The organism is Flavobacterium sp., from assembly GCF_027483985.1.
GTDB lineage: Bacteria > Bacteroidota > Bacteroidia > Flavobacteriales > Flavobacteriaceae > Flavobacterium.
Window position 1 is genome coordinate 1 of record NZ_JAIXTJ010000020.1, and the last position, 57,671, is coordinate 57,671.

Genomic DNA, 57,671 nt, shown 5'->3' on the forward strand with positions numbered 1-57,671 from the left:
AAAGTATCATTTGTTAAAGCATTAACTGCTGTTACAACCGTATTGTTTGATGCAACAGTTACTGGTCCGTCGTTCACGGCATCAATTGGATTAGCAACTACAACTGTAGCTACTGCTGTATCACAATTTGCTGGTGTCGCTCCTACTTCACATAATTGGTACGTAATAGCATAGGTTCCTGACGGTGTGTTTGCTGCTAAAGTTAAAACTCCATTAGCATCCACACTTAATGGTCCTGTTGTGATTGGAGTTACGTCAGTATTGGCAGCTGTTACAACAACTCCGTTTAAAGTATCATTTGCTGTTACGTTTAGAACGGTTGTTGGTGCTGCAGTTGTTGCAACTGTTATTGGTCCGTCGTTTACTGCGTCAATACAATTTGTTGTCACAACGTTAACGATTCCACTAACTGGCCCATAACAATTACCTATTGAATCATAAAAAGCTGCATAATAAGTTCCAGCAGAAGCAGTAGCCGCATTTGAAATTTGATTAGCATTAGTTGCAGGTGTACCTGTGTGCCAAGTTAAAACGGTTCCACTTTGAGAATTTGAACTTGTAATGGCGGTATTTAAATTGACTGTAAATGTTGGACAAGTATTTGTCAGTGTAATTGGAATAGTTACAGATGAAGAATTATTATTGGTAACCGTGTCGGTTTCATTTCCAGAAATTGTCGCAGTATTAGTATAATTTCCGTTAGGTCGAACTGTTGCATTAATAGTTAATGTGGCAGTTGCACCATTAGCAAAAGTACCAATAGTCCAAACTCCAGAGGTGTTATTATATGTTCCAGTTACTGTAGATGCCGAAACAAATGTATAACCAGAAGGCAATAAATCGTTCACAACAACTCCTGTAGCATTACTTAAACCAGCATTTGTAGCAGTCAAAGTAAATTGTACTGACGACCCAATTGCAGGATTAGGATTATTGATAGCTTTCGAAATTCCTAAATTAGTTTGACTAACTGGAACTGGAGTAATCGTACTTCCGTTATTAGCCGTATTGGGATCTATTTCATTTCCACTAATTCCTGCTGAATTTGCGTAGGTTCCAGTTTCATTAACTGTTGCATTTATTACAAGTGTAGCGTTTGCACCACTATTAAGTGGTCCGATATTCCAAATACCAGTGGTATTAACATAAGTTCCGGTAGATGGTGTCGCACCTGTAAAAGTGTAACCACTAGGCAATAAATCAGCCACTTGAACATTGGTAGCATTACTTGTTCCTGCATTTGTTGCAGTAAGAGTAAAAGCGATAGTACCACCACGAACTGGTGCCATTGTGTTTGCAACTTTGGTTATTTGCAAATCTGTTTGGGTTAAAACTGCTGCATTGTTTGTAGTTTGTGGTGTAGTAAATGTTCCTGGAGCAACACCTAAAACCATAGACATTTGTCTATTTGCATTTGTTCCTGTAGAACCTAAATTTACATCTATCGATGTTTTAGCATTTCCATAAAACGAAATAAATGAAGCAGTATTTTCAAATGTAATACCAGTTAAGCTATTTGCTAAACCTAAAATCTGTGTATAGGTTCCTGCTGGAGCAACAGTCAACCCTGTTGGATTATTAACTTGATAATTTGTGTAATCTCTAATTTGATATAACTCACGTTGATTTGTAGAAATACCATCAATATCTAATCCACTTAAGTTAAAATTAGACAGATAAGCAGGCACATTTGTAATCGTGTCAAAAAATTCAAAACGATAAGAAACAAAACCAGGAACTCCAGCTGCTGCATTGGTAGAAATAACCGGTTGAAAAGCGCCTGGCGTACCCGGAGCTGCATCTTCGTCGAAAGTATTGACAGTGGCACTTGTAGCTCCAACAATGGTAACCCTTGCGTATATAACTCTGCCTCCAACTGTTGCGATATTATCATACCTATGAACCGAACCTACAGTATTTCCTCCGCTAATAATAGTTTTATTAGTATTTAGAAATGAAAAAGTTTGACCAGTCATGTTAAATACAAATGACTGAGAATTTGCACTTACACTAAAAAACATTACCAATAAAACAACTAGCTTTAAAACTGTTTTACTAAATGTGTTTGCATTAAAAGAATTTGTAGTATTGAAATTCATTTTTTTAAAATTTGCTATTTTATTTATTAAAATAAAAAATATGTTCGAAGCATTGCTAAGATTGTGATTTAAATTTTTCATATTTCCTTATTTTAATTTTTATTTAATGAAGGTGCAATGGTTGCGTTACAAACTGGAGTAACAGAAGCAGATGCTGTATTGTTACCTCCATTTGGATCACCGGCAGCACTAGATACTGTGGCATTATTAGTATAGCTTCCTGAACCAATAACAGTTGCTACTATTTGAAGTGATGCAGAACCTCCATTCGCTAAAGTACCAATAGTCCATACACCTGTGGTATTATTATAAGAACCACCACCATTGTTACTAACGTAAGTGTAACCAGCTGGTAAAAGATCATTTACTACAACAGATGTTGCAGTTCCTGGACCATCGTTATTGACTGTCAAAGTAAAAGTTACGCTGCTACCGTAATTCGGCGAAAGATTATTCACTACTTTCGTCATTCTTAAATTAGCAGAAGCATCAACAAAATTTCTACCAATAATGGATTGAAACCCGAAAACATTATTGTTGATAGTATTGTCGTTAGCTCCATCAACATCTGAGACGTTAGAATATCCTGCTAAGTTTGTTTGTGTAATTGTATAGGTGCCTAAACTTGCAACTGGAACTGCAAAAGAATAATTTCCAGAAGCATCTGTAGTTGTTGTTTGATTGTTTGGACCTGCCAAATTAATTGTTGCACCAGGTATTCCTCCACCTCCTAATAACGAAAGATTTCCGCAAACTAATGGCGGAGTTAAAACATTCGTTACTAAAGTCCCATAAGATATATTTTGGAAATACAAACTTTTAAGTCTAATAACAGTAGTTGCTCCTAAAGTACCAATAGTATATGTAAAAGAGGATCTATTTTCATAGTAGCAAGTAAAAGCACCTTCAGGAGCAGTACTTGTGCCTGCTAATACTGCAGATGTTGTTGCGGTACCTCTTAATAGTGTTGCCGTATTTGTAAAAGTTATTCCAGATGGATTATTTCTAAAATAAGCATCAGGCAATGTTAATTCATCATATTCTCTTAGTGCCGCACTATCGCCATCAACATCAATTGGCGATGCATAAAAATTCAATCGAACAGGATTTGCCAAGGTACCGCCACTTGTTACAAAATTAATTGTAAAAGTTATGGAAGTTGGATTTCCAGCATTAGTATTTAATGTTGGTTGAAATGCCGCATCATAACCATCGATACCTTCAGTTACCGCAGGTATATCAACATTTGCAAGTGTTGCTCCACCTGTAGCAGCACTTATTGTTAACAAGGCATCAACACCAGCAAAAACATTTGAAAATCTATAAACATCACCCACATCACCCACACCATTGTTTGTTCCCGACACAAAAGTTGGTGCGTCAAAAACTAAATTAGCTGCTGTGGTTGCAGTATTGTTACATGCTCGTTGTGCATTTACATTAAAATTTGATAATAAGAAAAGAGATAGTAGTAAAACTAATATCCTTTTATTATCTAAATTTTTCACTAAATAATTAAAAGTAAAGTTCTTCATATGGACACTTTTATTGAAATTTATTAAATTTTTACCGCCGTTATAAGATTTTAAAAATTTTAAAAATCACAAATAACTTGGTTTTATATTGAATTGCCTTGATAAAAGTTTTTGCTTTAAACTTTTTAACAAAACAACAAATTATGACATCAACTTATAATACTATATCTAGCACAAGTAGGATTATCTAACTACTATTTACAGAAATTTAATCCTAAACTTTACTAATTTCGATTTCAACAAACTGCTTATTTTTAAAACATTTGTTAAAAAAACTATCGAAAATTCATCAATTAATCACCTTTTGTAAGAATCCGCTTTTGTACACTAACGGCCTTAAATTTTACATAATTATCTAAAAAACAAATAGAATGTGCAAATATATATAAAAAAAAATGAAAAAAAATAGAATTAATACTACGTCATCATTAAATAAAACAAATATTAGTTAACAAAAAATTAATACAAATTTTGTAGGTTAACTTTTATATACGAATTATGTTTGTTTATGGTTTTCAACTTATGCTGTTTTTTAACTCTCTTTTTAATGTTGAAAGAAGCCTCTATTTTTCTATAATTTAAATAACGAATAAACAAAAGATTCCACCAAAATAGAACAACAAATAAATTAAATTATTGACATAAATCCTTGTTAATCAATTAAAAACTAAAGTGAAATATCATTCATAATTAAATAATGTTGATAATGCTACTACATTATTGACACTTAACTTTTCAAAAACTCTGGATTTGAATGTACTAACGGTAGACATTTGTATTTTTAACTTATTTGCAATTTCTAAGTTTCCACTTCCATTGACTAGCATTTTAGCTATTTCAAATTCCCTATTTGAAAGGGTATCAATTGGACTTAGCACCTGTTTTCTTTTGATTTTATTAAGCTTCATCCTGATTTCATCACTGTAATAAGAACCTTTTAAAAGCACTTCAGTAATTGCTTCAACCAATTTTTCTTCTGAACAATATTTATGAAGATAACCATCAGCACCATTCTTAACATATCTCATACCATAATTTTCTTCTTCATGACATGAGAAAATAAGAATCTTAGTTGCTTTTTGAATTGCTTTTATATCTTTCATTATTTTAATGTTTTCGATTCCATTAATAATGATATCCAAAACAACTACGTCAATGGCGACACTGTTAATGAGCTCAGTAGCGTCATCATAATTCTCAGCATGATAAATCACAACATTAGGAAAGGTCACATTTAAAATTAACTCTATTCCTTTTCTTACAATAAAATGATCGTCTACCAGAAGAATGGTTAACTTATCATTAATGCTTTCCAACTTTTTATTCATTCTCTTTAAAAAATTCAGATAATGAAACTACGTTATTGATATTTAATTTTTCAAAAATCCTATTTTTGTATGTACTAACGGTAGACATTTGAATATTTAATTTATTTGAAATTTCCAAATTGCCATCACCCGAGATAAGCAGTTTTGCAATTTCAAACTCCCTATTTGACAAACTTTCAATGGAATTATTTTTAGCTTTCTTATTGGATTTTTGCTCTATTTTTTCTCTAACCGATTCACTATAAAAATAGCCGTCTTTTAAAATCTGATTGACCGCTTTGACAATTTTATCTTCTGTACAAAACTTGTTTAAAAAGCCATCTGCGCCGTTACTAATATATCTTACACCATAGTTTTTTTCTTCATGTGATGAAAAAATCAAAATCTTCACTTTGGATTGAATTTCCTTAATTGATTTCATTATCTTGATATTCTCTACTCCGTTGATATTGATATCTAGTATTATTAAATCCAATTTAATGGTCTTAACGATATCTATAGCATCTTCATAATTTTCGGCACTGTAAACATGCGCCTTTGGAAAAGAGCCTAATAAAACTAGCTCGACTCCTTTTCGAACTACCAAATGATCATCAACAAGTAAAACACTCAACCCTAAATTCATATTGTCTAATTATTTTTTTTTTACAATATTAACATATTATAAATTAAAATATGACGATTTTAAACTAAAAAAAACCTTAACAAAAAATCATTAAGGTTTTGATTATAAATTCAGATTATTTTTTTATTCTTCTGAAGCAACTGCTTTATCTTTATCCATTACTACTTTTAGTGTAGAAGCTACACCATATTGATCAACCATTGTCAAATTTAGCATATCTTTTTTAGCTAATTTTTTAGACACAATACCATTAAAACTATTGTAAGAAATATTCATTTCAGCCAAATTGGTTAATTTTTCTAAATTTAATGGCACTTGACCATTCATCTTGTTGTCAAATAAACTTAAGCTTTCAAGCGCAACTAGATTAGAAACCAAGTTACTTAGTTCTCCTGTGAATTTATTACTATTTAACGCAAGAACTTTTAATGATTTTATGCTATATAAAGATTCAGGTAAAACACCTGACAAACTATTGTTGTAAAGTGACAATACTTGCAGATTAGATAAGTTACCAATTGTACTTGGCAAATCGCCTGAAAGGTCATTCATAAACAAATGAATTTCTTTCAAGGAAGTTGCTGATGTTAATTCTGCAGGAATTGTTCCCGATAACTTGTTAAATGAAATATCTAATATTCGTAATGCTTTTAATTCTCCTAAATTTGCAGGAATAGAACCCGTTATATTATTCTTGAATAAGACTAAGGTCTGTAACGATTTTAAAGTTGACAAATCTTGAGATAAAGTTCCTGATAAGTTATTATTAGAAAGATCGATACTAACTACTTTATCGTTAACAATTTTGACACCAAACCAAGTACTCACTTCGGCATTGAAATCCCATTTAGTGGTCCATTGACTACCATTCGTTGCTTTATTAAAGTTAATCAATGCATTTTTTTCTGAAGTAGAAACCTCTGCAAACATTAAAGCAGTAAAAAATAAGGTACAAATAAGAGTAATAGTTGCTTTCATATCTTTTCTATTAAGTTGTAAAACAAATCAAATTGTCGTTAATAGACAAAAATAATCGATGAAATGCATATTTATTTCAAATTAACTCATTTTTTAACGACAATTTCCTACAAAAAAATAAATTTTTTAAAAATAAAAAATAATTTATATTTGTTATCTAACCAATTAAATTATAAGAGTATGCCATTTAATTTTTACGCAGTTCTAGTAGCTGCATTTTCAAGTTTAGTAGTGGGATTCGTTTGGTACAACCCAAAAGTGTTCGGAACCATTTGGATGAATGAAACAGGGATGACCGAAGAAAAAGCCAGAAAAGGAAATATGGCTAAAATTTTCGGATTGACTTTAATTTATTCGTTTATGCTTGCTTTAATTATGCCTATTTTGGTAATTCATCAAATGGGCGCACTTAGTATGATAGGTGGATTCGATATGGTTGCGTCTGCCAAACCATCTTACGCCGCTTTTATGCTAGATTATGGTACTGAATTTAGAACTTTCCAACATGGTGCTTTGCACGGATTTATGTCGGGTTTATTTTTAGCATTGCCCGTAATTGCCATTAATGGTTTATTCGAGCATAAATCTTGGAAATATATTGCCATTACCGCTGGCTATTGGACGGTTATTATGACAATAATGGGTGCCATTGTTTGCGGCTGGAAATAATTTAACACAAAATTATAAACTAATCGCTCTACATTTGTGGAGCGATTTTTATTGTGAAAGGACTCTCTTATAAAATATACAATCTCGTTGAACAGCTTCCAGAACTTTGGAACGATGTAGCTGTATCTAATGTTTTTTTACAAACTGAATATTTAAAAGTTCTTGAAAAATCTGCACCAATTAATATGCAATGTTTTTACATTGGAATCTTTGAAAACCAAGAACTTATAGGTGTTTCGTTGGCGCAATATCTTGATTTAAATAAATTAGAATCATTTGGCGATCGAGATAAATGTTTTAAAACTTTTATTCGAAATTTCATTTTTAAAAACTTTGCCTCGCATACACTTTTCGTAGGAAACAATATGATCACCGGCCAAAATGGCTATGCGTTTTCAAAAGAAATTGCATTGCAGTTTGTTAGCAAAATTCTAATTGATGCGGCACAAGAAATTACTAATTATTTCAAAAGCAAAAAGATAAAAATTCATTTAGTCTCGTTTAAAGATTTCTACGAATTTAGTGCCATTGAACTTAAAAAATATGAATTCAACAAAATTTATGAGTTCAATACACAACCCAATATGATTTTTTTTTTAAATGATAATTGGAAAAGCAAGGAAGACTATTGCGACTCATTTTCAAAAAAATACAGAGATCAATACAAGCGTGCCCATAAAAAATTTGATGGAATAGTAGTTAAAGAATTATCATTAGAAGAAGTTCTTGCAAATGAAGAAAAGCTATATGATTTATATTATTATGTCGCTAAAAATGCTCCTTTTAACACCTTCTTTTTAGCAAAAAATCACTTTTCAACTTTAAAGGAACAATGTGAGAATGATTTTTTAATCTTTGGTTATTATCTTGAAAATACATTAGTTGGATTTCACACTATTTTACTCAACGGAACGGTTTTAGAAACCTATTTTTTGGGCTATGATTCAAAGGTTCAAAAAGAAAATATGTTGTATTTAAATATGCTCTACAATATGACAGAATTTGGTATAGAAAATGGATTTAAGAAAATAATTTTTGGAAGAACTGCTCTAGAAATAAAAAGCTCTATTGGTGCAATACCGGTGAATATGTCGGGTTTTATATACCATAACAACAAATTAATAAATAAGTATGTTGGCTATATTTTTAAGAAATTAGAACCAGAACTTGTTTGGCAGATGCGACATCCGTTTAAGTAGATTCGGGTTTCGGGTTTCGAGTTGTGCTTTGAATGTGATTAACTTATTGTAGGCTTGCTTAATAAGAAAGTTGCAGGTTTCTTCGTGATCTTTTTACTTAGTGCTTTTTAGCCCTGATGGTAATGGAAAGCTTTTTATTGAAGAATTCTATTTTTTATTGTGCTAAAAAAGCGACCAACGGAAGCTCTTTTTAGTGCTTATAAAAAAAGAATTGTTGATAAAAACTTGGAATGAACAGCAGGATTAGCTTCAAATCAAACTACTTAATCTTATGATTATTTAATTGATACAAAGCGTAACAACCTAAAGTTAACTCGCCAATTGTTCCGAATAAAAATACAGGTGAAGGAAATCCGTCAAGACATAAACTAACTATTCTGCCGAAAGCGAGTCCGAACATAAAAAGAAAATTAGTTAGCGTTGCCATTTGCCAATACTTTTTGTTAAAGAGACCTAAAACCCAAAGTGTGGCAAACGAAAAGTACAAACCCATTAGTGCTTTAAAAATAGAATTCTCATCGGGAGTTATAACCGTTACATCAAAGAGAAGGTTGGGCAAAAATCCATAAATAATTGCCACTAAAGCAACAATAACTACAGAAATTGTTAAGTGCAAATTTCTTAAGTCAAAAAGGATTTTTATATTGTTTCTATAATGCATCTATTTCACCTTGAACAACTTCCCAATCTTCTAATAACTTATCTAACTCGGCTTTTTTCTTGTTGTAAGCTATGAAAAAGTTAGCATCCTCGATGTGTTTATCGTAGTTTGAAGCTAACGATTTATCATCATTTTGGATGTCTTTTTCTAGTTGCTGAATTTGACTTTCAATTTTACTAAGTCGGTTTTGAAGTGACTTACTTTTCTTTTGATCTTCGTAAGAAACTTTAGTATTTTCTTTTGGAGTTTCTTTTTTAATAACGTCTTTTTTCTCAACTTCACGCATATTTTCCATATTGCGTTGCTCTAGAAAAAAGTTGATATCACCAAGATATTCTTTAATTTTTTGGTCTTTAAACTCATAAACGATATTGGACATTCCTTGCAAGAAATCTCTATCGTGAGAAACTAACAAAAGTGTTCCTTCATACTTTTGAAGCGCAGCTTTTAAGACATTTTTCGATTTAATATCTAAGTGATTTGTTGGCTCATCCATCACCAAAACATTGATAGGTTGTAGTAATAATTTACACAATGCCAAGCGATTGCGCTCACCACCAGAAAGTACTTTTACTTTTTTATCTACATCGTCACCACGGAAAAGAAACGAACCTAACATATCGCGAACTTTCATTCGATTTGTATCGGTTGCAGCATCTTCCATTGTTTGTAGTAACGTAATTTCACCGTCGAGATATTCGGCTTGATTTTGGGCAAAATATCCTACTTGAACATTATGACCTAATTTGATTTCGCCTTGGTATTTGAACTCGTTAACTATTGCTTTGATAAAAGTAGATTTACCTTGACCGTTTTGACCTACAAAAGCAATCTTACTACCTCTTTCAACCAATAACGAGATATCTTTAAGAATCACTTTATCGCCATAAGCTTTAGTTACTTTTTCGGCTTCAATCACAACACGTCCAGGCACTTTTGAAACTGGAAATGAGATGTTCATAACCGAATTATCATCTTCATCAACTTCGATACGCTCTACTTTATCCAACTTTTTAATTAAAGATTGCGCCATTGACGCCTTAGAAGCTTTAGCACGAAATTTCTCGATTAATTTCTCAGTTTCTTCAATTTTCTTGGCTTGATTTTTTTGAGTTGCCAATTGTTTCTCTCTAATCTCGTGACGTAACTCTAAATATTCAGAATAAGGTTTGTTAAAATCATATGCCTTACCCAAAGAGATTTCGATAGTTCTATTGGTAACATTATCAAGAAACATCTTATCGTGTGAAACAATAACTACTACACCAGGGAAATTTCTTAAAAATCCTTCTAACCAAATGATACTTTCAATATCTAAGTGATTGGTAGGCTCATCGAGAAGAAGAATATCATTAGATTGTAAAAGTAATTTAGCTAATTCGATACGCATTCTCCAACCTCCAGAAAAAGTATCTGTTTGGTCGTTGAAAACTTCACGTTTAAAACCTAAACCGAGAAGAATTTTTTCGGTATCACCAACATAATTATAACCACCAAGAAGTTCAAAACGATGTGTATAATCAGACAAATCTTCAATAATTTGACCGTATTCTTCGCTTTCATAATCGGTTCTTGTTACTAAAAGATGGTTAATTTCTTCTAGTTTTTTCTCAACATGTTTAATTTCAGTAAATGCTTCATATGCTTCTTCAAGCACTGTTCTACCTTGTTCAAAATCGATATCTTGTCGAAGAAAACCCATTTGAATTTCTTTCTCAGTTGCGATTTGACCGGAATCGGGTTTGAAGTCACCTGCTAAAATTTTAAGCATAGTGGATTTTCCTGCACCATTTTTTCCGACAAGACCAACTCTGTCGCCCGAACCTAATCGAAAAGTTACTTCTTCAAAAAGATAAGAACCACCGAAAGAAACTGATAAATTGTGAATATTTAGCATTTATATTGTTTAAAAGTTTATGAGTTTATAAGTTTAAAAGTTTAAACTCAAATCTCATAATTAAATTAGATTATTGTAATATTTGTTACATTACTAAAATTTCAAAGGTGTACCTTTACAGAAATTTTTTGCAAATGTTAAAAAAAGGAAGCACATTATATAGTATTTTAACAGGAAGTTGTCCAAAATGTCATCAAGAAAGTATGTATGTGGAAAAAAATCCTTACAAACTTAGTACAATCTACAAAATGCAGGAAACTTGCAGCCACTGCAAAACGCAATATGTAATCGAACCTTCTTTTTTTTATGGTGCAATGTATGTTAGTTATGGACTAACAGTTGCCATTGGCGTAGCGCTATTTGTCATTACGAAACTTATTCTGAATTTATCAGTAAAAACTTCATTTCTATCTTTAGGAACGGGAATTTTTATTTTAATGCCAATAACAGCAAGACTTGCCCGAAATATTTACATCAATATGTTTATTCATTATGATAAGAATTGGAAACAAAATTCTTAATCCTGCTAATATCAATATGCTTATCTAAAGGAATTTGCTTTTCAATATAATCAAATAAACTTTTAGCCATTGCAGGCGCAAGCATTACTCCTCTTGTTCCAAGTCCGTTTAAAACATGTAGATTTTTATATTTTGGATGCGTTCCTACTAAAGGTCGCCTGTCCTTCACTGTTGGTCTAACTCCAGCAAAATGTTCGATGATTTCAAAATCACAATGGATTAAATCCTTCAAATTATCAAGCAATTCCTTCTTAGCCTCTTCGGTAGGAACATTTGTTTTATCCTGCCAATTATAAGTTGAACCTACTTTATAAAGATCATTGCCCATTGGAATGATAAAAATGGAAGAATTAACGATGACTTCTAAATTCAAATTTGACGCTTTAACAAGCAATAATTCTCCCTTTGTACCATCTAGAGGTAATTGATTAAAAAATGGATTAGAATGTATTCCAAATCCTTCTGCGAAGATAATATTCTTGGCTTTATGATTTTTATAAAGCACTCCATCATCATTTATGATCAAATCATTATAATCAAAAGTTTCTTCTAGTAACAATTGATTTGATTTCAGATAGCCATTATATGCATCTAGAAGAAGCGAAGTATCAACATAACCAGCGTGCAAAACCTCACCAAAATTAAAAGGCGACGCAATGTAATCGAATTTCTTTGTAACTAATGAAGTTGAAAGAAACTTTGAAAGATTAGGTTTGTCTGACGCTGCAAACCAATTATTTTGTTCTTCAACTGAATAAAACTTGCGTAATAGTGGAATTCTGTAATCGACTTTAACATTTAACTTTTGCTCTATAGAGCTATAAAATTCCTTTAATAAATCTAGTTGATCAGAAGCTTCCCAAACTTCGCTAAAACGTTTTAATATCACCGGATTATATAAACCAGCTGCTATTCGTGAAGAATTTTGAGATTGATTATTAATAACCAAAATAGACTTTTCTTTATTAATAGCAAATTCAGAAAAAGCTATTCCTGCAAGACCAGAACCGACGATAATATAATCTAACATAAGCTTTGTAAAAATGTAAAGATAAAAAATGGCCATAAAAAAACTCCTATCTTTCGATAAGAGTTTTTTTATTATTTGAGAACTATAATTAGTAATTCCACATATCTTGTTCAAAATTACGAATCTTCTCTTTTACTCGTTCCGATTCTAACAATTGCATTTGCGAATTGTCTTTCATATAATCTTGAATAGTTCTGTCGCCATAAACATTTTCCTCCTTGTAGATAACACCACTAAAACGTCGTGAGTTTAACAAATGATCAAAAGTCAAAGGCATTGCAGAGTTTTTATCATTAAAAGCTTTAGCCTCGTGTAAAATATCTCTGATTGATGGGAAATAAACCCAAAATAAATCAATTGGGTCACTTTCACCTTTAGCCTTAGCACGGGCTTCAGTAGCAACTGGGCAAATTGCCAACATTCTATATTTTAATTCACTTTGACGTTTATCAAAATACCAAAAACCTTTAATTCTATAGCCAGAAACATCTTTTGCAGTTAATTCAGTTTCCTCAATGTATTGTTTATCTAAAACTTTAGCACCTGATTTGTATCCTTCAACATCAGTATTGAATTCATCAATACCAGCATCAGTAGTATCAATATACTTAAATACAGATTCGATGTCCTTCAATGTAACCTTAGAATTAAAATAATCATCATTATAAACTTCAGTTATCTTTCCTGATTTGATGCCATTCAATAACACTTGAAAAAGAGATCTTCTTTCTTTACCTACAAAAGCAGTATCTACAGGATAGTATAAGGGAAAATTAATTCTTTCATCAACATCAATTAACTCCCAAGTAGTTTTACCCATCAAAACGTCTCTATCGTGAACATACCCGTAAGGTAGAGGTTTATCATTGTCTGACTCTAATTGAGCAGCCGTTTTTTTACCTATCTCATCTGGTGTTTTAGCATTCAGTAAATTAGATTGAGCAGAAGCAAAAAAAGAACCTGCAACACTAAAAACAACTAAAAAAAAGTTTTTCAATTTCATAATTTATATTCTAAGTTATCTAAGTAGGTTTATAACGACAAACTTAAATTTTTATTGTATTTCGTATATAGCTGGTGCAGCTGTTTTGGTTTGAATTCCAGAACCATCACCAATAATTTTAGTCTTAACGTCAGATATAGTAACCTGATCTCCAGCTTTTGCTTTAGCTAAAGCAGCTTTACATTGAGCATTAACTCTATCTCCGTTTACAACAATTGAAGCTTGACCTGGAACTTTCAACACAAATTGTGTTACTTGAAATTTCAAATCATATAAAAAGTCAGGTAATACAGCTGTAATCTGCGAAACTTCAAGACGCGATTTAGAACCTTTTTGTGTACCGTCTTTACCTCCAATTGCAGCTTGTGGCGCAGGAATACCTTTAATTCTGAAAACTTTTCTATCAGAAACAGTTTTACCATCTGTCATTTTACCAGTAGCAGTAACTGTAACTTCAGTACCAGCTCCAGGATTTAAATTATATTTACCTTTTCCACCAGCAGGAGATAAACCTGGCGCAGAAGCAGAAACATTATTATCACCAATACCAGCAAAAGAAATCGTTAATGGGTTTGGTAAACCTCTGTACACAACGTTCATTTTATCAGCAGAAATATTAGCTGAATTTGGACGAGGTACAACAACATATTTACCTTCAAACTTTAATGGAATTGGCTTGCCATTTTCTGTAAAACTAAAAGAACCAGAAAGAGTTTGCTCACCAACAGCACCTGCAGTTGTAGAAATGATAGCTTGACCGTTTACTAATTTTCCAGGACCTTTGAAATTTCCAAAATTTGCACCTGCATTAGGATCGTATTTTCCTAATACAACTTTACCAGTTACTGGTTCACCTTGAAAATAAACATTTTTATCCAAAGCTACAATAGCTTGAAACTTGCTATAAGAAGCTTCACTAACAGCAGCCTTTCCTAAAGCCGAAGCTATTACATCTGATTCAGCTTTTTTAACATCATTCTGCCAAGCAGATAATTTTGCTAAAGATGCAATTGCAGGAAAACCTTTAAAGTGATAATCTAAGAACTTAATTTTAACACCTTCTTTGTTAGCAACAGGTTCAGTATTAAATTTGTTGTTCAATTCATTTAAAATTGGAGTATACTTTTTGTCATTTAATGCTGCTTTCATATCAGCCTTGTAAGCCTCAACTGCTGCAATAACTTCATTACCTCTTTTAGTGTAACCATCACCTGTAAACCAGCTGTGGTCAAGGTTATCCGCTTTATCCATTGCTTCATATGGTAATTTACCATCTTCAGCTTCAACACCTACTAAAACCTCAGTTTTTAATGTTCCGATAAAGTCGAAAAACTTTTTAGAAGCAGCCTCCACTTTGTGTGCAGTAGCAGCTGCAGCGATAAAGTCTCCTTTTGCTTCCGCAGCTTTATCATCTAAAGCTTTAAGCATTTGCTCATTTGTTTGATTTGCAGAACTTGTAGCTCCTTCAAATCTTTCATTCATCAAACCGAAAGCCGAAAGGACTTCTTTTGACATGTTCATTGCCAACATCGCGATGAAAACCAAGTACATTAGGTTAATCATCTTCTGTCTAGGGGTTAATTTTCCTCCTGCCATTTTTTCTAATTAGTTTTAATTGTTAATTTAATAAAATATAGTTAAAAAAACTAATTATCCTTTATTGCTCATTGCAGACAACATTCCACCATATACATTATTTAATGTAGATAAGTTAGAAGTTAAAGACTGCATTTGGTCTTTTAATTTTAAGTTGTTTTCAGCAACTTCGTTATTGATTTGTGCATTTCTTTCAGCACTTTGTAATTGTGATTGGTAAAGACTGTTTAAAGCTTCCATTTGAGTTGCAGCTTTACCCATTTCTTCTGCATATTTCTTTTGTCCTGCCATAGCATCTACAGTTGGAGAAATTGATTTAGCAGCACCTTCAAAGTTTTTGATACTGTTACCTAAGCTAGCCATCAATTCACCATCGATTTTAGCTTCTTTTAACATATTATCTAATTTTTGAGAAAGCAAACCTTGTGCTTCTTTTGGATCTTCTTTTTTAGCTGATTTAGGTTGTGCTTGTCCACCTGCTAATTCAGGGTAAACAATTGACCAATCAATTTCTGCTGGTGGCGTTTCAAAAGCTGATAATGCGAAAATCGCAGCTTCTGTTAATAATCCGATTGTTAACATCACAGTTCCTGTTAAAGGTCCTAATTCAAAGTGAGCAATTTTAAATAATGCTCCAACAATTACAACTGCTGCACCCATACCATAGGCGAAATTCATAACTTTAGGTGATAATAATCCCATAATAATAATAATTTAGTTAGTTAAGTTTAATATAATTAAGTTAGTTAATATACAAATTATCTTTTGATCTTACCGTTACCGGTTGTTTGAGTTCCCATATAATCTTGAACTGTTCTGAAACCAATGTAGCTTCTTGCAGTATCTTGATATTCGAAATCTCTAGTTCCTACTTGCAAGAAGTAAGCAACATCTTTCCAAGAACCACCTCTTACAACTTTACGTTTGTTAGAAGTATCAGGCACATTTGGATTCATTGTTGAAACATATTCGTAAGCTGATGCATCATAAGATGAATCGGTCCATTCTGCTACGTTTCCTGACATATTGTATAGATTGTATCCGTTTGGCTCATAAGATTTAGCTTCAACAGTGTATAATGATTGGTCTGCAGCATAATCTCCACGGTTAGGTTTGAAGTTAGCCATAAAACATCCTCTATCATTTTTAGTATAAGGTCCACCCCAAGGATAGTTACCTGATTCTAGACCACCACGAGCAGCATATTCCCACTCCGCTTCAGTTGGTAAACGGAAAGAGTTAATCAAATCTCTACCTTTTTTCTTTTTAACATAAATATTTTTGTTCAAAGTTCTCCAAGCGCAAAATGCTTTAGCTTGCTTCCAGTTAACACCTACTACAGGATAATCTCCATAAGCTTGGTGCCAGAAATAATCATTGTGCATTGGCTCATTATATGAATATGAGAAATCTTTAATCCAAGTTGTAGTATCTGGATAAACTTTAGTGTTTTCAGTTTTGATAAACTTACTTCTCTTTCCAACTTTAGCTTTAGCAGCTGCTTGAATATCCATCCAAGAATAGTGGAATTTCAATTTATCAACATCAATTGTTCTTAAACCGTTATAGGATTCTGCTACTGGCAAATACATGGTATCCATAACCTCAACATAGTATTCGTCTGGATATTTTTTAGTATCTGTAATTAACTTAACTTTTTTGTTAAGTCTTCTACCTGCATAAGGATCATCTGTTGTACCAACACTATAGTAATTCTCGTACATATATTTATCATACGGAGTCATTTTAGCCGGATCTTGGTCAGCAAAAGCGAAATCACCGATGCTTCCACCATTTTTACCACCTTTACCTGCACCAGGTTTTGTACCAGTTTCATCAGCAAGAATAGCTAAACGTACTCTAATAATAGAATCCTTAACCCATTCTACGAATTGGCGGTACTCACTGTTAGTAATTTCAGTTTCATCCATATAAAATGATCTAACTGTTACTGTTTTAGTTGGAGCATCTTGAACATTAGCTAAATCATCATCTGATTTACCCATAATGAAAGCACCACCAGGAACTAAAGTCATTCCGTATGGTTTTTCTGGATGCCATTTCTTACCTTTTACTCCTACTAATTCTCCTTTGTCGTTAGACTTTCCACAGCTAACTAGTAGTGTTAAAACAGATGCAAATGCAATGAACTTCTTCATATTAATTTGGGTTAATTATGTATTCTTAATTTAAGGGCGTAAACCTATCTATTATTTTTGAAAAAAACAATTATTTATATCTTAAAATTTTCATTTCCTGACCAAAAATACAAATAAATATTAATCGTCAAAATTAAATCATCGATAAAGTGCAAAAAAGTACGTTTATTTGCAAATATGTATTGTTTTAATGTATTTTTTCTTACAAATTTTATGTTTAAAAGAATTTATAAGATTTTATCTCAATTAAAATCTATAAAATACTCTTGCGTTGTGCTTTCCACCATCGTTCAGGAAACTCTTGATTGCAAGCCGCTAAATAATCTTCGTGAGAACAAGGTAATAACGTATTCTTTTTTAGTTTATTGTGACTGTTTGTAAAAAATGGTATTTCAATCCACCAACGTTCGGTTTTATTACTTTTATAAAACACAATATCCTCATCTTCAAATGGTACCGTATATTTAATATAGTTTTCTTTACTTCCAAACGGATACTCATTTGATCGATAATGAATACCTTCAATAAAATACCAAATCACTTGCGAAATCAATACCGATTCTTGTCTAGTATTGTTATGATTAAAAATTCCTAAACAAGAAACTTTATCACTAATTCCAGCATATCTTGAAAGTGCACAAATTTCTTTTCCATTAAATCCGTTAGGTTGAAAATTTGTAAAATTTCCTGAATCTGATGATTTTACAGAAGTCAAATCAATACTTACAATGTCAGCATCTCGAAAAACAGGTTCAGAGATGGAAATATTATTACAAACTTCACCTAAACGATAGGCATCAAAAAACAATTTTTCCATCAAATCAATTTCTTCTTGCGAATTGAAATAGGTTTGATACCCAACATTACTGTAATTAAAAAGATTATTAGGCTCATCAACAATGACTTTAGATAAATAAGAATTGGCCGAAATGGATTCTTCTTGTTTTCCTAAATCAAATTTATTGTCAATCGCTACCAAATTGACCATTTGCTCTAAATCATCATAACTTCGATATAAAGCATAAGTCAAATCTTGAGAACCACCGATCACAATAGGAATAACCTTGTTCATAATTAATTTTGCAACAACTTTTTTCAATGCAAAATAGGTATCATCAAGAGATTCACCTGAATAAATATCACCTAAATCAGCAATAGACTTACTCCAATTTCCGGGAAATAATCCGTATAATTCTTTTCTGATGAATGATAAATTAACTTCAGAATTATCTTTACCTCGGTTTTCAAGAACTCCAATAATTGCAATATCAATTTTAGAAATATCTGGAAACTCGGCTTCTGTATGAAAAACAACCTTACTTGACAAATGCTGAGATGACAATTGTTTAATATCAATTATCAAATCATTATCTAAAGGCGTAAGAAAATCGAATTCCATTTATTATTTCTTTTTTGTAGTTGCTTTTTTTGCTGGTGCTTTCTTAGCTGCTGGTTTTTTGGCAGGCGCTTTTTTAGCAGGAGTTTTCTTAGCAATCATCTCCTGAACTTCTTCTAATGTTAATTTTGAAGCATCAACATCTTTACTTAATTCAATTTTGATTTTACCTTTGGTAATTTCGCTTCTTCCCCAACGAGCCTTCTGAACCAAAATTCCTTCAGCTTCCCAATTGTGGATTACTTTATCGATATTTTTTTGAAGTTTATCTTCAATTAATTCCTCAATGTCTTGTTGCGATAAATTATCAAAATTATATTTTTTAGAAACGTTGATGAAAATTCCATCCCACTTAATAAATGGACCAAATCTTCCTGTGCCTTTTTGAACACCTTCGCCTTTATAAACGGCTATTGGCGCATCAGCTTGTGTTTTTTCATCGATTAAAACCTTTGCTCTTTCTAAATCTACATCTAATGGTTCTTCACCTTTTGGAAGTGAAACAAATACTTTTCCGAAACGTACAAATGGTCCGAAACGTCCTAAACTTACCTCTACTTCTTCGCCTTTGTATGTTCCTAATGCTTTAGGCAATAAAAATAAATTCAGTGCTTCTTCAAGAGTAATCGTACCGATATTTTGTTCTGGACGCAAACTTGCAAATTTTTTCTCTTCATCTTCACTATCACCAATTTGCGCCATTGCACCAAATTTTCCTAAACGTACCAAAACTGTTTTTCCTGATTCTGGATGTTTTCCTAAAATTCTTTCACCACTTTCTCTATCGGCGTTGGCCTCAACATCTTTTACATTGGGATGGAATTTATCATAAAACTCCTGCATCATTTTGGTCCAATTGATATTTCCTTCTGCGATTTCGTCAAAATCTTGTTCGACTTTTGCAGTGAAATTATAATCTAAAATGGCATCAAAGTTTTTAACCAAGAAATCGGTTACAATATTTCCGATATCGGTTGGAACTAATTTTCCTTTATCAGAACCTGTATTTTCTTTTTGAATTACATCCGATACTTTTCCTGATTGCAATGTTAACTGCGTATATTTTCGCTCTTGACCTTCAAGCGTTCCTTTTTCTACATAACTTCTATTGATGATTGTAGAAATTGTTGGCGCATAAGTTGACGGACGACCAATACCAAGCTCTTCCAATTTTTTAACTAAAGATGCTTCTGTATAACGACTTGGCGGACGAGAATAGCGTTCTGTAGCCGTGATGTAATTATTGCTCAGTTTCTCATTGACTTTCATTGCTGGCAACATTCCTTCTTGTTCTTCTTCATCTTCATCATTCCCTTCAAGGTAAACTTTCAAGAATCCTTCAAATTTGATCACTTCTCCTGAAGCAGTAAAAACTTCGGAATGATTGTTTGCCTCAATTTTTACATTGGTTCTTTCCAACTCGGCATCACTCATTTGAGAAGCCAATGTTCTTTTCCAAATTAAATCATACAAACGTGCTTGATCTCTATCAATATTTACAGTATGACGCGACATATCCGTTGGACGAATTGCCTCGTGTGCTTCTTGTGCGCCTTTGCTTTTATTGGTGAATGTTCTCGGTTTTGAAAACTCTTTTCCATAAGAACGAATGATTTCTGCTTGTGCCGCTTCCATCGCTTCTTTAGAAAGATTAACCGAATCCGTTCTCATATAAGTAATCAATCCGGCTTCGTATAAACGCTGAGCTAATTGCATTGTGATTCCAACTGGAAGATATAATTTACGAGCTGCTTCTTGTTGAAGTGTTGAAGTTGTAAATGGACCTGTTGGAGATTTTTTAGTAGGTTTTGTTTCTAAATCGCCTACTTTATAATTAGAACCGATATTTTTATTTAAAAAATCTTCGGCTTCTTTTTTAGTATTAAAATTCTTTGGAAGTTTGGCTTTAAAAGCTCTTCCGGCTTCGTTTACGAATTCTGCTACAACAGAATAACTTGCTACTGGTTTGAAATTCTGAATTTCTCGTTCACGTTCTACAATTAATCTTACCGAAACTGATTGAACACGTCCAGCAGATAATCCACCTTTAATTTTACGCCATAAAACTGGCGATAATTCGTAACCTACTAATCTGTCTAAAACTCTACGAGCTTGTTGAGCATTTACTAAATTATAATCAATTTCTCTCGGATTATCGATAGCTTTTAGGATAGCATTTTTTGTGATTTCGTGAAAAACAATTCTTTTGGTTTTGTTTTTATCTAATTTTAGTTCTTCCGCAAGATGCCAAGAAATTGCTTCTCCTTCGCGGTCTTCATCGGAAGCTAACCAAACCATATCGGCATTTTTGGCTAAACCTCTTAGTTTTGTTACCAATGCTTTTTTATCGGCTGAAACTTCATACTTTGGCTTGAATCCGTTTTCGACATCTACTCCTATTTCTTTGGAAGGCAAATCGGCAATATGACCATAACTTGACTCGACTTGATAGTCGGTACCAAGAAATTTTTCGATCGTTTTTGCTTTTGCTGGTGACTCTACTATAACTAAATTCTTTGCCATTATGTATTTTATTTGTTCGGCAAAAGTATAGGTTTTTTTTAAATTTTTGGTTTTTGATATGATTTTTAAAAATTACACATATAAAAATAGAAATAAATTTAGCCCTGAATGGAATGGAAATCCTTTTCATTTTTTCTTAAAAAATGAAAAGATTGCAAAGGAATGCAGGAATATGGATTGCTGAAAATTCCCTAACCAATCGCTACTTAATAAAAGAATGTTAAACATTGTCTGCCATCTTGTCAGATTTTGTAATTTAGTATTATCTTTGTAGTCCGATTCAATCGAAGATTATTTTATGGAAAAAGAAATTGATGAAAAAGTTCAAGGACAAAGTTTAGTTCTTGAGAATAAACCCGAAAACACAAAGAAACTTTATATTGAAAGTTATGGTTGCGCTATGAATTTTTCTGATAGTGAAATTGTAGCTTCCATCTTGACAAATGAAGGTTATAATACTACTCAAATATTAGAAGAAGCCGATTTAGTTTTGGTAAATACGTGTTCTATTCGTGATAAAGCAGAGCAAACTGTTAGAAAACGTTTAGAAAAATACAATGCTGTAAAACGTGATATTAATCCCAAAATGAAAGTAGGTGTTTTGGGTTGTATGGCCGAACGATTGAAAGAACAATTTCTTGAACAAGAGAAAATTGTTGATATGGTTGTTGGTCCTGATGCATACAAAGATTTGCCAAATTTACTTGCTGAAATTGAAGATGGACGAGATGCTATAAACGTAATTTTATCTAAAGAAGAAACGTATGGTGACATTTCGCCTGTGCGATTGAATTCTAATGGCGTTTCGGCGTTTGTTTCGATTACACGTGGTTGTGATAATATGTGTACGTTTTGCGTTGTGCCTTTTACTCGTGGTCGTGAAAGAAGTCGTGAACCGCAAAGTATTATGACAGAAATTCAGCAACTTTGGGATACAGGTTACAAAGAAATTACACTTTTAGGACAAAATGTAGACAGTTACCTTTGGTATGGTGGCGGATTGAAAAAAGATTTTGATAAAGCAACCGAAATGCAACAAGCAACTGCTGTAAAATTTGAACAGTTGTTAGAAATGGTAGCAATTGGTTTTCCTAAAATGCGTATTCGTTTTTCGACCTCAAATCCGCAGGATATGCACGAAGAAGTGCTTCACATTATTGCAAAATATCCAAATATTTGCAACCACATTCATTTACCTGTTCAATCGGGAAGCAATAGAATATTAAAAGAAATGAATCGACTGCACACACGCGAAGAATACATGCATTTGATAGACAACATCAAATCAATAATTCCGAATGTTTGCATTACACAGGATATGATTGCAGGTTTTCCTACCGAAACTGAAGAAGATCATCAAGATACTTTATCGTTAATGGACTATGTAAAATATAGTTTTGGCTATATGTATTCTTATTCAGAACGACCAGGAACTTTGGCTGGAAGAAAAATGGAAGACGATGTTCCTGAAGAAACTAAAGCGAGACGATTACAAGAAATTGTTGATTTGCAAAGAAGTCACAGCGCCTTTAGAACACAAGAGTTTTTAGGTCAAACGGTTGAAGTTTTGGTTGAAAAAACCTCTAAAAAATCAGAAAATGATTTGTCAGGAAGAAATTCACAAAGTATTACCGTTGTTTTTCCTAAGGAACATTATAAAATTGGTGATTTCGTAAATGTAAAAATCACGAATTGCACAAGCGGAACATTGATTGGTGAAGCAGTTGGATATAGTGAGATGAATTAAAATTGGTTTCAAGTGTAAGGTTTCAAGTTCTTCAAACAACTTTAAACCCTAAACTTTTAAACTTTTAAACCTTTTCAAATGGAAACAGTACAATCTATAAAACAGCGATTTGAAATTATTGGAAATGATCCAAAGCTCAATCGTGCAGTAGAAAAAGCTATTCAAGTTGCTCCTACAGATATTTCGGTATTGGTAGTTGGTGAAAGTGGCGTTGGTAAAGAAAGCATTCCTAAGATAATACATTCGCTTTCGCACAGAAAGCACGGTAAATATATTGCTGTAAATTGTGGTGCCATTCCAGAAGGAACCATTGATAGTGAACTTTTTGGTCACGAAAAAGGATCGTTTACAGGCGCAAATAATGCTCGTGAAGGTTATTTTGAAGTAGCTGATGGCGGAACCATTTTTCTTGATGAAGTTGGAGAATTGCCTTTAACAACCCAAGTTCGCTTACTGCGTGTTTTAGAAAATGGTGAGTTTATTAAAGTTGGTTCATCACAAGTTCAAAAAACCAATGTAAGAATTGTGGCAGCGACAAATGTAAATATGTTTGACGCCATCGAAAAAGGAAAATTTCGTGAAGATTTATATTATCGTTTGAGTACGGTTGAAATTGGATTACCTGCCTTGCGCGAAAGAAAAGACGATATTCATTTGTTGTTTAGAAAATTTGCTTCTGATTTTGCTCATAAATATAAAATGCCGGCCATAAAACTTGACGATGATGCTGTAAAGTATTTACTAAATTATCGTTGGGGCGGAAATATTCGTCAATTGCGAAATTCTGCTGAACAAATATCGGTTTTAGAGACTAAAAGAGAAATTTCACTTCAAACCTTAATTTCTTATTTACCACAAGACGGTACAAGTTTGCCAAGTGTCATTGGTGGAAAAAAATCAGATACCGATTTTTCTACAGAACGTGATATTTTGTACAAAGTCCTTTTTGATATGAAAAGTGATTTAAATGATTTAAAGAAATTGACTTTAGAATTGATGAAAAATGGAGCCAAAGTGCAAGACATAAATCCAAATTTAATTCAAAAAGTTTATGGTAAATCAGATGAAGAAACGTTCTTTGAAGAACAACCTCACAACGCCGTTATTCCAAAAAACGAAGTTGTAGAACAAGAAGAATTTGAGGATGAGGATGAAGACGATAACAATTACTTATTTGCTGAAACCGTTGAAGAGGAAGAAGTTTTAAAATTAGAACAAAAAGAAATCGAACTCATCAAAAAATCTTTGGAAAAAAACAAAGGAAAAAGAAAAGCAGCTGCAGATGAACTTGGAATTTCTGAACGAACGCTTTATAGAAAAATTAAGCAATATGATTTGTAATCCATTATAATAGGATTAACAATTTATGAAATAAAAAAATATATCTTTGGCTTTTAAATTTGCAGATGACAAAAATCAAATACATAGTAGTACTACTTTTAGCGTTGACTCTAAACAGTTGCGGAACATATAATTTTACTGGTACTGGACCAATTGACGCAAAGACCGTTCAAGTAAATTATTTTCAAAATAATGCACCACTTATTGAACCAGGTATTGAACGAACATTTACGATCAAACTACAGGAAATATTACAGAATCAAACTAATTTAAATCTAACCAATACCGCAGGTGATTTACTTTATGAAGGTGAAATAACACAATACAACATTACACCGATGACTGCCACTGCCGACCAAAAAGCGGCACAAAGTAGATTATCAATTACAGTAAATGTAAGATTTGTAAATAAAAATAAAGAGGACGACAATTTTGAAAAAACATTCTCCTTTTTTAGAGATTTTGAAGCTAATGAAAATCCAACAGGATCGGTTTTAAATTCTTACATCGATGAAATTTTCACTCGAATAACACAAGACATATTTAATGAATCTTTAGCCAAATGGTAAATTATAGTCGTCAGAAATCAGTCGCAAGTATTAGTTAAATCAATCACTTTACAAGCACCAACTGAAAACTGAAAACTGAAAACTGAAAAATTTTGAACTTAACTGATTATACTTATCTAATTAATAAACCTGATGCCATCAATGAGCGTCACAATAATGCATTAGAAAAAATCATAGAAGAATTTCCTTATTTTCAAAGCGCTCGAGTTTTACGATTAAAACACTTGTATAATGAAGATAGTTTTAAATATAATTATGCCTTAAAAGTTGCTGCGGCATTTACCACTGATAGAAGTATTTTATTTGATTTTATCACTTCAGAAAATTTTGTAACGGTTCAAAATGGTTTGTATGACCAAAAAATAGCAGAACTACTAAACATTGATGTTGTTGGTAGCGAAATTGTTGAGTATACCATTACAGCCGAAACAAACAATACTCTTGAAAATTCAATCCTTTCTTCAATTGCTCAGGCAACTCCAGTGAATGAAAGTATCGAGGAAAAACTCGAAATAGGAAAACCGTTAGAATTTACAAAAAATGAAAAACATTCTTTTCAAGAGTGGTTACAAATTTCAAGATTAAAACCAATTGAACGAAAAGAAACTCCTACAGAAACCGAACTTGCAAGAAAGAAAAAATTAGATTTAATAGATAAGTTCATTGAATCCAATCCGAAAATTCCACCAATAAATAAAGATGGATCAACGATTATTACTACCGCAGTAACAGAAGACAAATCCTATTTAATGACTGAAACTTTAGCGAAAGTTTATTTAGAACAAAAGAAATATTCAAAAGCAATTCAAGCATATGAAATATTAATTTTGAAATATCCAGAAAAAAGTAGTTTCTTTGCAGACCGAATTTCGGATATTAAGAATTTACAATAAAACAATAATAGTTAAGCAATGAGCACATTTACAATTTTTTTAGTATTAATAACAATCGTTTGTTTCTTATTAATCGTAGTAATTATGGTACAAAACCCTAAAGGTGGCGGTTTATCTTCTTCAATAGGTGGATCTCAACAATTAGGTGGTGTACAAAAAACAACAGACTTTTTAGATAAAAGCACATGGGTTTTGGCAGGATCATTAATAACATTAATCTTATTATCTAGTTTAAGTTTCTCAGGAAGCTTAAGTGACAACAAAAGTTTAATTGAGCCAGTAACTCCTCAAACAGAAACAACAAAATCTGATAAAGCAGCTACTCCTGCAGCCGGAAGTTCAACTACAACCGCTACTAAACCAGCAGCTACTCCTGCAACTCCAGAAAAAAACTAAGAATTTCAAATTCATAAACAAAGTCTCGATTCGTTCGGGACTTTTTTTTTATAAAAATTTGACTTGTCTTTTCCTCCAAATCTGCCAGCATTCGCGATACAATATATAAGATTAGCTATATTCGCTGAAAAATTGTCAGTTTTATTCGAATGGCATAATTTCTGACTACTATGTGATAACATAAAATTTAATTAAACATAAATATAAAAATCATGGCATTAAACATTAAACCGCTTTCAGACCGCGTAATTGTGGAACCAGCAGCTGCCGAAACACAAACAGCTTCTGGAATTATTATTCCCGATACAGCAAAAGAAAAACCTCAAAAAGGTACTGTTGTTGCTGTAGGAAATGGTAAAAAAGACGAACCAATGACCGTAGCAATTGGTGACACAGTTCTTTATGGCAAGTATGCCGGAACCGATTTAAAACTTGATGGTAAAGATTATTTAATAATGAGAGAAGACGATATTCTTGCCATTATTTAAGTAAAAACAAGATTTGAGTATTAAGTAGTAAAACAAAAAAGTAAAAGTAAAATGGCAAAAGATATAAAATTTGATATTGAAGCACGTGACGGATTAAAACGTGGAGTTGATGCTTTGGCAAATGCTGTTAAAGTAACACTTGGACCAAAAGGAAGAAATGTAATTATTTCAAAATCATTTGGTGGACCAACGGTTACTAAAGATGGTGTTTCAGTTGCAAAAGAAGTAGAATTGAAAGATCCTTTAGAAAATATGGGAGCGCAAATGGTGAAAGAAGTCGCTTCTAAAACTAATGATTTAGCTGGAGACGGAACTACAACTGCTACTGTTCTTGCGCAAGCAATTGTAAAAGAAGGTCTAAAAAATGTAGCTGCAGGCGCCAATCCAATGGATTTAAAACGCGGAATTGATAAAGCGGTTGAAGCAATCGTTGCAGATTTAGGAAAACAAGCTACTGAAGTTGGTTCTTCTTCTGAAAAAATAAAGCAAGTTGCCTCAATTTCGGCTAATAATGATGAAGTTATTGGTGATTTAATTGCTACTGCTTTCGGAAAAGTTGGAAAAGAAGGTGTGATCACTGTTGAAGAAGCAAAAGGTACTGATACTTATGTAGATGTTGTAGAAGGAATGCAGTTCGACAGAGGATATTTATCTCCTTATTTTGTTACTAATCCAGAAAAAATGAATGTAGAGCTAGAAAACCCTTACATTCTTTTATATGACAAAAAAGTTTCTTCACTTAAAGAATTACTTCCAGTTTTAGAACCGGTAGCGCAATCAGGAAAACCATTATTAATTATTGCTGAAGATGTTGATGGTGAAGCATTATCTACACTTGTTGTAAACAAACTTCGTGGTGCCTTAAAAATTGCAGCCGTAAAAGCTCCAGGATTTGGTGACAGAAGAAAAGCAATGTTAGAAGATATCGCAATCTTAACTGGCGGAACTGTTATTGCAGAAGAAAGTGGCTACACATTAGAAAATGCTACTCTTGAAATGCTTGGTACTGCAGAGAAAATTGCTATTGACAAAGACAATACAACCATTGTAAACGGTGCAGGTAATGCTGATTTAATCAAAAATAGAGTCAATCAAATCAAAGGTCAAATGGAAACTACGACTTCTGATTATGATAAAGAAAAACTACAAGAACGTTTGGCTAAATTAGCTGGCGGTGTTGCTGTACTTTATGTTGGAGCAGCTTCTGAAGTTGAAATGAAAGAGAAAAAAGACCGAGTAGATGATGCATTACACGCAACTCGTGCGGCAGTAGAAGAAGGAATTGTTGCTGGTGGTGGTGTTGCTTTGTTAAGAGCAAAAGCCTCTTTAGCCAATGTAAAAGCTGATAATACTGACGAAACTACTGGAATTCAAATTATTTTTAAAGCTATTGAAGCGCCATTAAGAACTATCGTTGAAAATGCCGGACTAGAAGGTTCAGTAGTTGTTGCGAAAGTATCTGAAGGAACAGGTGATTTTGGATACAATGCGAAAACAGATGAATATGTTGATATGCTAAAAGCTGGAATTATAGATCCGAAGAAAGTTACTCGTGTTGCTTTAGAAAATGCAGCTTCAGTTGCAGGAATGATCCTTACTACTGAATGTGCTTTAATAGAAATCAAAGAAGAAAATGCTGGTGGTGGAATGCCAATGGGCGGCGGAATGCCAGGTATGATGTAATAGATTTCACAAATTAGATAATAAAAAAATCCGTCAGGTTTAAAAACTTGACGGATTTTTTATTGCTTCTTTTCTGCTAATTTATTAGGCTCTTTTCTTAAGTAATTTCATTAAAACAGGCACAGTTGTTATCAGAACTATTGCAATAACGATATATTCAATGTAATGTTTTAAATCGATGTTGAATTGCGTCAAGAATAACTCATATAAATAATGTCCTGCGAAAATCATTGTAAACGACCATAAAATAGAACCTAGAATGTTGTAGAACATAAATTTCTTTTTGTCCATTTCTACAATACCAGCAATTACTGGCGCAAACGTTCTTACAATTGGTAAAAATCTTGCAAAAACAATCGCTTTTGTTCCATACTTATCAAAAAAGTCTTTAGATTGAAATAGATACTTTTTCTTAAAGAAAAAACTGTCTTCTTTTTTAAAAAGATACGATCCACTTTTTATTCCAAACCAATATCCAACCATATTACCAACAATTCCCATAACAGAAACTGTTGCAGCTAAAAGAGATACATTTAAAAAATCATTTCCAACAGAAAAATCTTTCATCAACAATTCACTATAAATTCCACATAGGAACAGTAAACTATCACCTGGCAAAAAGAAACCTGCCAGTAAACCAGTTTCGGCAAATACAATAAATAACACTACGTAAAGTCCGATTTTTATTCCGCCAAATTCTAACAGAATATAAAATTCAGGATTTAATAGTTGTTTCCAATCAAATTCATTCATAAAATCTAAAAATAAGTTAGTTTAGTTTGAGATTGTGAAAGTAACTATAATTTATCTATAAGGCAATCTTATTCGGTTTTTTGACTTAAATATAACATTTTTAGAAGTTCTTAATAAAGATTTTCTGCTTTAAAAAAAACATGAAGTTGGCAGCAAGCTTTTAAACAAAATGAGCCCGATAAAAATATCGAACTCATTATTTTTCAAATTTAATTGTAAATTTTAAGCTAACGTCTTAATTTTTACAAAGCATTATTTTCGCTCATAATGACAACAGCCGTGTAGATTTTCATAGTCCTCATCGGTTGCTTTTACTTCACCTGCATCGTGACCGACTTTTGCCACAGCTTTTTTTACGTCTAAAACAGAACATTTTTCTTCATTTAGAATTACGTGCAAAATATTATCATCTAAATGATACTCGGCACTTTTAACTCCTTTAACAGAAAAAGCTGCTTTTTCAATTCTCTTTTTACACAAATCACAATTGCCACCAACGGCAATGTCATAATTTGCATTTTTACTCTTTTTTTCTTGCGACTGTGCTGCGACTGTTGTCAAAAGCAATAGTAACGTTAGGATCACATTTTTAAACATAATTGTTTTATTTTCAAACATCGTGGATTTCATATTTTTTTTATTAAAGATTATCTTATTTTAAATCTAATTCCTGCATAAAACATTTGACCAAAAATTGGAGCGTATACAACAGACGTATCAAAATACATTCCAAAAGGATTGTCTGCACCCAAAATAGCTTTAGTCTGTCTATAGTTTCCAATATTTTCGCCTCCAAAATACATTTCGAAGTTCTTAGATTGCTGTACAGTAACTTGCACATTTAAAGTTGAAAATGACGGAGAAAACTCAGGTAAAATATCTCCTACAGGATTGCTCGATGTAGTAGGAAGTTGTTGTCTTCCCAACCAATTCAACGTTGCATCAAATCGCCATTGTTGTCCTTCATCACTTAGGTGCGTTTCATATTCGATATTGCTAAAAAAACGATGTTTGGCTTGCAATGGTCTTTGAAAACTTCCTGATAAATAATCGGTGGAAATATCATAATATTTATAGGCGGTTCGAAGATTAAGATGTTTTATAATCTCATAATTAAAATCCAATTGCAAACTATTGGCATAAGAATTACCTCTTAAATTATAAAACATAACCTGCTGCGAACTTTGCATCACATCAACGATGGCTTGATTTTGAAAATCAGTTCTGTAAAAATCTAGAGTAACATCAGCACTTTTTCCGAACAATTGAAAATTTTGAGTAAAGCTTATTCCATAATTCCAAGCTATTTCAGGATTCAAACCATAAATTTTGCCGTTGTTATCAAGTACAGAAAACACTCTTGAACTACCAAAAAGTTGTTGATTTTCGGCATAAATATTAGCTGCACGTTTCCCTCTTCCGGCTGAAAACCTAAACACTGATTTTTCCCAAGGATTGTATCTAACGTGAAGTCTTGGTGTAAAAAATGCTCCTAACCTATTGTGATAATCAAATCGTCCTCCTAGAATGTAACTTAATTTATCATTGTTATCATAAGTATACTCGAAGAAAGCACCAACTGAATTGTCAATTCTGCTTACATCAACAAGGTTAACAAATTCAGAATATTTATCGTAAGCAAGGTTCAATCCTGTAGCAAATTTGTTTCTCGTATTATTGATAATAGAATTAAAAATCAAATTAGAATAATAGCTTTGCTGCTTGTTATCGTATTGATTTAAACCAAAATAGGATTGCTGAATATGGTTGCTAATTGCGTTTTGAAAACCAATACTTTGATAAGGCGCGTCCTTAAAAACATATCCAATCTTAGATGCAAAGTCAAATCGTTCTGTATTAATTTCTGAACCCCAATGATTAGTTGTTAATTTATCTACCTCGGGATTAAAATCAACTGAACCTGATTGTTTTTCATCTTTCATAAATTTAAAATTAATAAAAGAAACCCAACCCGTTTCTGCATTAGCATATTGCCAACGATTTACAAGATTAATTTGCTTACCCAAAGGATTGTCTAAAAACATATCATCATTCATATCGTTTTTAGCAACTCTTGTATTTCCGTGAACATATAAACTTGTAGCCCATTTGTCCGAAATCTTCTTATTGAAATGTGTATTTACTTCGTATCTCGAATCGGTTGAACCATAAGCGTTGAGAAAAAATGGAACATCCTTTAAAGGTTTGATAAGCTCGGTATTTATTTGCCCTGAAATACTTTCAAAACCATTAACAACGCTTCCTGCACCTTTCGTGATTTGGATACTTTCTACCCAAGTTCCGGGAGTAAACGACAATCCAAAAGATTGCGAAGCACCTCTAACCGATGGAATATTTTCCTCGGTAATCATTAAATAAGGTGAAGTTAAACCTAACATTTTTATTTGCTTGGTTCCAGTTAAAGCATCTGAAAAATTTACATCTATTGATGGATTCGTTTCAAAACTTTCTGCCAAGTTACAACAAGCCGCTTTTAGCAATTCCTTACTTGAAACTACAGATGTATTCGCGGTTGTTTTAAGTGATTTTTTTATTCCTTTTTGCTTAATTTCTATTTTTACTTCTTCTAATTTTTCTTGTGAAAAAGTTGAAACAAAAACAAAAAGCATTGAGAACAATGTGATTTTTTTCATTATTTGTATTTAATCGTTATTCATTTTAGTAAATTTTAATTTCCTAAAAAGCAGGAAATTGACAATGAATTTAGATTAAATCAAGCGTAAAGTGTGTATTGGCAATAAAGTTGGTATAACGGAGGCGCATTAGCATCGCAATAATAGGCAATAGCATTTGAAGTAACTGAAGTTTCATCTAAACTAAAAAAGACAGATCTAGTTGTAATTGAATACACAAACAAATCAAAATCAAATGAAATTGTTTTGAAAGAAAATTTTTCAGAAGTATCTTTTAGATTTAGTTCCTTATCTGAACAACATTTTTTGTGAGTAACTTCTTTTTTGGCACAACAAGAATCATCCTTTTTAATAGGTTCTTTACTTGCATCGTTACTGTTGTTTACGTCACAAACTTCATCATTTGAAAAAACAGAGGAAATTGCAGCAATTTTTTCTCCACAATAATGCACGTTAAAAGCTAATCCTGAATTTGAAATCAAGATAAAGAAGGCTAAAACGAGTATGATGTTCTTTTTGAATTGCACAATGCAAAGATAATTAATATGATACGATTATTTTTAAATGTATGTTAAAACTTTATTTTGTGAAGAATGAATGCTATTTCATTTTCTTCTGATAATAAAAAGCTGGAAGAAAAAGCATTATAAAAATAGGTTGAATAATAAAACGTCTGATATAGAACAAGTTCATTTTGTTGGTTTCTCCAAATTTTATTAAAACAAAAAAGAAACTAATCATTAAAATCATTCCCAAAACCGAATACAAAAAAATAGAAAATTTTATCATCTTGGCATCGTTAAAAATCAATCGAATTAAACCCAAGGAAATAATCGAATTGAGGTAAAATCTAAAACCAAGACTAAAAAATAACTTAACAACATCTATTTTAGGCAAAGGCAAACTATTATAATTCAATTTAAAATAATCTAAAAAAGGATCATAAAAAATACTATCCTCAAATGCCCTAATTGCTACAAGAAGGAAAATCAAAAACAACCCAACAGCAAACTTTAATTTATTGTTCAACAGATTTTTTAGCATAAGAAGAATATTTATTAACCCAAATTACCCACAGTAAAAAAACAATTCCGTAAATAAACAACGGAAAAACAACACCGTGCAAAAGGTGCTCATATTTTGGAAAATGAAAAATTGCCATACATAGCAAAGCTATTCGCAAAACATTAAAAAAATGAATTACAACAACTCCTGAAAAAATAAAAAGTAAGGTTGATTTAAATTTTCCGGTAAAGGCAATAATAAAACTGATAAAAAGTATGATGACACTAACAGCATTACAACCTTCTATAATTCTAGCAACCCATTTGTTGTGATAAAACAATTTCACACTTGCTTCCTTCAAATTCGGTAACGTATAGGAATCATCATCTACAACCGAAAGCATTTTTTGAGATTGCGATGCTACCACTTTAGTAATTCCATCCACTTCAAAGTTCTTAGAATCAAATTGATTTAAGTAGTATTGATAAACCAAAGTCAATAATAAATAGGTTATTAAAAACTTGGTCAGAAAAATCAAAAAAGGTTTAAATTGAATAAAATATTCTTTCAAAATATAATTTTTAACAAATTTTAGGTAAAAGTAAGAAATTGCATTGGTTACTTTTGCAAAAAATAAACGAATATGAAATTTGAATCTTTAAAACCCGAAGTGATAGCGTTACTTTCAGCAGAAAATGTAACTAGAGATGAAAAACTCAAAAATCTTTGTCAATTTCTTTCCGACAATGTTGATTATTACAATTGGGTTGGATTTTATTTTGCCAATCACGAAGCTAAAACATTGCACCTTGGACCTTATGTTGGTGCCGAAACAGATCACACCGTAATACCATTTGGAAAAGGAATTTGTGGACAAGTTGCAGAATCAAATGCTAACTTTGTAGTTCCAGATGTTGCTGCACAAGATAATTATATCGCTTGTAGCTTTACTGTAAAATCTGAAATAGTAGTACCTCTATTTGTTAACGGAATCAATATTGGGCAAATTGATATTGACAGTCACGTTATTGATCCTTTTACAGAAGATGACGAAAGATTTTTGGAATTCGTAAATGTAGAAGTTGCAAAATTATTTTAAAGCCTATTTTTTATTTGCCTAATCAAAAAAGAAGGTTATCTTTGCACCCGAATAGAGAAAATCTCTGTTCATACATAATAATCATTTAAAATAATATTGGAATGTATTTAAGTAAAGAAAAAAAGGCTGAAATCTTCGCTCAACACGGAGGAAAAGCTGAAAATACTGGTTCTGTTGAAGGACAAGTAGCATTATTCACATTTAGAATCTCTCACTTAACTGAGCACTTGAAAAAAAATCGTCACGATTATAATACTGAGCGTTCACTAGTTCTTTTAGTAGGTAAAAGAAGAAGTCTTCTTGACTACTTGAAAAAGAAAGATGTTGTAAAATATCGTGAATTAATTAAAGAATTAGGAATTAGAAAATAATTTCAAATAAGAGGTGCTTTTGCGCCTCTTTTTTTTTAGCTTTTATAAAAAAAGTTTGGTTTTTCATTGGAATACAACAACTACTATCCGACTTACTATCGGAACAACAACACAACAAAACTCTGCTGACAGGCAGAAACCAATGTAAAATTAAAAAGGAAAATTTATGATTCCACAATTATTTGTAGAAAGCATCGATTTAGGTGATGGAAGAAGCATCACAATCGAGACAGGACGTTTAGCTAAACAAGCAGACGGCTCTGTAGTAGTAAGAATTGGTAACACTGTAATTTTAGGTACAGTTGTTTCCGCAAGAAAAGCAAGTCCAGGTATCGATTTTTTACCGTTAACGGTAGATTATAGAGAAAAATTTGCTGCAGCAGGTCGTTTTCCTGGAGGTTTCTTTAAAAGAGAAGCGCGTCCAAGTGATAGCGAAGTATTAACAATGAGATTAGTTGACCGTGTTTTACGTCCGCTTTTCCCATCAGATTACCATGCAGAAGTTCAAGTAATGATTCAGTTAATGTCTCATGACGATGAAGTTATGCCAGATGCATTAGCAGGTTTAGCAGCTTCGGCAGCACTTGCATTGTCTGACATTCCATTTGAAACTTTAATTTCTGAAGCTAGAGTTGGAAGAATTGATGGAAAATTCATCATCAATCCATCTCGTGCACAATTAGAATTATCTGACATCGATATGATGATTGGAGCTTCTAGAGATTCTATCGCAATGGTAGAAGGAGAAATGAAAGAAATTTCAGAAAAAGAAATGGTAGAAGCCATTAAATTTGCTCACGAACACATCAAAGTTCAAATTGATGCCCAAGAAAGATTGGCAGCAGCATTTGGAAAGAAAGAAGTTCGCACTTACGAAAAAGAAAAATCAGATGATGCTATTTACGCTAAAGTAAGAGAAGCAGCTTATGATAAAATTTACGCTATTGCTAGCAAAGGTTCGGCTAAACACGAACGTTCAGCTGCATTTGACGCTGTAAAAGAAGAAGTAAAAGCATTATTTACTGAAGAAGAATTAGCAGAAAACGGAGATTTAGTTTCTAAATATTTCTATAAAACTAATAAAGAAGCAGTTCGTAATGTAACTTTAGATTTAGGAACACGTTTGGATGGTAGAAAAACTACTGAAATTCGTCCGATTTGGAGTGAAGTAAATTATTTACCATCAGTTCACGGTTCGGCATTATTTACACGTGGAGAAACTCAAGCTTTGGCAACTGCAACTTTAGGAACTTCTAGAGAAGCTAACCAAATTGATTCACCATCTGAACAAGGAGAAGAAAAATTCTATTTACATTATAATTTCCCACCATTTTCAACAGGAGAAGCTCGTCCGTTAAGAGGAACTTCAAGAAGAGAAGTTGGTCACGGAAACTTGGCACAACGTGCTTTAAAAAACATGATTCCTGCAGATTGTCCTTATACAATTCGTGTAGTTTCGGAAGTATTAGAATCTAACGGTTCGTCTTCAATGGCTACGGTTTGTGCTGGAACATTATCATTAATGGATGCTGGTATTCAAATGATTCGTCCAGTTTCTGGAATTGCGATGGGATTGATCACTGACGGCGAACGTTTTGCAGTTTTATCTGATATTTTAGGTGATGAAGATCATTTAGGAGATATGGATTTCAAAGTAACTGGAACTTCTGAAGGTATCACAGCTTGTCAAATGGATATCAAAATTGACGGATTGAAATATGAAATTATGGAGCAAGCATTAGCTCAAGCTCGTGATGGACGTTTACACATATTAGGTAAAATTCTAGAAACTCTAGACAAACCAAATGCTGACGTTAAAGTTCACGCTCCAAAAATTATTATGCGCACCATTCCTGGAAACTTCATTGGCGCTTTAATTGGTCCTGGTGGAAAAGTGATTCAAGAATTACAAAAAGCTACAGGAACAACCATTGTTATTAACGAAGTTGACGAACAAGGTGTTGTCGAAATCCTTGGAACTGATCCAGACGGAATTGCAACAGTATTAGCTAAAATTGACTCTATCATTTTCAAACCAGTAATGGGAGAAGCTTATGAAGTGAAAGTAATTAAAATGCTTGATTTTGGTGCAGTTGTAGAATATACATCAGCTCCAGGAAACGAAGTTTTATTACACGTATCAGAATTGGCTTGGGAACGTACAGAAAATGTTACCGATGTTGTAAATATGGGTGACGTATTTATGGTGAAATATTTAGGAGTTGATCCTAAAACTAGAAAAGAAAAAGTTTCTAGAAAAGCACTTTTACCAAGACCTCCAAGAGAAGAGAAAAAAGACGCTCCAAAAGCAGAATAATTTTTTTCAAACATAAAAAAAGCCCAACTTGAGTAATTAAGTTGGGCTTTTTAGTTATGTTCCCATTGCTTTGAGATGCTTAAAATGGGATTGCATCATCTTCAAAAGCGTTTTATTATGATAAGGTAAATTAAATCTTAAAGTTTCTTTTTCAATTATTGGATTAATCGAACTATAAGAAGTATGACATAGATTGGGAAACAGATGATGCGCCGCATGACAGTTAGCACCTCCGCTGAGAAATTGAGCAAAATAATTATTGGCATTCCAATCACAACTTGTTTTTAACTGATGAATAGCCCACGAATCATTAAGCAAATCATCTGAAATATCAGGGTAAAGTGCTTCTTCAAAAAAATGTGTCCCAACAAGCATTACTACAAACAATAATGAAGTGAACGCACTTGTTGTTAAATAAGTTATGATAATAAAAGAAGCATTAGTACTAGAAAACAAAATGGGTAAAATCAAGACCAGGGAAAAATAAATAATTTTAAATGTCGAAAATCTAAAATACAACTCCGCTTTATTTACTCCTTCTCTCATCCATTCATACTTTTTGTTAAATAAGTAAATCCAATCACCGATAAAAACAGAATGTAGCAATGCCAACATATATACAAATGGCGCATAGATATGCTGGAACCTATGGAACGATTTTTTTTCGTGACAAGGAGCTAATCTTAAAAACGGATTCTCATCAATATCTATATCACTACCTTCAACATTGGCATATAAATGATGGGAACGAATATGACGCAAACCCCATAACAAAGGATCAATTCCGACGGTTATAAAACTAAAAAAATGTAAAATTTGGTTGGCTTTTTTATTTCTAAAAGCAGTATTATGAGACGCATCGTGACCTAATGAAAAGCCAATTAACAAACCCGATAATTGAAAAATCAAAAACAATATCCAGAAATAAAATTTGCTCTCACAGAAAAAAAGTAAAAGATAACTTGAATAAGCTATTAGTATCCAAAACAATCCTTTCATCCAAAATGAAAAGGTTCCGAAACTGAACTTTGTGGTATCAATTTCAGTGTAAACTTGGTTTTTTAAAGAAACATAAAACATTTTTTGATCAATTGACTTATTGAATTTTAGTTTTTTCATAATAATAGTTTTAAAATTATGAGTCAAAACTATTGTGATTAACACAATTATATTAGCGATAAATAATAAAAAATAGTTATACATTTGTGATTATCACAAATTATGAATAATCAAGAACTACTATTAAAAGAAATAAGAAAACAAATTTCAGCATCAACCTCAGTCAATGACGAAATTGCTGTTGTATTAAATTGCAGTTATGATGCTGCACACCGACGAGTTTCGGGAAAAAGTAAATTCTCGATAGATGAAACTATGCAACTCGCCAATCATTTTAATATTTCGCTGGACAAATTATTTTTGAAAAACGATAAAGTAATTGTTGAAAAAACGATTGAAATCACTTCGTTAAAAGATATGCTTTCCTATTTTAAAAAATCGGCCGAACGCATCGAACAGCTCGCAACTACCGAAAAAGCAACTTTATTTTATTCTGCAAAAGACATTCCGCTGTTTTATTTTATGGATGGAACAATTATCTCAAAATTCAAAGCTTATGTTTGGTTAACCCTATTAAATCCGAATCAAACTACAGTGTCGTTTGAGAATTTTGTCATTGATGAATCATTTATGGAGCATACGCAAAAGTTGAAAAAAATATATGAAAAAGTTACGGTAAAAGAAGTTTGGAATGACACGACAATTAATAGTAGCCTTCAACAAATTTTATATTTTTATGAATCGGGATTATTGAATTTTAAAAATGCAACAGCACTTTATCTTGACTTAAAAAGAATTTTGAATTTGATAAAAGACAAATCCAACAAATCTGATTCGAACTACGCTATTTATTATAATGAGTTGATTTTGCTTAACAACAACATGCTTATTGAAACCAATGAAAAACTCACAATGTTCATACCCTATACCTTATTAGGATATTTCATCACAGACAACAAGGACAGTTGCAAAAATGTACATCAGTTTTTCAATCAGCAAATTTTAAACTCCAAGCTTTTAAACCAATCAGGAATTAAAGAGCAAAATTTATTCTTCAATCGAGCATTTAGAAAAATCGATTATTATCTTGAGCGACTGAACAATCAAGTTGATTTACTTTTTTAAAATTCTACTTATTTAATACCTATATTTGATTCATTCAAAACCGAAAAACTATGGCGATCGTTATTTTTATTTTAGTGATTTGTATCTTTATTTTATTCAATAATTTTTATGAATTAAAGAAACAAACCAATTTTATCAAATCGATTTTAGAGAAAAATAGCGAGGAAAATGCTTCTTTGAGGAGAGAAATTTCCGAAATCAAGAAAGAACTAGATGATAAAACGAATGCAACACCATTAGAAGAAATAAAACCAATTAGTGAAGTTGTTCACGAAATTCAAGAGCTTCCGAAAGAAAGTCAAATAGAAGAACAGCAACCTTACTTCACTCCTATTCTTGAGGAAGAAATGCCAAAAGTTGAAATTTCTAAAGAAGAAATTCCACAAATCGAAGTACCACAATTAAGCATAAAATCAGAGGTAGAAGTTGAACAACCCATAATTAGTTACGATAGTCAATCAATTCCAAGAGTAGAAAAACAAACCGTTTCAGAAGAGCATTTGAAACCAATGCCCGTTGAAGAAAGTGCGTTTTCAAAGTTCTTAAAATCAGCCGAAAAACAATTTGCCGATAATTGGACCGGAATTCTCGGAACCGCAATTATGGTTTTGGGTATTGGATATTTAAGTATTTATACAGCACTCAAGGTTACTCCGCTATTTAGAATTCTTATATTGTGGCTGTATGCTGGAGCACTAATTGGTTCATACTATTTGCTAAAGAAAAAAGAAAAGTGGACCACAACAGGATTGTGGTTAAGAAGCGCTGGAGCAAGTTTGTTTTTGTTTGGTTGCTTTGGTGCATCACAAATTCCGGCATTGACTTTTATATCAAATTCTATTGCAGGATATTCGTTGATTGCTTTTGGAATTGCGCTCAATTTATACGTTGGCTATATTATCAAAAAACAAACATTCTTATCGCTTCACGTGATTTTGAGTATTTTAATTTTATGTGTCATTTCAGAAAAAACGTTGGCCACTATTATCTTGGCAGCCATAACAGCGACCATAGGAATTTTACTTTCCTATAAAGAAAAATGGGAATATCATTTACTTATCGTAATTTCTTCCTTTCTTATTTTTGACATTTGGTTTAATGCTCAAGGCACCAAATTATCGAAGACGGAAAACATCCTTGCTATTTTAGGAATAGTTGCTGTGGCTATCAGTTGCTTGATTATGCAATACCGCAAAATTTATGATAACACCCAATTTGATAAATCAGGTTTTATAACACATCTTACCAACTGGATTTTGTTTGCAACCGGATTAATTTTGCATTCAACAGGAAGTAAATTCAAAATATTTGTTCTTTTTATCGGTGCTATTTGCTGCTTGTTAATAGCATTAAAAGCTAGAAAAAAGAACGTTTATTGGCTTTATCATTTAGATGGAATGGTTGCCTTTATTCTGTTTTCGTTAAGTATCATTATGCTTAACGATTGGCAGGTTGGAATCGACATTATCGCTTGTGTTTTATATTTAGTGCTGCTGGTTTGCTTATTTGTAGTTTTCAAAGCGAAAGAAACTTTACTACACAAAATTTTTCTGGGAATTAATCATTTATTCGGCTTTGGGCTTTTAATTTTTGGCCTATTATTAGTCACTCTTCCATTAGACTATTTAATAATTACAAACGCAACAGCGTCACTTGTCTTTCTTGGTATAAGTGCGCTTTCCATTCCGATAATTACTTCAATTAAAAAAGATTTTTCACAAATTGATTCCTTCTTTGGCGCAAAAAGTTTGAGCCTGAATGGAGTTCTTGCCATGATATTTTCAATTCTTATAGTGATTCAGTGTAATGCAGTATTGATTTACAATAGCTTTATTTACGTACTCATAGGAATCGCAATAATTTGGTCAGTACTCAAAAAGAACTTCGATAATGCTACTTTTGACATCGGACGAATGCTCTTTTTTATTTTTACTCTATTCTTAGGACTATTCATTATAAAAATTGAAGAAAAAACATATTACGATTGGACTTTCGCAACAGGAATTACCGCCGTAATTATTGTAAATTGGACAACCAAAAACTTCTTTAAAAATGATTTTATCATAAGATTTTTAGCCATTATAGGATTTAATGCTTTGTTGTTACTATTAACCTATAAATATTTGCCTAGTTATCAAATCCTCCAGATTATAACTTTATTTATAATTGCATTATTGAATCACGAATTCCTTTGGATTAATTTCAAAAAGAAAAGCTTAACACCCGACAATCAAACCCTGCTTTATATTTTTTACTACTTCTTTACAACTATAGGAAGTTTATTGCTATTGTATCGAACATTTGATTTTACAACAATAGAAATTGGCTTAACTTGTAGTTTGATTACAGCAATTGAATTGTACATATTATTTGCAAAAAGGGTACGAAATAAATCTAATGAAGAAATAAAAGAATGGACAAACTTCAACTTCCTTAATTCAGAATTTATACTATTAAACCTAATTATATTTGGTTGTTCTTGTCTAGAAGTAAATTTTCTATCTCTTTATTTTGGTGGTTTAGCTGTTGTAACATTTATATTATTCCAAAAATATGATGAATTTAAACGATACAACAACTATTCCTTTATAATGCTACTGTTTAGTTGTCTACTCACAATTTATGTTGCTATTCACTACTATTATGAAGAATCCAAAACATTAATTTACATTATTCAAACTGTAACTATTTTAATTTCTGTAGTATATTCTTATTTGCAATTAAAATCTACTAATGAAAGAGCTAAACGCTACGTAGTTGCTTTACCGTATATTCAAAACTTATGGATTATAATCTTATTATTCATTCAAGTTAATCTTGCGTATTTACCCTTATTATTTATTGCATTAGCTTTTGTAAATTTTGTACTAATTACCAAAGACAAAATAAAAATAGAAATTTATACCGTATCTGCCGTTGCATTGCTTGCCATTACTGTTTCGTCTTATTATAGTTTTGACAAATTAAATCTTTTTACAGCTACCGATTGGCTACTACAACTTTCAAGTGTAGCTGCTGGACTTGGATTAGCGATGGTATTGAATAAAAAAGAATCCGATGAATCTATTCGAAATAATTATCAAATTGTATTGAATCTTTGGCTTTCGATTATAATGTTTACCCAATTAGAACATAAATGGCTTCCTGTATTTTGGGCAACTACCGCCATTGTAAATCTTTATTTATACCATAAAAAAATAAGTCAAGAGAAAAAAATCAGCATCGTTTACTATTTATTAGCTAACATTCATTTAGGATTTTTAAGTTTTAATTATTATCAATCTAAATTCTTACTCATTTATTTATTGATATTCCTATTACTTGCCGTATACATTTATTTAGCTTCAAAATGGATTGAAAACTTTACGACAAAAAATAGTATTTTGATTTATCCCGCAACTTTAAGCATAGGTTGTTTCTTATTTTTAACCTTCGACAAAGGAATTTTAACATTTTTCTGGATATTGGAAGCTCTCGGATTATTGATATTAGGCATAATCTTGAAAGAAAAATACTTTAGATATGTTTCTTTGTCTTTGGTTGGAGTATGTGTAATTCGTTTAATGTTTTTTGATTTATCAAATTCTGATTTTTTAATTAGAGCACTGGTTTTACTAGGTGTTGGAGTCGTTTTATTGGTTATGAATAGTTTATTTAAAAAATATAAGGATCGATTTGATTAAACAAAAAATCAAAAACTTATCGAGGCTAAAAATGTTAAAGTTGGTTTTTTATTAGAAAGCAATAAAAAAATAAACTACATTTACGTAAGAACATTCTTAACATTTGTAATATGCCTATCAGAAAATTTAATTTGTTGAAATTTAGTTTTTGCTCAATGCTGTTTGTCAGCACTTTGACATCTCAAGGTCAAAACAACCCAACAAATTCGATTCACGATTGGTATGATTCGAAAGTCGGAAAAGAAACACTCGACTTAAACAATGGCAAAATTCTACTTAATTATGATCGTGTATTGGACAATAACGATCGTTTTTACTTCGACACCTATCGCTACGGAACTGTTTTATTTGATGGTCAACTCTACAACAACATTTTATTAAATTATGACATTTTAAATGATGATTTGATTGTAAAAAGCAACGGAGAAAATGACAAAACACCTATTATAATAAACAAATCAAAAGTAAAATCGTTTACGGTCAACGGAAAAAATTATGTAAATCTTAGTTACAATACTATTTCTCAAACTGATGTTGCCAAAGGGTTTTATGAAGAAGTAGTAGTGAATGATAAAGTTAGTTTTTATGTAAAATATGAAAAGTACAAAAAACAACTAATTAAATTCAATACGATTTATGATGATTTCAAACCAAATACCTATTTCGTTATTTCATACAAAAATGAATTTTTTAAAATAACAAACAAGAAGAGTTTGATTACCATTTTTCCTGAATTAAAGAAAAATATCAATGATTATTATTCAAACAATAGCGCGCTAGAAAAATCAAATAAAATCAAATTTTTATCCGATTTATTTAAATATTTAAACACAATCATCAAGTAACCTATTGTATGAAAAAAATACTATTCGCCATTATTTTACTATTTCAGTTTGTTGTCTATTCGCAAGAACCTGTCAAAAAATATTCTTTTGAATTTAATAATGTAAATTTAAAATCAGCTATTCTTAAGATTGAAGAAACTAGCAATTTTAAATTTTATTTTGAAGATGAATGGCTCGACAGCAACAAGCAAATGGTCACTGCAAACTTAAAAGAACTACCACTTGATGAAATCCTAAATCAATTGTTTAGTCAAACCGAAATCAATTTTTTCATTGACAAAAACAAAGTTATTCTTTCTAAAAACAATATCATTAGAGATACTTTACCTGAAGATTTTTTCGGTAAAACCGTAGATAAAGTAACAGACAACTCGGTTAATAAACCCGTTTTTTATAAAGAAGGAGATACATTATCAACTATTGCAAAAAAAACCGATTTGGTAACTGTAATTGGAAAAGAGTCTAAAAAATCAGATAAAAAAACTTGTATTCTTTCAGGTTATCTAAAAGATGCTAAAACTGGCCAAGCACTTTCAAGCGTATTTATTAAAGTACAAAACAAAAAAATAAGCACTACAACTGACAATGATGGTTTTTATAAATTAGAAATTCCTACAGGAGTGAATTATATAGAAACCGACTTGGTAAGTCACAATAAAATTGTAAAAAAAATAATTTTATATAATGACGGAACGTTGAATATTAAACTTGACGAAAAATTTAATGTTCTAAATGAAGTAGTCATTAATGCAAAAAAGAGCGAAAACATTAAATCGGCGATTTCAGGTGTCACTAGTATTGATATTGAAGGTATAAAAAATATTCCGCTAGTTTTAGGAGAACGAGATATATTTAAAGTAGCCACTATTTTGCCTGGTGTAAAACAAACTGGAGAAGGTTCTGCAGGATACAATGTAAGAGGTGGAAAAGAAGATCAGAACTTAATTTTATTAGACAATGCCTTAATTTATAATCCAGCACACTTTTTCGGATTTTTCTCTTCGGTAAGTCCATATACAACAAAAAAAGCCAATATCTATAAAGGAAGTATTCCGGCTGAATTTGGCGGAAGACTTTCGTCGGTATTTGATATAACCACTAAAAACGGAAATCCAACAAAGTTTTCGGGCGAAGGTGGAATTGGTCCAGTAACAAGTAATTTAGCACTAAGTACTCCAATTATTAAAGACAAATCGAGTATTTTAGTTGGTGGACGTGCCACTTATTCTGGATGGATTTTACGTTCACTTGATGAAAAATCACTTAAAAATAGTCAGGCTTCTTTTTATGATGGTATTGTGAAATATAACCATAAGTTTAATGAAAAGAATAATTTTGAATCAACGTTCTATTACAGTTATGATGCCTTTAGCATATCGTCAGATTCCTTATTTAAATATAGCAATCGACTTGCGTCATTAAAATACGAACGTACAATTAATGATAAACACAAAGGTGCGCTTATATTTACTAATAGTGAATACAAATTCTTTATTGACTATGAAGGAAATAATCCTTTAGCAGCATTTGACTTTGGATATAAAATTAACGAAAGCAATTTAATGCTAAAAATGAATTATGTCCTTAATGACAAACACAAAATAACTTATGGTATATCATCTAAACTATACGGCGTAAGTCCGGGGTTTTTAGACCCAAAAAGTAACGACTCGCCAATAAAACCCATAACGGTCGACAAAGAAAGAGGTCTTGAATCAGCGGCATACATATCTGATAGTTACAAAATCAGTCAAAAACTGCTTATTGACGTCGGACTAAGATATTCTACATTCTCAGCATTAGGAGCGTCAACTCAAAGAAAATATCAAGAAGGTGTTCCTTTAAATGAAGGAACGGTTACCGAAGTAAAAGAATATAAAAACAATGAAATAATCAAAACTTATGGTGGTTTAGAACCAAGAATCGCTGCTCGTTATATTATTGCTGATAATCTATCTATTAAAGGTGGTTATGACAAAACTTACCAGTACATTCATTTACTTTCCAACAACACAACGCAATCACCAACTGATACGTGGAAATTATCTGATTTGAATGTTAAACCCCAAGTAGCGCAACAATTCTCGTTAGGATTATATAAAAACATACCTAAAAAAGACATTGAACTTAGCCTTGAAGGATATTACAAAAAATCTGAAAACTTTCTAGATTACAAAGTCGCAGCTCAATTATTATTAAATGAAAATATTGAAACGCAGTTATTGCAAGGAAAAGGAAAAGCATATGGACTAGAATTCTTAATTAAAAAAAATAGCGGACGTTTAAACGGATGGATTGGCTATACTTATTCGAGAACATTTGTTAAACTTGATAGTCAATTTAATGACGAAAAAGTAAATAGTGGTAATTATTTTCCAGCGAATTTTGATAAACCACATGATGTAAGTGTTGTACTGAATTACAGATTTACAAAAAGATATAGTTTTTCAAGTAATTTTATTTATCAAACGGGTAGACCAATTACTTTTCCAATTGGTAAATATACTTATGGCAATTCTGAATTCACACTTTATAGTGACAGAAACCAATTTAGAATTCCTGATTACTACCGTTTAGATATTGGATTTAATATTGAAGGAACTCATAAATTAAAAAAACTTGCTCACGGTTTCTGGAATGTTTCCATTTACAATGTTTTAGGACGAAACAATCCGTATTCAGTATTTTTTGTGACACAACAAGGACAAGTAAAAGCATATCAAACCTCCATTTTCGCGATACCTGTTCCAACAATTACATATAATTTTAAATTCTAGTACAATGAAAACATTTATATTTAAAATTGTCATTTTATCAATTTCAGCTCTTCTTTTGGTGAGTTGTACCGAACCCTATGCGCTGCAAACCAATAGCTATGAAGAAGCATTAGTTATCGAAGCGACAATTACTGATGAATTGAAGTTCCAAGAAATTAAAATTAGTAAAACCTATAGACTGGAAGAAAGCGCTCCAACAATAGTTTCGGATGCTGTTGTTGTTCTTAAAGACAATCTGGGAAACACCTATGATTTTATCGAACAAAGCGACAAATATGTCTCTGTAACACCATTTAAAGCCGAACCAAACAGACAATATCAACTAAAAATAATTACTGATAATGGAAAAAGTTATACTTCAAAAACCGAAGTTTTAACGCAAGTATCACCAATTCAAAATATAACACCAAGAATTAACAATGTCAATGGACAACGTGGAGTTGAAATAGTTGTCAATAGTTTTGACCCTACAAATAACTCAAAATATTATAGATTTGAATACGAAGAAACCAATAAAATTGTAGCTCCAAGATGGCTTCCTGTTAAAGCCCAAGTGGTTTATGGACCACAAGGCTCGAGTCCTCCAGCAGTTATTAATTTACTTCCAAGAACTGAAGAAGCTCAAATTTGTTTTACTACTAAAAAATCAGATAAAATTATTTTAACAAGCACTAATGATTTAACGGAAGATCGAGTTGCATTTCCTGTAAGATTTATTGCTAATAACGACTACCTTATTGCCAATAGATATAGTATTTTAGTTAAACAATATGTACAAAATTTAGCATCCTATACTTATTATAAAACTCTTTCAGAATTATCAGGAAATGAAAGCGTTTTATCTCAAAATCAACCCGGGTTTTTCTTTGGAAATTTAAAAAGTGATGACAATCCTAATGAAAAAGTAATTGGCTATTTCGAAGTATCATCGGTTTCTTCACAGAGAATATTTTTTAATTTTAGTGATGTTTTCCCTTTTGAATTGCTTCCAAAATACCCGTATAAATGCGATCCAGACCCAATACTTGGCACAGACGATCCCGAAGTATATTTCAAATTTTGTTTTGATCCATTCGACTTTACTTGTGGTGGATATTCAGCTCTTCAATTATTAGCCTCTGAAAAATCTGTTTATTTTAATTTGGTTGATAACATTTACGAACTTTACCCAACACCTTGCGGAGATTGTACCTCATTTTCATCTAACATAAGACCTACATTTTGGATAGACTAAAAAAAATAATAATTGCGTTGACTATTTTAGTGGGCGCAAACAATTGGGCTCAAAAAAACGCTGTTACTACTTCAACAAGTGAAAGTATCTATATGCATACAAATGCTAACTCTTTTGTATCTGGAGAAACGCTATTGTATAAACTGTACTGTTTAAATCCTGACAAGTTTAGCAAAAGTGAAATAAGTAAAATTGCCTATGTAGAGCTTATCGGATTAGAAAATCAAGTGCTTTTTAAGCATAAATTATTTCTTGAAAGCGGAATTGGACAAGGTGATTTTTTTATACCATCTTCAATTAAAACCGGAACTTATAAGTTATTAGGCTATACTAGATGGATGCAAAATAAATCAGAATCAAAATCATTTGAAACCGATATTACAATCATAAACCCGTTTCAATCTGATATCGAAAACAAAATTAGTTCTAAAAACGTACTGTCCAATCAAACTTCTGAAACTTCTAGTACAGACATATCAATTGATTTAAAAAATAAAAAAATCGGTACGAGATCGATGGTCAATTTAAACATCATCACTAATGTAGAAGATTTAAAAAAAGGAAGCTACTCACTTTCAGTAAGAAAAATCCAAGATTTACCAGCGCAAAAGAAAATCAATCCGATAGAATTCAAAAACTCGGATACTAATAAGTCTCAAAGTTTAAGTTCTTCCAATTTTTTCTTACCAGAATTAAGAGGAGAGATTATTAGTGGACAAGTTATTAGCAAAAACAACTTGCTATCCATTAACAATCTTTCCATTGCAGTTTCAATTCCCGGCAAATATTTTACTACAAAATTGACTAAAACAAATGCTGACGGAAAATTCTTTTTTTCACTAGATAAAACCTATTTTTATTCGGAATTAATAGTACAAATAGTTTCTAATTTTAAAGAGGAATTGGTTTTGAAATTAGATGAATCATTTGCATCTGACAAAACAAATTTGAAACTTGCAAATGATTATTCTTTAACACCTGAAATCAAACCAGCAATTGAAGAACATTCTGTTGCAAGCCAAATTGAAAACACTTACTACACAAAAAAAGCAGATAGTTTAGCAAAAATAAATTATCCTACACCATTTTATGAACCTCTTACCAATGAGTACATATTAGACAATTACAACCGTTTTCCAACAGTAAGAGAAACCATTATTGAAGTTGTCAAAGAGGTAAATTATGATAAAAACAACGGAATTTATTCGCTAAGATTAAATGATTATGATCCAAATACCGATGTTACAGAACCGCCACTAGTTTTAATTGATGGCTTAGTTGTTCAAGATATTAACGAACTATTAGAATACAAAGCAGCTGATATTTATAAAATTTGCACCATAAACAGCGGTTATTTATTCGGAAATAAATTATTTAGCGGATTGATAAGTTTTATTACCAAAAAACAAGATTATCAAACCAAACTTTCTGGCGACTTTATTGTGAAGAGAAAAATAGAAACACCAGTTTTAAACAAAAATTATTTCAAACCTAATTATAGAGACCCAACATTACTAAGTCGAATTCCGGATTACCGTTATCAACTTTTATGGTTAAGTAATTTAGATTTAAACAATTCAAATCTGTCATTTTATACATCAGATGTTAAAGGTAAATTTGAAATTGTTATTGAAGGATTTTCTGACAAAGGAGAAGCCATTTATGTTAAAAACTACATTGAAGTTGAATAAATTGTAACTTCATTGTAACTTTTTTGCAACTCATTACGTATAATAATCTGAACACTTTAAAGTAAAGGAGAAAAATATAAATGAGACAACTTAAAATCACCAAGCAGGTAACTAATCGTGAAACTGCATCGTTAGACAAATATCTTCAAGAAATTGGAAAAGTTGACCTTATCACTGCTGATGAAGAAGTAGAATTGGCGCAACGTATTAAAGCTGGTGACCAACGTGCTTTAGAGAAATTGACTAAAGCTAACTTACGTTTTGTGGTTTCTGTTGCAAAACAATATCAAAATCAAGGATTAACACTTCCTGATTTAATTAATGAAGGAAATTTAGGTTTGATTAAAGCTGCACAACGTTTTGATGAAACTCGTGGTTTCAAATTCATTTCTTATGCGGTTTGGTGGATTCGTCAATCGATTCTTCAAGCGCTTGCTGAACAATCACGTATCGTTCGTTTGCCATTAAATAAAATTGGTTCTATCAATAAAATCAACAAAATGTACGCTTTATTAGAGCAATCTAATGAAAGACCACCTTCTGCTGAAGAAATTGCAAAAGAACTTGATATGACTGTAAATGATGTAAAAGAGTCAATGAAAAACTCTGGACGTCACTTATCAATGGATGCACCTCTTGTAGAAGGAGAAGATTCTAACCTTTATGACGTATTACGTTCGGGTGAATCTCCAAATCCTGATAGAGAATTAATTCACGAATCATTACGTACAGAAATTGAGCGTTCGTTAGAAACTTTAACTCCAAGAGAAGCAGACGTAGTTCGTTTGTATTTTGGATTAGGTGACCAACACCCAATGACTTTAGAAGAAATTGGAGAAACTTTCGATTTAACTCGTGAGCGTGTACGTCAAATTAAAGAAAAAGCAATCCGTAGATTAAAACATACATCAAGAAGTAAAATCTTGAAAACATATTTAGGTTAATCCTATAAACGCAACAACAGTTTCAAAACTGTTCGTTTTTTGATTGATGATTGAAACTCCGGCTGATTACCGGAGTTTTGTTTTTTGCACGGCAAACAAAACTCCAGTCTGTTCGCAAAATTGCTCGGGTTTCCGGAGTTTTGTTTTTATACAAACTTCAACATTCAAAATTCCAAGTTGAATATTCAACATTCAAAATATTTTTAATTATTGTATCTTTGCAAAACAACAATAAGGTTGAATATTCAATGTTGAACAACGAATTTTGAAATCTTAAAACACAACACACACTACAAAATGAAGAACACACTTATTGCACCATCAGTTCTAGCTGCTGATTTTGCTAACTTACAACGCGACATCGAAATGATTAATAATAGTGAAGCCGATTGGTTTCATATTGATATTATGGATGGTGTTTTTGTTCCGAATATTTCTTTTGGAATGCCAGTTTTAGAAGCTATTTCTAAACATGCTAAAAAAACAATCGATGTTCACTTAATGATTGTCGATCCTGATAGATACATTAAAACTTTCGCTGCTTTAGGTTCAAATATACTCACAGTTCATTATGAAGCTTGCACACATTTACACCGAACTTTACAAGCTATAAAAGCTGAAGGAATGAAAGCTGGAGTTGCTCTAAATCCTCATACTAATGTAAATTTATTGGAAGATGTGATTAAAGATATTGATATGGTTTGCATTATGAGTGTTAATCCAGGTTTTGGCGGACAATCATTCATTGAAAATACTTACAAAAAAGTGAAAGAATTAAAAGAAATCATCACTAGAAACAATGCTTCAACTATCATTGAAATCGATGGTGGAGTAACTAGTAAAAACGCGGTTCAATTAGTTGAAGCTGGCGCAGATGTTCTAGTAGCAGGAAGTTTTGTGTTTAAAGCTGAAAATCCTAAAGAGACAATTTCAGAATTGAAAAAAATGACCTCTATTTAATGAGCTTTACCCTACTTTCATCACCCTTACAAGGATTTACCGACTTTCGTTTTAGAAATGCCCAAAACAAGTATTTTGGCGGAATTGATACTTTTTACGCGCCCTACATTCGTTTAAATGGAAAGTTGGTTATTAAATCTTCGTATGAAAGAGATTTATTACCCGAAAATAATTCGAGTTTAGAATGTATTCCACAAGTGATAACTAACGATGCTGACGAATTTTTATTTGTTGCAAAATATGTTCAGGAATTAGGTTATAAGGAATTAAATTGGAATTTAGGTTGTCCGTATCCAATGGTTACCAAATGTGGAATGGGTTCGGGATTGATAAAAGAATCCGAAAAAATAGATACCATACTTAATAGAGTTCATTCCGAATCTGATATTATTGTTTCTATGAAAATGCGATTGGGTTATGATACAACCAACGAAATTCTGGATGTATTACCAATTCTTGATAAATATCCAATTAAAAATATAGCAATTCACGCTCGCATTGGAAAACAACTTTACAAAGGTGGCGTTCATCTTGAAGCTTTTCAAAAATGTATTGACACTACCAAACACAAATTATATTACAATGGCGATATTACTTCGGTAACAAAGTTTAGAGAAATGCAAGAATTGTTTCCTACCATTGACCATTGGATGATTGGAAGAGGATTGATTTCTGATCCTTTTTTGCCTAGTATGATTAAGGAAAACACTTTAGAATATCCTAAAAACAAAATGGAATTGTTTAATGATTTTCACGAAACACTTTATCAAGGTTATAGCGAATCACTATCTGGCGCAACTCACATTTTATTGAAAATGCACCATTTGTGGGAGTACTTTTCAACTACTTTTGACAATCCTCATAAGGTTGAAAAAAACATCAGAAAAGCAAAAAGCATTCGAAATTATGAAGAAACCGTTAAAGCGGTTTTTAAAAATGGATGATTTAATTTCATTATTTTTTTGAAATTTTAATATACTTTGCTTGATTAATCGAGCTAATTTTCAGCAAATAAATTCCCGAGTTCAAGGTTGACAAATCAATTTTAACATCAGAATTATTAAGTTTTCTAGAAAATACTTCTTGTCCTACAAGATTATAAACTACTATATTATCTATAATTTCAGTTGATTTCAGATTCAAAAAATCAATAACAGGATTAGGCTGGAAAGCTAAACTATTTATTTCAAATTCTGTATTCTTTAAAGAAAGCTGAACCAATACTGGCAAACGTGATGCACTTTCATATCCACCAATTTTTTGAGAAGCATAATAAGTTGTACCGTCAACCAAAAGAGTATTTAATGGCAATGGCGATGAGATACTACTTTTATTTGCTCCTGAATACCAAAGTATATTTTGACCAACTACAGATAAATCTGCTAATGTAGCACCTTGATTAAATTGTTGAATAACATTACCTGTAGGAGGCGCGGTTGTAGTAAGATTTACAACTACATCATTGATTATTGTCGAACAACCTACTAATGTATCACTTATAGTTAATGTATGGTTTCCTAATAAAACATTTTGAAAAACAGGACTCGTTTGAAAAGGTCCTCCATCAATAGAGTACGAATAAATTCCAGTACCATCGACATCTACGGTAATTGTTTGAATTCCTGAATTATTTACGATTGTATAACCTATTCCAATAATAGCAGGTGATGGTTTTGCAACTAACATTACAGGAAAAATTTTATAACATCCAGTTGTTAAATCAGTAATTCTAATTCCTAATTCTTGAGTAAAAGGACTTACGTTTGTATAAGACGTAAGATTTGATATACTATTAACATTATTGGTAGCATCTAGTAAACTTGGATAAAAACCAATAGATAAACCTGATTGACCATTTAGAATTGTACTTGGTTGTCCTGATAAATCAAAATTTGCAATTCCTTGTGGTGAACCACATTGATATAGGTTAATATTTAAAAATGTATTAGCAAAAGGTGGCGTGGTAACTGTTATAGAACCGTTTAAAGTTTCAACAGTACATCCTCCAATTGTTGTAACCGTAAAATCAAAATCACCATATGAGGTTGGCGCGCCTGTTATGGTTAACGTTGAATTTGTTATAGAAGAAAATAAACCTGACGGCAAACCATTTACTTCAACTCCGGAAGCACTTCCTCCAAATTCGTATGTGATATTTGTTATGGACTGATAAGGACAAACCGTTTGATTAGTTGTTGATGTCGGTGAACTTAGTACCAACGTAGATGGTGACACAGCAACAACAGAAATAGCAATTGTAATTACCGTTGCGCATTGATCATAATATGGAGTGAAAGTAAATATTTGCGACCCAACAGTTGAAGTATCTATAGTTGAAGGTGACCAAGTTCCAACAATTCCATCAACAGAAGTGCTTGGTAAAATTGGAGGTATTGAATTTTGACATAATGGTGACATTGGAACAAAAATAGGCACAACTGTTGGATTAACAATTAATTGAAAGTTTCCAACTTCAAATTCTGATGTGGTTATATTCACAACTCTAGCATAAATAGTTTGTGGATTTGATATATTGGCATAGTTATTCACATTTAAAGAATTTGCTCCAACATTAGCATCAGTCAACGTCAAATGGTATGACACATTATAATTAGATACTGAAGTAGTTTGCGCAGCCAGAATTAGAGGAGTCTGAACTGATAAATCAAAGTTTTCAAAACCATCATTATTTTGATCACATAACTCTAAATTTGGCAGTACCGGCATTACAATATTAGAAATTATTGCACCATTTGCAATAATATTAGTAAAGAGAAACAAAAAAATGAAAGTAATCTTTTTCATAATCAATAAAATTTAATCAAAGTTAATCAATTTAAATTTAGATTATTAAAAATATAATAAGGAAATTACTTTCAAAACAGAACTATAAAAAAAATATAAAAAGAACTAATGCTTATGATTCAGCATTTTGCTTACATTTTCGAAAAGTTTTGGAAATTCTTGTTTGAATAAATGAGGTGATTCAAAATAATGTTCGATAATAACAGCTAGAAATTCAAAATGATTGGTGTAAGCATAAATCCTGAAATAGTCAGAATTGATTAATCGTTCTCTATTGGCTGGATGTTCAACTTCTTTACGAATTTTATCATACATTCTTGAAAAAATTATAGCACTTGTGTCTTGACTGTTTATGCCGTGAAGATGAAGTACGTGAGCAAATTCGTGGATTCCGAGATTTAAATTATCGTTTTTAATTTCGTAACCAGCTTTGAAATCTTCCCATGAAAAAACAATAGCTTTCATTCGCGGATTAAACTCACCTTTGTGATAAGCATCATTAATTTCTGAATAATAAACCGAAGGATAGACTACTACTTTATCAATATTAGTATATAAATATTTCCTAAATCCGAAGGTTAACATTACCGAAGTAGCGGCAATCAAAACTTGAACTTCATCTGTTATTAAAAAATCTTCTTTACCTATGAATTCATATCGTTCGATGAAAGTTGCAACGCGATGTTCAAAGTATGTTTTCTTTTTATCAGACAGTGAATTGTAATAATCAAAATGCTTGTTTAAAACATACGACTGATTGGCATCCAATGTTTTTATTGTTGGATAGAAATGGATATAAAATGGTTTATTGAAAATCACACCATATTTTTCCTCGATTACTGAGTAAATAACAAAGAAAAAAAACACTGTTACAGCAGCAAAAAGAAGGTATAATAATATCAAGTAATGTATGTTTTTGTGACTTTGAAAGGAGTCGAACCTTCAACCGCTGGAGCCGAAATCCAGTGCTCTATCCAATTGAGCTACAAAGCCAATTTACTGAAAAGTGATTAGTGAAAAGTGAATAGCTTATTACTAATCACTTTTTACTAATTACTTATAAATTAAACCAAAAGTTTTTTAACAATAGCTGAAATGGTTTTACCCTCTGCTTGTCCGCCGATTTGTGCTGAGGCTAATCCCATTACTTTTCCCATTGATGCGATTCCTGATGCTCCAGTTTCTGCAATGATTTTAGCAACGATTGCTTCTACTTCAGCTTCTGAAAGTTGTGCTGGAAGGAATTGTTCGATTACAGCAATTTGTGCTAATTCTGGCTCTGCTAAATCAGGACGGTTTTGCGTTTTGTATATTTCAGCACTGTCTTTTCGCATTTTTACCAATTTCTGTAAAATTTTGATTTCGTCAGCTTCTGAAATTTCTTCTTTTGAACCCGTAGAAGTTTGTGCTAACAATAATTCTGATTTGATAGCTCGCAATGCTTCCAATGCCACTGTGTCTTTAGAACGCATCGCATCTTTCATTACGTCCATTATTTTTGATTGTAAACTCATTTTATATTAGATTTTTGATATTAGATATTAGATTTTATTCAAATGGATTGCTTATTAGCCCTGATTGGAACAAGTATCCTTTTATTTTGTTGCCTTCGGTTCTCGAAGGCAACAAAATAAAAGATACTGTGGAAAGCAGGAAAATGGATTGCAAAAATGCGCAAACCATTCGCTACTGAAATTCTTCAGTATGCATCCAAAAAGCCACACAAAGGTAAAAAAAATAACCCGAAATTTCAATTGAACTTTCGGGCTACTCATTTTTAATTAACTTATGATTAATCTACATTATCGTGAAGGAATGAATTGTTAGAACGTAACTGAATATCGTCGTTACTATCGGTTCCTAATGACATTCTTGAATTGTTGTTTAGGCTTTGATTTTCTGTTAAATCTACTCCTAATCTTTTGTATGCTGGCTCTCTTTCAAGTTCGTCAACTCTAGATGGGTTGTTGTGAAACTTGTAATTGAATTCTTTTAATTTACGTCTTCTTTCGTCGGCACGTAGTTTCAACGTTTCTTCGATAGTCATTTCCATTGGAGAAATATCAGAATGTGTAGCGTAAGATGGTTTTGCTGGTTCAGCTACTTTCATTGTGAAATTTAAAGACTCTTCTATTGGTTCTTCTATTTTCGCAACTGGTTTAGAAGCCAATAAATCGTTTTCAATTTCCATATATTCTTCAAGAGAATATTTGATTACTCCGTTTTGATTAACCTCAGTTACTGGAACAAATTCAACATGCTCATTAACTTTAATATCTTTTGTTTCAGCAGATAAGTCTAAAATAATTCGATCTTCTTCCACTTTATTTTGAACTGGTGTTGCAATTGGTAAATCAAAAGAGAATGTAATTTGTTCTTCTTCTCTAGCAACAACTTGTGGTTCAACCACTTTAATTTCGTTTACCGCTGGAGTTGTAAAAGTAAAATCGATATCTTTTATAGGAGAAACGATTTCGAACGTTACATCTAAATTGCGGATGAAATCATTCATTGCAATAAGCTCGTTTTCATTAACTTTAGCAATAACTGGCTCTGGTTTTACCTCTTCTTCGATCAATTCAAAAACAATTTTTTCTTCTTTTACTTCGGCAGTAACTTCAATTGGAGTCGCTACCTTCGATTGAAAAAAATCAATTGGTTTTTGCGTTAAGTCGCGAACTAATTTTTGTTCGTCTTCTAAAGAATGAATAATTTTTTGAGGTTCAACATTTACGATTTCAGCTTGTTGTTCTACATTAAAACCTGTAGCAATAATAGTAACTGCAATAGCCTCACCGTGAGCTTCATCTTCACCAACACCCATAATAATATTGGCGTTGTGACCTGCTTCTGCTTGAATATGGTCATTAATTTCTCCGATTTCGTCGATAGTAATTTCGTGTGTACCAGAAACGATAAGCAACAATACGTTTTTAGCACCTTTAATTTTATTATCATTTAACAATGGAGAATCTAAAGCAGAAACGATAGCATCTTTTGCTCTGTTTTCACCACTTGCGATAGCTGAACCCATTATTGCAGTTCCGCTGTTAGCCAATACCGTTTTAGCATCTTTTAAATCGATATTTTGTGTGTAGTGGTGTGTAATTACTTCAGCAATTCCGCGAGATGCAGTAGCTAAAACTTCATCAGCTTTAGAGAAACCTGCTTTGAAACCAAGATTTCCATAAACTTCTCTTAATTTATTATTATTGATAACAATTAATGAGTCTACTTGTTTTCTTAATCTTTCAACTCCAGCTAATGCTTGGTCTTGACGCACTTTTCCTTCAAATTGAAATGGAATTGTAACAATACCAACGGTAAGAATATCTCTTTCTTTAGCTAATTGAGCAATTACCGGCGCAGCACCAGTTCCTGTTCCACCACCCATTCCTGCAGTGATGAAAACCATTTTGGTATTGCTGTCTAACATTTTTTCAATTTCATCAACGCTTTCAATTGCTGATTGTTGTCCAACATCAGGATTTGCACCAGCACCAAGACCTTCGGTTAAGTTTACACCTAACTGAATTTTATTTGGCACAGGACTATTTTGTAATGCCTGAGAATCAGTATTACAAACGATGAAATCTACACCTTTGATTCCTTGTTTAAACATGTGGTTGATTGCGTTGCTTCCACCGCCACCAACTCCGATAACTTTAATAACATTTGATTGATTTTTAGGTAAATCAAATGAGATGCTTCCAAATTCTGAGTTGCTTATCATAATTTATAAAGGTTTGAATCCTCCGGATTCGTTATTGTCTTTATTATTAACTGTTACTTAAAACTGCTAACTTTTATTCTGTATTCTTGTTTTGTTTTTCTTTTTAAATCTAATATTTGATATTTTAAATCTAATATTAATTACTCTGCGTTGTCTAAGAAATCTTTGATTTTATCAACATACTTATCAAAAAATGATTTTCTGATTTTACCTTCTGTTGTTTCCAATTCTTTTTCAACTTTATTTTCAATTGGTGCTTCTTGTTGTTGAACAACTTCCT

At 32.0% G+C, this 57,671-nt stretch carries 48 protein-coding genes and 1 tRNA gene (1 of these 49 running past the window's edge); 22 read left to right on the forward strand and 27 right to left on the reverse strand.

Annotated elements, in window-relative coordinates; all coding sequences use genetic code 11:
• The 5 genes from Q0050_RS03900 to Q0050_RS03920 all read right to left on the reverse strand — a co-directional run.
• Positions 1–2,099: DUF11 domain-containing protein (locus Q0050_RS03900; protein ID WP_298392700.1), on the reverse strand; the 2,099-nt coding region annotated here is incomplete at its 3' end.
• Between the two features lie 92 nt (positions 2,100–2,191).
• Positions 2,192–3,634: a DUF11 domain-containing protein gene (locus Q0050_RS03905; RefSeq protein WP_298392701.1), complete on the reverse strand. Its 1,443-nt coding sequence runs from the start codon at positions 3,632–3,634 to the stop codon at positions 2,192–2,194.
• Between the two features lie 680 nt (positions 3,635–4,314).
• Positions 4,315–4,950: a response regulator transcription factor gene (locus tag Q0050_RS03910; RefSeq protein WP_298392702.1), complete on the reverse strand. Its 636-nt coding sequence runs from the start codon at positions 4,948–4,950 to the stop codon at positions 4,315–4,317.
• Positions 4,951–4,954: 4 nt separating this feature from the next.
• Positions 4,955–5,587, reverse strand: coding sequence for a response regulator transcription factor (locus Q0050_RS03915; protein ID WP_298392703.1), 633 nt, complete (start codon positions 5,585–5,587; stop codon positions 4,955–4,957).
• Positions 5,588–5,710: 123 nt separating this feature from the next.
• The gene (locus tag Q0050_RS03920; RefSeq protein ID WP_298392704.1) at positions 5,711–6,565 is read right to left on the reverse strand and encodes a leucine-rich repeat domain-containing protein; all 855 of its coding nucleotides are present in this window, start codon (positions 6,563–6,565) and stop codon (positions 5,711–5,713) included.
• Positions 6,566–6,745: 180 nt separating this feature from the next.
• Here Q0050_RS03920 and Q0050_RS03925 point away from each other — a divergent pair, with 180 nt between their 5' ends.
• Positions 6,746–7,234, forward strand: a complete 489-nt coding sequence (locus Q0050_RS03925; protein ID WP_298392705.1) for a DUF1761 domain-containing protein — start codon at positions 6,746–6,748, stop codon at positions 7,232–7,234.
• A gap of 53 nt (positions 7,235–7,287) precedes the next feature.
• Positions 7,288–8,433: a GNAT family N-acetyltransferase gene (locus Q0050_RS03930; RefSeq protein WP_298392706.1), complete on the forward strand. Its 1,146-nt coding sequence runs from the start codon at positions 7,288–7,290 to the stop codon at positions 8,431–8,433.
• A 259-nt stretch (positions 8,434–8,692) separates the two neighbouring features.
• Here Q0050_RS03930 and Q0050_RS03935 read toward each other — a convergent pair whose 3' ends face one another.
• Together Q0050_RS03935 and Q0050_RS03940 are read right to left on the reverse strand one after the other, a co-directional pair.
• Positions 8,693–9,094, reverse strand: coding sequence for a DUF4345 domain-containing protein (locus Q0050_RS03935; protein WP_298392707.1), 402 nt, complete (start codon positions 9,092–9,094; stop codon positions 8,693–8,695).
• A complete protein-coding gene (locus tag Q0050_RS03940; protein ID WP_298392708.1) occupies positions 9,084–10,991 on the reverse strand; it encodes an ABC-F family ATP-binding cassette domain-containing protein in 1,908 nt (635 codons plus the stop codon). Before Q0050_RS03940 ends, Q0050_RS03935 begins: the two co-directional genes overlap by 11 nt.
• 134 nt (positions 10,992–11,125) lie before the next feature.
• On the opposite strand from Q0050_RS03940, the gene Q0050_RS03945 reads away from it, so the two are divergent.
• Positions 11,126–11,512 (forward strand): DUF983 domain-containing protein, encoded by a 387-nt coding sequence (locus Q0050_RS03945; RefSeq protein ID WP_298392709.1) that lies wholly within the window; start codon positions 11,126–11,128, stop codon positions 11,510–11,512.
• On the opposite strand, the gene Q0050_RS03950 is transcribed toward Q0050_RS03945, so the two are convergent.
• From Q0050_RS03950 to topA, 7 genes are all read right to left on the reverse strand, one after another.
• Complete coding sequence (locus Q0050_RS03950; protein WP_298392710.1) at positions 11,475–12,542, reverse strand: FAD-binding oxidoreductase; 1,068 nt, start codon at positions 12,540–12,542, stop codon at positions 11,475–11,477. The genes Q0050_RS03945 and Q0050_RS03950 overlap by 38 nt on opposite strands.
• Positions 12,543–12,630: 88 nt before the next feature.
• Positions 12,631–13,545, reverse strand: coding sequence for a gliding motility protein GldN (gene gldN / locus Q0050_RS03955; protein WP_298392711.1), 915 nt, complete (start codon positions 13,543–13,545; stop codon positions 12,631–12,633).
• A gap of 51 nt (positions 13,546–13,596) precedes the next feature.
• Complete coding sequence (gldM, locus tag Q0050_RS03960; protein WP_298392712.1) at positions 13,597–15,141, reverse strand: gliding motility protein GldM; 1,545 nt, start codon at positions 15,139–15,141, stop codon at positions 13,597–13,599.
• A gap of 54 nt (positions 15,142–15,195) precedes the next feature.
• Positions 15,196–15,843: a gliding motility protein GldL gene (gldL, locus tag Q0050_RS03965; protein ID WP_298392713.1), complete on the reverse strand. Its 648-nt coding sequence runs from the start codon at positions 15,841–15,843 to the stop codon at positions 15,196–15,198.
• Positions 15,844–15,899: 56 nt separating this feature from the next.
• Positions 15,900–17,300 (reverse strand): gliding motility lipoprotein GldK, encoded by a 1,401-nt coding sequence (gldK, locus tag Q0050_RS03970; protein WP_298392714.1) that lies wholly within the window; start codon positions 17,298–17,300, stop codon positions 15,900–15,902.
• 253 nt (positions 17,301–17,553) lie between these two features.
• A complete protein-coding gene (locus tag Q0050_RS03975; RefSeq protein ID WP_298392715.1) occupies positions 17,554–18,699 on the reverse strand; it encodes a formimidoylglutamase in 1,146 nt (381 codons plus the stop codon).
• 3 nt (positions 18,700–18,702) lie between these two features.
• Positions 18,703–21,219, reverse strand: coding sequence for a type I DNA topoisomerase (gene topA / locus Q0050_RS03980; protein WP_298392716.1), 2,517 nt, complete (start codon positions 21,217–21,219; stop codon positions 18,703–18,705).
• Positions 21,220–21,517: 298 nt separating this feature from the next.
• On the opposite strand from topA, the gene miaB reads away from it, so the two are divergent.
• The 7 genes from miaB (at position 21,518) to groL (ending at position 28,336) form a co-directional block, all read left to right on the forward strand.
• Positions 21,518–22,966 (forward strand): tRNA (N6-isopentenyl adenosine(37)-C2)-methylthiotransferase MiaB, encoded by a 1,449-nt coding sequence (gene miaB / locus Q0050_RS03985; protein WP_298392717.1) that lies wholly within the window; start codon positions 21,518–21,520, stop codon positions 22,964–22,966.
• 78 nt (positions 22,967–23,044) lie between these two features.
• A complete protein-coding gene (locus Q0050_RS03990) occupies positions 23,045–24,307 on the forward strand; it encodes a sigma 54-interacting transcriptional regulator (protein WP_298392718.1) in 1,263 nt (420 codons plus the stop codon).
• Positions 24,308–24,372: 65 nt separating this feature from the next.
• Positions 24,373–24,876, forward strand: a complete 504-nt coding sequence (gene lptE, locus Q0050_RS03995; protein WP_298392719.1) for an LptE family protein — start codon at positions 24,373–24,375, stop codon at positions 24,874–24,876.
• A gap of 92 nt (positions 24,877–24,968) precedes the next feature.
• Positions 24,969–25,769, forward strand: coding sequence for a tetratricopeptide repeat protein (locus Q0050_RS04000; protein ID WP_298392720.1), 801 nt, complete (start codon positions 24,969–24,971; stop codon positions 25,767–25,769).
• 18 nt (positions 25,770–25,787) lie between these two features.
• Positions 25,788–26,165, forward strand: a complete 378-nt coding sequence (gene secG, locus Q0050_RS04005; protein ID WP_298392721.1) for a preprotein translocase subunit SecG — start codon at positions 25,788–25,790, stop codon at positions 26,163–26,165.
• Positions 26,166–26,377: 212 nt separating this feature from the next.
• Positions 26,378–26,653 carry a co-chaperone GroES gene (groES, locus tag Q0050_RS04010; protein WP_298392722.1) on the forward strand — a complete coding sequence of 92 codons (276 nt, stop codon included), beginning with the start codon at positions 26,378–26,380 and terminating at the stop codon, positions 26,651–26,653.
• Positions 26,654–26,704: 51 nt separating this feature from the next.
• Complete coding sequence (gene groL / locus Q0050_RS04015) at positions 26,705–28,336, forward strand: chaperonin GroEL (RefSeq protein WP_298392723.1); 1,632 nt, start codon at positions 26,705–26,707, stop codon at positions 28,334–28,336.
• Between the two features lie 84 nt (positions 28,337–28,420).
• On the opposite strand, the gene Q0050_RS04020 is transcribed toward groL, so the two are convergent.
• From Q0050_RS04020 to xrtF, 6 genes are all read right to left on the reverse strand, one after another.
• Positions 28,421–29,089 carry a VTT domain-containing protein gene (locus Q0050_RS04020; RefSeq protein ID WP_298392724.1) on the reverse strand — a complete coding sequence of 223 codons (669 nt, stop codon included), beginning with the start codon at positions 29,087–29,089 and terminating at the stop codon, positions 28,421–28,423.
• A gap of 252 nt (positions 29,090–29,341) precedes the next feature.
• A complete protein-coding gene (locus Q0050_RS04025) occupies positions 29,342–29,719 on the reverse strand; it encodes a heavy-metal-associated domain-containing protein (protein WP_298392725.1) in 378 nt (125 codons plus the stop codon).
• A 17-nt stretch (positions 29,720–29,736) separates the two neighbouring features.
• Positions 29,737–31,746, reverse strand: a complete 2,010-nt coding sequence (locus tag Q0050_RS04030) for a TonB-dependent siderophore receptor (RefSeq protein ID WP_298392949.1) — start codon at positions 31,744–31,746, stop codon at positions 29,737–29,739.
• A 77-nt stretch (positions 31,747–31,823) separates the two neighbouring features.
• Positions 31,824–32,270, reverse strand: a complete 447-nt coding sequence (locus Q0050_RS04035) for a hypothetical protein (protein ID WP_298392726.1) — start codon at positions 32,268–32,270, stop codon at positions 31,824–31,826.
• Positions 32,271–32,343: 73 nt separating this feature from the next.
• On the reverse strand, positions 32,344–32,787 hold the full coding sequence (locus Q0050_RS04040) for an exosortase F system-associated protein (RefSeq protein WP_298392727.1): 444 nt from the start codon (positions 32,785–32,787) through the stop codon (positions 32,344–32,346).
• On the reverse strand, positions 32,762–33,319 hold the full coding sequence (gene xrtF / locus Q0050_RS04045; protein WP_298392728.1) for an exosortase family protein XrtF: 558 nt from the start codon (positions 33,317–33,319) through the stop codon (positions 32,762–32,764). Before xrtF ends, Q0050_RS04040 begins: the two co-directional genes overlap by 26 nt.
• Before the next feature lie 72 nt (positions 33,320–33,391).
• On the opposite strand from xrtF, the gene Q0050_RS04050 reads away from it, so the two are divergent.
• From Q0050_RS04050 to Q0050_RS04060, 3 genes are all read left to right on the forward strand, one after another.
• The gene (locus Q0050_RS04050; RefSeq protein ID WP_298392729.1) at positions 33,392–33,847 is read left to right on the forward strand and encodes a GAF domain-containing protein; all 456 of its coding nucleotides are present in this window, start codon (positions 33,392–33,394) and stop codon (positions 33,845–33,847) included.
• A gap of 101 nt (positions 33,848–33,948) precedes the next feature.
• Positions 33,949–34,218: a 30S ribosomal protein S15 gene (gene rpsO / locus Q0050_RS04055; protein WP_298392730.1), complete on the forward strand. Its 270-nt coding sequence runs from the start codon at positions 33,949–33,951 to the stop codon at positions 34,216–34,218.
• 166 nt (positions 34,219–34,384) lie between these two features.
• Positions 34,385–36,535, forward strand: a complete 2,151-nt coding sequence (locus Q0050_RS04060) for a polyribonucleotide nucleotidyltransferase (RefSeq protein ID WP_298392731.1) — start codon at positions 34,385–34,387, stop codon at positions 36,533–36,535.
• Between the two features lie 54 nt (positions 36,536–36,589).
• On the opposite strand, the gene Q0050_RS04065 is transcribed toward Q0050_RS04060, so the two are convergent.
• Positions 36,590–37,654, reverse strand: coding sequence for a fatty acid desaturase (locus Q0050_RS04065; protein WP_298392732.1), 1,065 nt, complete (start codon positions 37,652–37,654; stop codon positions 36,590–36,592).
• Positions 37,655–37,756: 102 nt separating this feature from the next.
• On the opposite strand from Q0050_RS04065, the gene Q0050_RS04070 reads away from it, so the two are divergent.
• The 9 genes from Q0050_RS04070 to Q0050_RS04110 all read left to right on the forward strand — a co-directional run bounded on the left by Q0050_RS04070 (position 37,757) and on the right by Q0050_RS04110 (position 51,797).
• The gene (locus Q0050_RS04070) at positions 37,757–38,719 is read left to right on the forward strand and encodes a helix-turn-helix domain-containing protein (protein WP_298392733.1); all 963 of its coding nucleotides are present in this window, start codon (positions 37,757–37,759) and stop codon (positions 38,717–38,719) included.
• Between the two features lie 50 nt (positions 38,720–38,769).
• Positions 38,770–42,402 carry a DUF2339 domain-containing protein gene (locus Q0050_RS04075; protein ID WP_298392734.1) on the forward strand — a complete coding sequence of 1,211 codons (3,633 nt, stop codon included), beginning with the start codon at positions 38,770–38,772 and terminating at the stop codon, positions 42,400–42,402.
• A 155-nt stretch (positions 42,403–42,557) separates the two neighbouring features.
• Positions 42,558–43,247 carry a hypothetical protein gene (locus Q0050_RS04080; RefSeq protein ID WP_298392735.1) on the forward strand — a complete coding sequence of 230 codons (690 nt, stop codon included), beginning with the start codon at positions 42,558–42,560 and terminating at the stop codon, positions 43,245–43,247.
• Positions 43,248–43,255: 8 nt separating this feature from the next.
• On the forward strand, positions 43,256–46,024 hold the full coding sequence (locus Q0050_RS04085; protein WP_298392736.1) for a carboxypeptidase-like regulatory domain-containing protein: 2,769 nt from the start codon (positions 43,256–43,258) through the stop codon (positions 46,022–46,024).
• A 4-nt stretch (positions 46,025–46,028) separates the two neighbouring features.
• Positions 46,029–47,258: a DUF4249 domain-containing protein gene (locus tag Q0050_RS04090; RefSeq protein ID WP_298392737.1), complete on the forward strand. Its 1,230-nt coding sequence runs from the start codon at positions 46,029–46,031 to the stop codon at positions 47,256–47,258.
• Positions 47,246–48,949: a hypothetical protein gene (locus tag Q0050_RS04095; protein ID WP_298392738.1), complete on the forward strand. Its 1,704-nt coding sequence runs from the start codon at positions 47,246–47,248 to the stop codon at positions 48,947–48,949. The genes Q0050_RS04090 and Q0050_RS04095 overlap by 13 nt, the downstream gene beginning before the upstream one ends.
• Positions 48,950–49,029: 80 nt before the next feature.
• On the forward strand, positions 49,030–49,893 hold the full coding sequence (locus Q0050_RS04100; RefSeq protein WP_007804760.1) for a sigma-70 family RNA polymerase sigma factor: 864 nt from the start codon (positions 49,030–49,032) through the stop codon (positions 49,891–49,893).
• Between the two features lie 297 nt (positions 49,894–50,190).
• Positions 50,191–50,853 carry a ribulose-phosphate 3-epimerase gene (rpe, locus tag Q0050_RS04105; RefSeq protein WP_298392739.1) on the forward strand — a complete coding sequence of 221 codons (663 nt, stop codon included), beginning with the start codon at positions 50,191–50,193 and terminating at the stop codon, positions 50,851–50,853.
• Positions 50,853–51,797 (forward strand): tRNA-dihydrouridine synthase, encoded by a 945-nt coding sequence (locus Q0050_RS04110; RefSeq protein WP_298392740.1) that lies wholly within the window; start codon positions 50,853–50,855, stop codon positions 51,795–51,797. The genes rpe and Q0050_RS04110 overlap by 1 nt, the downstream gene beginning before the upstream one ends.
• A 10-nt stretch (positions 51,798–51,807) precedes the next feature.
• On the opposite strand, the gene Q0050_RS04115 is transcribed toward Q0050_RS04110, so the two are convergent.
• From Q0050_RS04115 to ftsA, 6 genes are all read right to left on the reverse strand, one after another.
• The gene (locus Q0050_RS04115; protein WP_298392741.1) at positions 51,808–53,658 is read right to left on the reverse strand and encodes a T9SS type A sorting domain-containing protein; all 1,851 of its coding nucleotides are present in this window, start codon (positions 53,656–53,658) and stop codon (positions 51,808–51,810) included.
• A 105-nt stretch (positions 53,659–53,763) separates the two neighbouring features.
• Positions 53,764–54,561 (reverse strand): zinc-dependent peptidase, encoded by a 798-nt coding sequence (locus tag Q0050_RS04120; RefSeq protein WP_298392742.1) that lies wholly within the window; start codon positions 54,559–54,561, stop codon positions 53,764–53,766.
• Between the two features lie 16 nt (positions 54,562–54,577).
• Positions 54,578–54,651, reverse strand: a tRNA-Arg gene (locus Q0050_RS04125).
• Positions 54,652–54,722: 71 nt separating this feature from the next.
• Positions 54,723–55,172 (reverse strand): GatB/YqeY domain-containing protein, encoded by a 450-nt coding sequence (locus Q0050_RS04130; RefSeq protein WP_298392743.1) that lies wholly within the window; start codon positions 55,170–55,172, stop codon positions 54,723–54,725.
• Between the two features lie 278 nt (positions 55,173–55,450).
• Positions 55,451–57,391, reverse strand: a complete 1,941-nt coding sequence (gene ftsZ, locus Q0050_RS04135; RefSeq protein WP_298392744.1) for a cell division protein FtsZ — start codon at positions 57,389–57,391, stop codon at positions 55,451–55,453.
• A gap of 140 nt (positions 57,392–57,531) precedes the next feature.
• A protein-coding gene (ftsA, locus tag Q0050_RS04140; protein WP_298392745.1) for a cell division protein FtsA crosses the window boundary here: on the reverse strand, positions 57,532–57,671 show its end. The gene runs 1,246 nt beyond the window's last position; 140 of the gene's 1,386 nt are visible here — the last part of the coding sequence; its start codon lies beyond the right edge, outside the window; its stop codon occupies positions 57,532–57,534.

Bases quoted from the DNA above. Each gene is read 5' to 3' on its own strand.
- Q0050_RS03905 (WP_298392701.1), bottom strand. From the start codon at position 3,634: ATGAAGAACTTTACTTTTAATTATTTAGTGAAAAATTTAGATAATAAA.
- Q0050_RS03915 (WP_298392703.1), bottom strand. From the start codon at position 5,587: ATGAATTTAGGGTTGAGTGTTTTACTTGTTGATGATCATTTGGTAGTT.
- Q0050_RS03920 (WP_298392704.1), bottom strand. From the start codon at position 6,565: ATGAAAGCAACTATTACTCTTATTTGTACCTTATTTTTTACTGCTTTA.
- Q0050_RS03925 (WP_298392705.1), top strand. From the start codon at position 6,746: ATGCCATTTAATTTTTACGCAGTTCTAGTAGCTGCATTTTCAAGTTTA.
- Q0050_RS03935 (WP_298392707.1), bottom strand. From the start codon at position 9,094: ATGCATTATAGAAACAATATAAAAATCCTTTTTGACTTAAGAAATTTG.
- Q0050_RS03940 (WP_298392708.1), bottom strand. From the start codon at position 10,991: ATGCTAAATATTCACAATTTATCAGTTTCTTTCGGTGGTTCTTATCTT.
- Q0050_RS03945 (WP_298392709.1), top strand. From the start codon at position 11,126: ATGTTAAAAAAAGGAAGCACATTATATAGTATTTTAACAGGAAGTTGT.
- Q0050_RS03950 (WP_298392710.1), bottom strand. From the start codon at position 12,542: ATGTTAGATTATATTATCGTCGGTTCTGGTCTTGCAGGAATAGCTTTT.
- gldN (WP_298392711.1), bottom strand. From the start codon at position 13,545: ATGAAATTGAAAAACTTTTTTTTAGTTGTTTTTAGTGTTGCAGGTTCT.
- gldM (WP_298392712.1), bottom strand. From the start codon at position 15,141: ATGGCAGGAGGAAAATTAACCCCTAGACAGAAGATGATTAACCTAATG.
- gldL (WP_298392713.1), bottom strand. From the start codon at position 15,843: ATGGGATTATTATCACCTAAAGTTATGAATTTCGCCTATGGTATGGGT.
- gldK (WP_298392714.1), bottom strand. From the start codon at position 17,300: ATGAAGAAGTTCATTGCATTTGCATCTGTTTTAACACTACTAGTTAGC.
- Q0050_RS03975 (WP_298392715.1), bottom strand. From the start codon at position 18,699: ATGGAATTCGATTTTCTTACGCCTTTAGATAATGATTTGATAATTGAT.
- topA (WP_298392716.1), bottom strand. From the start codon at position 21,219: ATGGCAAAGAATTTAGTTATAGTAGAGTCACCAGCAAAAGCAAAAACG.
- miaB (WP_298392717.1), top strand. From the start codon at position 21,518: ATGGAAAAAGAAATTGATGAAAAAGTTCAAGGACAAAGTTTAGTTCTT.
- Q0050_RS03990 (WP_298392718.1), top strand. From the start codon at position 23,045: ATGGAAACAGTACAATCTATAAAACAGCGATTTGAAATTATTGGAAAT.
- lptE (WP_298392719.1), top strand. From the start codon at position 24,373: ATGACAAAAATCAAATACATAGTAGTACTACTTTTAGCGTTGACTCTA.
- secG (WP_298392721.1), top strand. From the start codon at position 25,788: ATGAGCACATTTACAATTTTTTTAGTATTAATAACAATCGTTTGTTTC.
- groES (WP_298392722.1), top strand. From the start codon at position 26,378: ATGGCATTAAACATTAAACCGCTTTCAGACCGCGTAATTGTGGAACCA.
- groL (WP_298392723.1), top strand. From the start codon at position 26,705: ATGGCAAAAGATATAAAATTTGATATTGAAGCACGTGACGGATTAAAA.
- Q0050_RS04020 (WP_298392724.1), bottom strand. From the start codon at position 29,089: ATGAATGAATTTGATTGGAAACAACTATTAAATCCTGAATTTTATATT.
- Q0050_RS04025 (WP_298392725.1), bottom strand. From the start codon at position 29,719: ATGAAATCCACGATGTTTGAAAATAAAACAATTATGTTTAAAAATGTG.
- Q0050_RS04040 (WP_298392727.1), bottom strand. From the start codon at position 32,787: ATGCTAAAAAATCTGTTGAACAATAAATTAAAGTTTGCTGTTGGGTTG.
- Q0050_RS04050 (WP_298392729.1), top strand. From the start codon at position 33,392: ATGAAATTTGAATCTTTAAAACCCGAAGTGATAGCGTTACTTTCAGCA.
- rpsO (WP_298392730.1), top strand. From the start codon at position 33,949: ATGTATTTAAGTAAAGAAAAAAAGGCTGAAATCTTCGCTCAACACGGA.
- Q0050_RS04060 (WP_298392731.1), top strand. From the start codon at position 34,385: ATGATTCCACAATTATTTGTAGAAAGCATCGATTTAGGTGATGGAAGA.
- Q0050_RS04065 (WP_298392732.1), bottom strand. From the start codon at position 37,654: ATGAAAAAACTAAAATTCAATAAGTCAATTGATCAAAAAATGTTTTAT.
- Q0050_RS04070 (WP_298392733.1), top strand. From the start codon at position 37,757: ATGAATAATCAAGAACTACTATTAAAAGAAATAAGAAAACAAATTTCA.
- Q0050_RS04075 (WP_298392734.1), top strand. From the start codon at position 38,770: ATGGCGATCGTTATTTTTATTTTAGTGATTTGTATCTTTATTTTATTC.
- Q0050_RS04080 (WP_298392735.1), top strand. From the start codon at position 42,558: ATGCTGTTTGTCAGCACTTTGACATCTCAAGGTCAAAACAACCCAACA.
- Q0050_RS04085 (WP_298392736.1), top strand. From the start codon at position 43,256: ATGAAAAAAATACTATTCGCCATTATTTTACTATTTCAGTTTGTTGTC.
- Q0050_RS04090 (WP_298392737.1), top strand. From the start codon at position 46,029: ATGAAAACATTTATATTTAAAATTGTCATTTTATCAATTTCAGCTCTT.
- Q0050_RS04100 (WP_007804760.1), top strand. From the start codon at position 49,030: ATGAGACAACTTAAAATCACCAAGCAGGTAACTAATCGTGAAACTGCA.
- rpe (WP_298392739.1), top strand. From the start codon at position 50,191: ATGAAGAACACACTTATTGCACCATCAGTTCTAGCTGCTGATTTTGCT.
- Q0050_RS04110 (WP_298392740.1), top strand. From the start codon at position 50,853: ATGAGCTTTACCCTACTTTCATCACCCTTACAAGGATTTACCGACTTT.
- Q0050_RS04115 (WP_298392741.1), bottom strand. From the start codon at position 53,658: ATGAAAAAGATTACTTTCATTTTTTTGTTTCTCTTTACTAATATTATT.
- Q0050_RS04130 (WP_298392743.1), bottom strand. From the start codon at position 55,172: ATGAGTTTACAATCAAAAATAATGGACGTAATGAAAGATGCGATGCGT.
- ftsZ (WP_298392744.1), bottom strand. From the start codon at position 57,391: ATGATAAGCAACTCAGAATTTGGAAGCATCTCATTTGATTTACCTAAA.